The sequence below is a fragment of the Cellulosimicrobium composti genome, from assembly GCF_010287905.1.
GTDB lineage: Bacteria > Actinomycetota > Actinomycetes > Actinomycetales > Cellulomonadaceae > Cellulosimicrobium > Cellulosimicrobium composti.
In genome coordinates this window covers 1-57,183 of sequence record NZ_JAAFAN010000021.1, presented here as the reverse complement: position 1 = coordinate 57,183, position 57,183 = coordinate 1, and the positions used below count along the sequence as shown (strand labels likewise).

52 protein-coding genes and 1 pseudogene are annotated in these 57,183 nt (G+C 74.7%); 35 read left to right on the top strand and 18 right to left on the bottom strand.

Features of this window, described 5'->3' with window-relative positions; translation table 11 throughout:
- Positions 1-244 precede the first annotated feature (244 nt).
- Both GYH36_RS08300 and dapD read right to left on the bottom strand, forming a co-directional pair.
- Positions 245-1,225: a hypothetical protein gene (locus tag GYH36_RS08300; protein WP_162289603.1), complete on the bottom strand. Its 981-nt coding sequence runs from the start codon at positions 1,223-1,225 to the stop codon at positions 245-247.
- A gap of 28 nt (positions 1,226-1,253) precedes the next feature.
- The gene (gene dapD, locus GYH36_RS08295; protein ID WP_051471756.1) at positions 1,254-2,246 is read right to left on the bottom strand and encodes a 2,3,4,5-tetrahydropyridine-2,6-dicarboxylate N-succinyltransferase; all 993 of its coding nucleotides are present in this window, start codon (positions 2,244-2,246) and stop codon (positions 1,254-1,256) included.
- Positions 2,247-2,282: 36 nt separating this feature from the next.
- On the opposite strand from dapD, the gene dapE reads away from it, so the two are divergent.
- The 6 genes from dapE (at position 2,283) to GYH36_RS08265 (ending at position 8,380) form a co-directional block, all read left to right on the top strand.
- Positions 2,283-3,410 carry a succinyl-diaminopimelate desuccinylase gene (gene dapE, locus GYH36_RS08290; RefSeq protein ID WP_312028563.1) on the top strand — a complete coding sequence of 376 codons (1,128 nt, stop codon included), beginning with the start codon at positions 2,283-2,285 and terminating at the stop codon, positions 3,408-3,410.
- A 10-nt stretch (positions 3,411-3,420) separates the two neighbouring features.
- Positions 3,421-4,260 carry an LOG family protein gene (locus tag GYH36_RS08285; protein WP_162289602.1) on the top strand — a complete coding sequence of 280 codons (840 nt, stop codon included), beginning with the start codon at positions 3,421-3,423 and terminating at the stop codon, positions 4,258-4,260.
- Positions 4,261-4,273: 13 nt separating this feature from the next.
- Positions 4,274-5,260, top strand: a complete 987-nt coding sequence (gene folP, locus GYH36_RS08280; protein WP_155098889.1) for a dihydropteroate synthase — start codon at positions 4,274-4,276, stop codon at positions 5,258-5,260.
- A complete protein-coding gene (locus GYH36_RS08275; RefSeq protein ID WP_162289601.1) occupies positions 5,257-6,465 on the top strand; it encodes a hypothetical protein in 1,209 nt (402 codons plus the stop codon). The genes folP and GYH36_RS08275 overlap by 4 nt, the downstream gene beginning before the upstream one ends.
- Before the next feature lie 121 nt (positions 6,466-6,586).
- Positions 6,587-6,754 (top strand): DUF3117 domain-containing protein, encoded by a 168-nt coding sequence (locus tag GYH36_RS08270; protein ID WP_064506638.1) that lies wholly within the window; start codon positions 6,587-6,589, stop codon positions 6,752-6,754.
- On the top strand, positions 6,755-8,380 hold the full coding sequence (locus GYH36_RS08265; protein WP_024841131.1) for a leucyl aminopeptidase family protein: 1,626 nt from the start codon (positions 6,755-6,757) through the stop codon (positions 8,378-8,380).
- A 46-nt stretch (positions 8,381-8,426) separates the two neighbouring features.
- On the opposite strand, the gene GYH36_RS08260 is transcribed toward GYH36_RS08265, so the two are convergent.
- A complete protein-coding gene (locus tag GYH36_RS08260) occupies positions 8,427-9,080 on the bottom strand; it encodes an O-methyltransferase (protein WP_179151516.1) in 654 nt (217 codons plus the stop codon).
- Positions 9,081-9,284: 204 nt separating this feature from the next.
- Here GYH36_RS08260 and sigE point away from each other — a divergent pair, with 204 nt between their 5' ends.
- The 7 genes from sigE (at position 9,285) to GYH36_RS08225 (ending at position 15,605) form a co-directional block, all read left to right on the top strand.
- Positions 9,285-9,899, top strand: a complete 615-nt coding sequence (gene sigE / locus GYH36_RS08255) for an RNA polymerase sigma factor SigE (protein WP_024841133.1) — start codon at positions 9,285-9,287, stop codon at positions 9,897-9,899.
- Complete coding sequence (locus GYH36_RS20040; RefSeq protein ID WP_024841134.1) at positions 9,896-10,864, top strand: zf-HC2 domain-containing protein; 969 nt, start codon at positions 9,896-9,898, stop codon at positions 10,862-10,864. Before sigE ends, GYH36_RS20040 begins: the two co-directional genes overlap by 4 nt.
- Positions 10,861-12,357, top strand: coding sequence for a S1C family serine protease (locus GYH36_RS08245; RefSeq protein ID WP_024841135.1), 1,497 nt, complete (start codon positions 10,861-10,863; stop codon positions 12,355-12,357). The genes GYH36_RS20040 and GYH36_RS08245 overlap by 4 nt, the downstream gene beginning before the upstream one ends.
- A 9-nt stretch (positions 12,358-12,366) precedes the next feature.
- Positions 12,367-12,714 carry a twin-arginine translocase TatA/TatE family subunit gene (locus tag GYH36_RS08240; protein ID WP_162289600.1) on the top strand — a complete coding sequence of 116 codons (348 nt, stop codon included), beginning with the start codon at positions 12,367-12,369 and terminating at the stop codon, positions 12,712-12,714.
- A 77-nt stretch (positions 12,715-12,791) separates the two neighbouring features.
- On the top strand, positions 12,792-13,877 hold the full coding sequence (trpS, locus tag GYH36_RS08235; protein WP_203231696.1) for a tryptophan--tRNA ligase: 1,086 nt from the start codon (positions 12,792-12,794) through the stop codon (positions 13,875-13,877).
- Positions 13,874-14,437 (top strand): 2'-5' RNA ligase family protein, encoded by a 564-nt coding sequence (locus GYH36_RS08230; RefSeq protein WP_024841138.1) that lies wholly within the window; start codon positions 13,874-13,876, stop codon positions 14,435-14,437. The genes trpS and GYH36_RS08230 overlap by 4 nt, the downstream gene beginning before the upstream one ends.
- Positions 14,438-14,447: 10 nt before the next feature.
- Positions 14,448-15,605 carry a YihY/virulence factor BrkB family protein gene (locus tag GYH36_RS08225; protein WP_024841139.1) on the top strand — a complete coding sequence of 386 codons (1,158 nt, stop codon included), beginning with the start codon at positions 14,448-14,450 and terminating at the stop codon, positions 15,603-15,605.
- A 199-nt stretch (positions 15,606-15,804) separates the two neighbouring features.
- On the opposite strand, the gene GYH36_RS08220 is transcribed toward GYH36_RS08225, so the two are convergent.
- The 4 genes from GYH36_RS08220 to sdhC form a co-directional block, all read right to left on the bottom strand.
- Positions 15,805-16,572 (bottom strand): succinate dehydrogenase iron-sulfur subunit, encoded by a 768-nt coding sequence (locus tag GYH36_RS08220; RefSeq protein ID WP_162289598.1) that lies wholly within the window; start codon positions 16,570-16,572, stop codon positions 15,805-15,807.
- Entirely contained in the window at positions 16,572-18,404 is a 1,833-nt protein-coding gene (sdhA, locus tag GYH36_RS08215) for a succinate dehydrogenase flavoprotein subunit (RefSeq protein ID WP_024841141.1), read from the bottom strand. Before sdhA ends, GYH36_RS08220 begins: the two co-directional genes overlap by 1 nt.
- Before the next feature lie 65 nt (positions 18,405-18,469).
- On the bottom strand, positions 18,470-18,928 hold the full coding sequence (locus tag GYH36_RS08210; protein ID WP_024841142.1) for a succinate dehydrogenase hydrophobic membrane anchor subunit: 459 nt from the start codon (positions 18,926-18,928) through the stop codon (positions 18,470-18,472).
- A complete protein-coding gene (gene sdhC, locus GYH36_RS08205; protein ID WP_081772373.1) occupies positions 18,928-19,311 on the bottom strand; it encodes a succinate dehydrogenase, cytochrome b556 subunit in 384 nt (127 codons plus the stop codon). The genes GYH36_RS08210 and sdhC overlap by 1 nt, the downstream gene beginning before the upstream one ends.
- Before the next feature lie 234 nt (positions 19,312-19,545).
- On the opposite strand from sdhC, the gene GYH36_RS08200 reads away from it, so the two are divergent.
- The 13 genes from GYH36_RS08200 to GYH36_RS08140 all read left to right on the top strand — a co-directional run bounded on the left by GYH36_RS08200 (position 19,546) and on the right by GYH36_RS08140 (position 32,666).
- Positions 19,546-20,694 carry a mannose-1-phosphate guanylyltransferase gene (locus GYH36_RS08200; RefSeq protein ID WP_024841144.1) on the top strand — a complete coding sequence of 383 codons (1,149 nt, stop codon included), beginning with the start codon at positions 19,546-19,548 and terminating at the stop codon, positions 20,692-20,694.
- On the top strand, positions 20,691-21,890 hold the full coding sequence (locus tag GYH36_RS08195) for an amidohydrolase (RefSeq protein ID WP_162289597.1): 1,200 nt from the start codon (positions 20,691-20,693) through the stop codon (positions 21,888-21,890). Before GYH36_RS08200 ends, GYH36_RS08195 begins: the two co-directional genes overlap by 4 nt.
- Positions 21,891-22,117: 227 nt before the next feature.
- Positions 22,118-23,212, top strand: a complete 1,095-nt coding sequence (locus GYH36_RS08190) for a BMP family lipoprotein (RefSeq protein WP_024841146.1) — start codon at positions 22,118-22,120, stop codon at positions 23,210-23,212.
- 156 nt (positions 23,213-23,368) lie between these two features.
- Positions 23,369-25,003 carry an ABC transporter ATP-binding protein gene (locus tag GYH36_RS08185; RefSeq protein WP_024841147.1) on the top strand — a complete coding sequence of 545 codons (1,635 nt, stop codon included), beginning with the start codon at positions 23,369-23,371 and terminating at the stop codon, positions 25,001-25,003.
- An 11-nt stretch (positions 25,004-25,014) separates the two neighbouring features.
- Positions 25,015-26,328 (top strand): ABC transporter permease, encoded by a 1,314-nt coding sequence (locus GYH36_RS08180; RefSeq protein WP_162289606.1) that lies wholly within the window; start codon positions 25,015-25,017, stop codon positions 26,326-26,328.
- Positions 26,325-27,620, top strand: coding sequence for an ABC transporter permease (locus GYH36_RS08175; RefSeq protein ID WP_115942257.1), 1,296 nt, complete (start codon positions 26,325-26,327; stop codon positions 27,618-27,620). Before GYH36_RS08180 ends, GYH36_RS08175 begins: the two co-directional genes overlap by 4 nt.
- Positions 27,621-27,627: 7 nt before the next feature.
- A complete protein-coding gene (locus GYH36_RS08170) occupies positions 27,628-28,092 on the top strand; it encodes a cytidine deaminase (RefSeq protein ID WP_115942258.1) in 465 nt (154 codons plus the stop codon).
- Positions 28,093-28,136: 44 nt separating this feature from the next.
- Positions 28,137-29,471, top strand: a complete 1,335-nt coding sequence (locus tag GYH36_RS08165) for a thymidine phosphorylase (RefSeq protein ID WP_115943584.1) — start codon at positions 28,137-28,139, stop codon at positions 29,469-29,471.
- On the top strand, positions 29,461-29,904 hold the full coding sequence (locus GYH36_RS08160; protein ID WP_312028562.1) for a YidH family protein: 444 nt from the start codon (positions 29,461-29,463) through the stop codon (positions 29,902-29,904). The genes GYH36_RS08165 and GYH36_RS08160 overlap by 11 nt, the downstream gene beginning before the upstream one ends.
- Complete coding sequence (locus tag GYH36_RS08155; RefSeq protein WP_162289596.1) at positions 29,901-30,248, top strand: DUF202 domain-containing protein; 348 nt, start codon at positions 29,901-29,903, stop codon at positions 30,246-30,248. Before GYH36_RS08160 ends, GYH36_RS08155 begins: the two co-directional genes overlap by 4 nt.
- A complete protein-coding gene (locus tag GYH36_RS08150) occupies positions 30,245-31,201 on the top strand; it encodes a hypothetical protein (RefSeq protein ID WP_024841154.1) in 957 nt (318 codons plus the stop codon). The genes GYH36_RS08155 and GYH36_RS08150 overlap by 4 nt, the downstream gene beginning before the upstream one ends.
- Positions 31,202-31,244: 43 nt before the next feature.
- Positions 31,245-31,484: an Rv3202a family protein gene (locus GYH36_RS08145; RefSeq protein ID WP_024841155.1), complete on the top strand. Its 240-nt coding sequence runs from the start codon at positions 31,245-31,247 to the stop codon at positions 31,482-31,484.
- A gap of 51 nt (positions 31,485-31,535) precedes the next feature.
- Positions 31,536-32,666 carry an adenosine deaminase gene (locus GYH36_RS08140; protein ID WP_024841156.1) on the top strand — a complete coding sequence of 377 codons (1,131 nt, stop codon included), beginning with the start codon at positions 31,536-31,538 and terminating at the stop codon, positions 32,664-32,666.
- A gap of 66 nt (positions 32,667-32,732) precedes the next feature.
- Here GYH36_RS08140 and GYH36_RS08135 read toward each other — a convergent pair whose 3' ends face one another.
- The 6 genes from GYH36_RS08135 to GYH36_RS08110 form a co-directional block, all read right to left on the bottom strand.
- On the bottom strand, positions 32,733-33,665 hold the full coding sequence (locus tag GYH36_RS08135) for an aldehyde dehydrogenase family protein (RefSeq protein WP_155098899.1): 933 nt from the start codon (positions 33,663-33,665) through the stop codon (positions 32,733-32,735).
- Positions 33,665-35,137 carry an aldehyde dehydrogenase family protein gene (locus GYH36_RS08130; protein ID WP_162289595.1) on the bottom strand — a complete coding sequence of 491 codons (1,473 nt, stop codon included), beginning with the start codon at positions 35,135-35,137 and terminating at the stop codon, positions 33,665-33,667. Before GYH36_RS08130 ends, GYH36_RS08135 begins: the two co-directional genes overlap by 1 nt.
- Before the next feature lie 18 nt (positions 35,138-35,155).
- A complete protein-coding gene (gene deoC / locus GYH36_RS08125; protein ID WP_162289594.1) occupies positions 35,156-36,217 on the bottom strand; it encodes a deoxyribose-phosphate aldolase in 1,062 nt (353 codons plus the stop codon).
- A 69-nt stretch (positions 36,218-36,286) separates the two neighbouring features.
- Complete coding sequence (locus GYH36_RS08120) at positions 36,287-36,964, bottom strand: zinc ribbon domain-containing protein (protein ID WP_162289593.1); 678 nt, start codon at positions 36,962-36,964, stop codon at positions 36,287-36,289.
- Positions 36,965-37,103: 139 nt separating this feature from the next.
- Positions 37,104-38,951, bottom strand: a complete 1,848-nt coding sequence (locus GYH36_RS08115; RefSeq protein ID WP_162289592.1) for a phospho-sugar mutase — start codon at positions 38,949-38,951, stop codon at positions 37,104-37,106.
- Position 38,952: 1 nt separating this feature from the next.
- Positions 38,953-39,804, bottom strand: a complete 852-nt coding sequence (locus tag GYH36_RS08110; protein WP_162289591.1) for a purine-nucleoside phosphorylase — start codon at positions 39,802-39,804, stop codon at positions 38,953-38,955.
- A 119-nt stretch (positions 39,805-39,923) separates the two neighbouring features.
- Here GYH36_RS08110 and GYH36_RS08105 point away from each other — a divergent pair, with 119 nt between their 5' ends.
- The gene (locus GYH36_RS08105) at positions 39,924-41,375 is read left to right on the top strand and encodes an NAD(P)H-quinone dehydrogenase (RefSeq protein ID WP_024841163.1); all 1,452 of its coding nucleotides are present in this window, start codon (positions 39,924-39,926) and stop codon (positions 41,373-41,375) included.
- Between the two features lie 51 nt (positions 41,376-41,426).
- On the opposite strand, the gene GYH36_RS08100 is transcribed toward GYH36_RS08105, so the two are convergent.
- Both GYH36_RS08100 and GYH36_RS20035 read right to left on the bottom strand, forming a co-directional pair.
- A complete protein-coding gene (locus GYH36_RS08100) occupies positions 41,427-41,900 on the bottom strand; it encodes a hypothetical protein (RefSeq protein ID WP_024841164.1) in 474 nt (157 codons plus the stop codon).
- Positions 41,901-41,949: 49 nt separating this feature from the next.
- A complete protein-coding gene (locus GYH36_RS20035; protein ID WP_024841165.1) occupies positions 41,950-44,043 on the bottom strand; it encodes an endonuclease/exonuclease/phosphatase family protein in 2,094 nt (697 codons plus the stop codon).
- Between the two features lie 138 nt (positions 44,044-44,181).
- Here GYH36_RS20035 and GYH36_RS08090 point away from each other — a divergent pair, with 138 nt between their 5' ends.
- The 8 genes from GYH36_RS08090 (at position 44,182) to GYH36_RS08055 (ending at position 55,255) form a co-directional block, all read left to right on the top strand.
- Complete coding sequence (locus GYH36_RS08090) at positions 44,182-45,726, top strand: CoA-acylating methylmalonate-semialdehyde dehydrogenase (protein ID WP_376739814.1); 1,545 nt, start codon at positions 44,182-44,184, stop codon at positions 45,724-45,726.
- A gap of 25 nt (positions 45,727-45,751) precedes the next feature.
- Entirely contained in the window at positions 45,752-47,182 is a 1,431-nt protein-coding gene (locus GYH36_RS08085; RefSeq protein ID WP_115942265.1) for an aspartate aminotransferase family protein, read from the top strand.
- Positions 47,183-47,240: 58 nt separating this feature from the next.
- Positions 47,241-48,077, top strand: a complete 837-nt coding sequence (locus GYH36_RS08080; protein ID WP_024841168.1) for a nitrilase-related carbon-nitrogen hydrolase — start codon at positions 47,241-47,243, stop codon at positions 48,075-48,077.
- 40 nt (positions 48,078-48,117) lie between these two features.
- Positions 48,118-49,554, top strand: a complete 1,437-nt coding sequence (gene hydA / locus GYH36_RS08075; RefSeq protein ID WP_024841169.1) for a dihydropyrimidinase — start codon at positions 48,118-48,120, stop codon at positions 49,552-49,554.
- Positions 49,555-49,563: 9 nt separating this feature from the next.
- Positions 49,564-50,634 (top strand): TIGR03842 family LLM class F420-dependent oxidoreductase, encoded by a 1,071-nt coding sequence (locus tag GYH36_RS08070; RefSeq protein WP_024841170.1) that lies wholly within the window; start codon positions 49,564-49,566, stop codon positions 50,632-50,634.
- Between the two features lie 166 nt (positions 50,635-50,800).
- Entirely contained in the window at positions 50,801-52,030 is a 1,230-nt protein-coding gene (locus tag GYH36_RS08065) for a DUF8744 domain-containing protein (RefSeq protein WP_179151514.1), read from the top strand.
- A 2-nt stretch (positions 52,031-52,032) separates the two neighbouring features.
- Positions 52,033-54,834 (top strand): multicopper oxidase domain-containing protein, encoded by a 2,802-nt coding sequence (locus tag GYH36_RS08060; protein WP_312028561.1) that lies wholly within the window; start codon positions 52,033-52,035, stop codon positions 54,832-54,834.
- Between the two features lie 88 nt (positions 54,835-54,922).
- A complete protein-coding gene (locus tag GYH36_RS08055; RefSeq protein WP_024841173.1) occupies positions 54,923-55,255 on the top strand; it encodes a DUF2249 domain-containing protein in 333 nt (110 codons plus the stop codon).
- Between the two features lie 75 nt (positions 55,256-55,330).
- On the opposite strand, the gene narI is transcribed toward GYH36_RS08055, so the two are convergent.
- The 3 genes and pseudogenes from narI to narY form a co-directional block, all read right to left on the bottom strand.
- Positions 55,331-56,065: a respiratory nitrate reductase subunit gamma gene (gene narI / locus GYH36_RS08050; RefSeq protein ID WP_024841174.1), complete on the bottom strand. Its 735-nt coding sequence runs from the start codon at positions 56,063-56,065 to the stop codon at positions 55,331-55,333.
- Positions 56,062-56,799, bottom strand: a complete 738-nt coding sequence (gene narJ, locus GYH36_RS08045; RefSeq protein WP_024841175.1) for a nitrate reductase molybdenum cofactor assembly chaperone — start codon at positions 56,797-56,799, stop codon at positions 56,062-56,064. Before narJ ends, narI begins: the two co-directional genes overlap by 4 nt.
- Positions 56,796-57,183 (bottom strand): annotated as a pseudogene (gene narY, locus GYH36_RS08040) (nitrate reductase subunit beta); the annotation flags it as partial. The pseudogene narY and the gene narJ, both read right to left, overlap by 4 nt.

Below are 57,183 nucleotides of genomic sequence, written 5' to 3'. Positions count from 1 at the left end.
CCCAAGGACGGCCGCCCGTGGTTCGTGCCGCCCACCGCGTACCCCACCGAGGAGGCGCTCGACAGGTGGCGCCGGGGGGCCCCGGGGCCCCGGGCCCCCCCCGCCCCCCCCCGCCCCCCCGCCCCCCGCGCCGCCCCCCCCCCGGGCCCCGCCGCGGCGTCCGTCGTCGTGGCGACCGTGTGCCGGGTCGGGTGCGTCGACGGTCCCCGTGGTGGTCGCCGTGGTGCCACCGCGTCGCCCAGGCTCAGTCGGCGGGGTCGGGCGCGGCGACCTGGACGCGGACGCGGCCGGGGTCGAGCGGGGTGGACGTCTCGGGGTCGAGCGTGACCCAGGTGGAGTCGTCGCGGGACCAGCGGCGGTCGGCGACGTCGACGGCGACGACGTTCGTCGCGTCGGCGGTCGCGACGGCCCACTGGGCGACGGCCCACGCGGTGCGGGCCGGGCCGTCGTCCTCGCCCGCGCCGGGAAGGCCGGTCGTGTCGACGGCGACGGTGCTGGTGTCGCCGTCGAGCGGCGCGACGCGGGCGCCGTCGCCGAGGTCGCGCGCGAGGCGGTCCCGGAACGGCTGCGTGGGCGGGGTGTCGGCGTCGATCTCGGTCGCGGCGACGGGCGCGAGGTCGCACGTGAGCGACGCGGGGGACCACCCGGTGAGCGCGGACGCCCACGCGCGCGACCGGGGCTCGTGCTGGGCGTAGGCGTCGGGGAACGCGGACCGCTGGACGGTCTGCGCGGCGACGGTGACCTCCATGGCCTCGTAGCCGTCGACGGTCTCGAGGACGTCGTAGAACGCGTTGGTCGAGTAGACGGGGTCCATGATCTGCTCGACGCTGCCCCAGCCCTGCGAGGGACGCTGCTGGAAGAGTCCGACGGAGTCGCGGTCGCCGTAGTCGATGTTGACGAGCCGGGACTCCTGGAGCGCGGTCGCGAGCCCGATGGTCGCGGCGCGGGCGGGGAACCCGCGCCGCACGGCGGTGCCGGCGACGAGGGCGGCGTTGTCGGCCTGCGTCACGGACAGGTACCAGGTGCGGCCGTCCGCGGTGGCGGCGCACCGTTCGGCGACGGGTGTCTCGTCGTCGAGGCGGTTGAGCGCGACGACGACGGCACCCGTCCCCACCGCGGCCACCACGAGGAGGGTGACCGCGGCGCGGAGGGGGCGTCGGCGTCGGGCCCGGGCACGACCGGCGTCGGGCACGTCCCGCGGTCGCGGGTCGGGGGTGCTGGTCATGCCGGGGCCGTGGTGCTCGTGCGGGGGTTCAGTTCGCGTGCAGCGCGGCGTTGAGCTCGACGCCCGCGCCGGTGCGCGAGACCGCCTCGACCCCGCCCGTGAGGGAGTTGCGCCGGAAGAGGATGCCGGAACGGCCCGCGAGGTCGCGCGCCTTGACGACGAGCGGGGCGCCCGCGTCGTCGGTCTGCCCGACGACGGTCACCTTGGTCCCGGCGGTGACGTACAGGCCGGACTCGACGACGCAGTCGTCGCCGAGCGGGATGCCGAGGCCGGCGTTGGCCCCGAGGAGGGAGCGCCGACCGACGGAGATGACCTCGCGGCCGCCGCCGGAGAGCGTGCCCATGATGGACGCGCCGCCGCCGACGTCGGACCCGTCGCCGACCACGACGCCCGCGGAGATGCGGCCCTCGACCATCGAGGTGCCGAGCGTGCCCGCGTTGAAGTTGACGAAGCCCTCGTGCATCACGGTCGTGCCGGGGGCGAGGTGCGCGCCGAGGCGCACGCGGTCGGCGTCGGCGATGCGGACGCCCGAGGGGACGACGTAGTCGACCATGCGAGGGAACTTGTCCACGCCGTACACGGTGACGGGCTGCCCGGTGGCGCGCAGGCGCAGCCGCGTCTCCTCGAAGCCGTCGACGGCGCACGCGCCGTGGTTGGTCCACACGACGTTGGCGAGGACGCCGAAGAGCCCGTCGAGGTTGAGCCCGTGCGGCACGACGAGGCGGTGGGACAGCAGGTGCAGGCGCAGGTACGCGTCGGCGGTGTCCGCGGGCGCGGCGTCGAGGTCGATCTCGGTGCGCACGACGACGACGTCGACGCCGCGTACCTCGTCGCGCTCGGTGAGGGCGTCGAGCGAGGCGGGGGCGGTCGGGTCGGCCGGCGCGGTGCCGAGGGCCGGGGAGGGGTACCAGACGTCGAGGGTCGTGCCGTCGTCGGCGACGGTCGCCAGGCCGAAGCCCCACGCCGTCCGCGGCTCGGAGGCGGCCGCCGTGGCGGCGGTCGCGGGGGTCGCAGAAGTCATGCGCACCACCCTATCCGCCGCCGGTAGGGTGCTGGCGTGACCTCTCCTGTCCGCGGTACCACGCCCGTGCTCGACCTCGACGGCGACCTCGTCGCGCTCTTCCGCGCGGTGTGCGACGTCCCGTCCGTGAGCGGGACGGAGGGGGCGCTCGCCGACGCGGTCGAGGCCGCGCTGCGCGCGTACCCGCACCTGGAGGTCGTGCGCGACGGCGACGCGGTCGTCGCGCGCACGACGCTCGGGCGCGACCGGCGCGTCGTGGTCGCGGGCCACCTGGACACGGTGCCGCTCACCGACCCGCCGAACCTGCCGACGCGCGTCGTGGGGGAGGGCGCGCACGCGGAGGTGTGGGGCCGGGGCACGGTCGACATGAAGGGCGGCGTGGCGGTCGCCCTGGCGCTCGCGGCCGAGCTCGACGCGCCCGCGCAGGACGTCACCTGGGTGTTCTACGACAACGAGGAGGTCGCGGCCGACCTCAACGGCCTCGGGCGGCTCGCCCGCACCCGCCCGGACCTGCTGGAGGCGGACTTCGCGGTGCTCGGCGAGCCGACGTCCGCCGGCCTGGAGGGCGGGTGCAACGGCACGCTGCGCGCGGAGGTGCGCGTGCCGGGCGTCGCGGCGCACTCCGCGCGCGCGTGGACGGGGCACAACGCGATCCACGCGGCGCACGAGGTGCTCGACCGCCTCGCCGCGTACGTCCCGCAGGAGATCGAGGTCGACGGGCTCGTGTACCGCGAGGGCATGAACGCGGTCGGGATCCGCGGGGGGATCGCGGGCAACGTCGTCCCGGACGAGTGCGTGGTCACGGTCAACTTCCGGTTCGCGCCGTCGCGCACGGTCGCGCAGGCCGAGGCGCACGTGCGCGAGCTGTTCGACGGCTTCGAGGTCGTGCTCGCGGACGCGGCGCCGGGCGCCCGTCCCGGCCTCGACGACCCGCTCGCGGCCGACTTCGCGGCGGCGGTGCTGGGCGTGACGGGCGGGGCCCCGGCCCCGAAGTACGGCTGGACCGACGTCGCGCGGTTCGCGGAGCTGGGCGTCCCGGCCGTGAACTTCGGCCCCGGCGACCCGCTGCTCGCGCACAAGGACGACGAGCGGTGCCCCGTGGGCCAGCTCGCGCTGTGCCGCGACGCGTTGCGTGCGTGGCTCACCGCCGCCCCCGCGGCATAGGCTCGTGACCATGAGCGACACGGTGCGTGACCAGCCAGGTTCCGACGACGGCGTGCCCCAGGCCGGGACCGGGTACCGCAAGGGGCCGGTCCTCCTGCGCGGCGACCAGATCCCGCGCCAGACGACGGACCAGCGCCTGCTCGACTCGCGGGGGAGCGCCGACTGGGTGCACTCCGACCCGTGGCGCGTCATGCGGATCCAGAGCGAGTTCGTCGAGGGTTTCGGCGCGCTCGCGGAGGTCGGTCCGGCGGTGTCCGTGTTCGGGTCCGCGCGCACGAGGCCGGACCACCCGGACTACGCGCTCGCCGAGGACGTCGGCCGGCGGCTCGTCGACGAGGGCTTCGCGGTCATCACGGGCGGCGGCCCGGGCATCATGGAGGCGGCGAACAAGGGGGCTTCCGAGGCAGGCGGCCTGTCCGTGGGCCTCGGGATCGAGCTGCCCTTCGAGCAGGGCATGAACCGGTACGTCAACCTCGGCGTGAACTTCCGTTACTTCTTCGCGCGCAAGACGATGTTCGTCAAGTACGCCCAGGGCTTCGTCGTCCTGCCGGGCGGGTTCGGGACGTTCGACGAGCTGTTCGAGGCGCTCACGCTCGTCCAGACGCACAAGATCACGGAGTTCCCGGTCGCGCTCGTGGGCACCGACTACTGGAGCGGCCTGATCGACTGGGCGCGCGACGCCGTCGTGGGGCGCGGCATGATCAGCGCGCACGACCTCGACCTCGTCCACCTGTGCGACGACCCCGCCGAAGCCGTCGAGTACGTGTGCGCGCGGGGCGCGGAGCTGCGCGCCGAGGAGCTCGAGGCCACCGAGGAGCTCGCGCGCTCCCAGGCCGGCGACGCGAGCTGACGGACGCGTCGCGATGGCCTCGCCCGGGCCCGGCGCGTCCGGTGCGCCGACCGACGAGCACCCCGACGACGTGGCCGTGCCGCTGCCGCCGCTCGGCGTGCCGCCCCGCGGCACGTCGCTCGTCCTGCGCGGGAGGGTCCTCGACCGTCCGGCGGTGATGGCGATCGTCAACCGCACGGACGACTCGTTCTACGCCGGCGCCCGCCAGCTCGACGACCGGGCCGCTCTCGCCGCGGTCGAGCGCGCGGCGACCGAGGGCGCCGAGATCCTCGACGTGGGCGGCGTGCGCGCCGGCGTCGGCCCCGAGGTCACGCCCGTGGAAGAGGTCCGGCGCGTCGTGCCGTTCGTCGAGCGCGTGCGCGCCGAGTTCCCCGACCTGCTCGTGAGCGTCGACACGTGGCGTGCCGAGGTCGCGCACGAGGCGGCGCTCGCGGGCGCCGACCTGATCAACGACACGTGGGCGGGCCACGACCCTCACCTCGTCGAGGTCGCGGGGCAGCACGGGGTGGGGGTCGTGTGCTCCCACACCGGGGGCGCGCGGCCCCGCACCGACCCGTACCGCGTCGCCTACCCGGCGCGCCCCGGCGCGGCCGACCCGCGCGACGGCGTCGTGCAGGACGTCGTGGCGACGGTGCGCACCGCGGCGGAGCGCGCGGTCGCGTGCGGTGTCCCGCGGGCGTCGGTCCTCGTGGACCCGACGCACGACTTCGGCAAGAACACGTGGCACTCGCTGCACCTCCTGCGCCGCACGGAGGTGCTCGCCGGGCTGGGCTTCCCGCTGCTCATGGCGCTGTCGCGCAAGGACTTCGTGGGCGAGACGCTCGACCTGCCCGCGGACGAGCGGCTCGAGGGCACGCTCGCCGCGACGGCGGTCGCGGCGTGGCTCGGCGCGCGCGTGTTCCGGGCGCACGACGTCGCGGCGACCCGCCGCGTGCTCGACCTCGTCGCCGCGGTCCGGGACGAGGCCGCGCCCGCGGCCGCGGTCCGGGGCCTCGCGTGACGACGTCGCTCGCCGCTGCGTCGCGCGCGCGGCTCGCGCTCCCGGCGACCTGGCCCTGGTGGGCGCAGGTCCTCGCGGTCTACGCCCTCGCGCGCGGCGTGAGCGCCGGGATCCTCCTCGTCGTCGCGCGCGCCCAGGAGGCGAACCTCTGGACGGACGCGGCGCCGTCGTACACGGCGTACGTGGCGCGCATGTGGGACGCGAGCTGGTACGAGCAGATCTACGCGAGCGGCTACCCCGACACGCTCCCCGTCGGCGCCGACGGCGCCGTGCAGCAGAACGTCTGGGCGTTCTTCCCGCTCTTCCCCGCGCTCGTGCGCGCGCTCGACGCCGTCACGGGCCTCGGGTGGGACGTGCTCGCCCCGACGGTCGCGCTCGTGTGCGGCGCCGGGGCCGCGCTCGTGATCCACCGCCTCGTCGCCACCGCCGGTGCGGCGGCCGTCGCGCGGCGGCCGGGCCTCCCGCTCGCGACCGTCCTGCTCGTGAGCGTCTTCCCGTCGAGCCCCGTGCTGCAGGTCGCCTACACGGAGTCCCTCGCGCTGCTCCTCGTGGCGGCCGCGCTGCTGCTGCTCGCGCGGCGCCGCTACGGGTGGGCCGCGCTCGTGATCGTCCTGCTCGGCCTCTCGCGCGCCGTCGCGCTGCCGATGGCCGCGGTCGTGGTGTGGCACGGGGTCGTGCGGTGGCGCCGGGGCGGGCTCGCCGCCGCCGACGCCGCGCGGCTCGGCGCGCTGCTCGTCGCGTCCCTCGCCGCCGGGCTCGTGTGGCCGTGGCTGTGCACCGTCGTCACGGGCGTGCACCAGGGGTACTTCCGCACGCAGGAGGCGTGGCGCGGCGGCGCGGAGGTCGTGCCGTTCGTCCCGTGGGTGGACGTGTCGCGGTGGCTCGCGGGCGACGCCGGCCCGTGGCTCCTGGTGCTCGTCCTCCTCGCCGCGGCCGCGCTCGTCCTCAACCCCGTCGCGGCGCGGCTGGGCCCCGAGATGCACGCGTGGTCCGGCGCGTACCTCGCGTACCTCGTCGCCGCCGTCCAGCCGGGGACGTCGCTCGTGCGGTTCCTCCTCCTGGCGTTCCCGCTCGCCGCGGTCACCGCGGGGTGGACGCGCTCGCGCGCGTGGCTCGGCGCGGTCGTCGTGGCGTCCGTCGCGGGCCAGGCGTGGTGGGTCTGGTCGCTGTGGCGCCTCGTCCCGCCGTCGGGCTGGCCGCCGTGACCGGCACGCCCGAGATGTCGGCAGTCGTGAACTAGACTGTCCCTCGGGCGTCGTCCGAGGTCGGACGCCCCTCCTCGCGCGTGCGGGGTGGACTCGGGACAACGGAAATGGAGAGCCATCGATGGCTGCGATGAAGCCGCGGACGGGTGACGGGCCGCTGGAGGTCACCAAGGAAGGGCGAGGCATCGTCATGCGGGTCCCGCTCGAGGGTGGTGGACGCCTGGTGGTCGAGCTCAACGCGACCGAGGCCAGCGAGCTGGGTGAGGCGCTCCAGGCCGTGGTGGGCTGATTGCCCGCACGTGACCGCCGGAACCCCGGCACCCCGACGCCCGGCCGCACGCCGCCCGAGGTGGTCGGCGCCCGGGGGCGGCTGAGCGACGCCGCCCTCCTCGACGACGCGCAGGTCGACGCCGTCGTGGTCGCCGTCGCGCCGCCCCGCGAGGCGGACGACGGGCTCCAGCCGCGGTCCGGCACGATCGACGCGACGCTGCGGTACGGCGTCGACCTCGCGGAGCTCGCCGAGCGCGCGGGCGGGCCCGGCTTCCGCGGCGCGTCGGGGGAGGTCGTGCGCGTCGACCTGCCGCGCGTGCACGCCGGCTCGACGACCCGGCTGCCCTGGGCGGGCCTGCCGCCACGCCTCCTGCTGCTCGGCGTCGGGTCGGGCACCGCGCTCGACCTGCGGCGCGCGGGCGCGGCCCTCGCGCGCGCGTCCCGTGGTCTCGATCGGGTCGTGAGCGCCGCGACGGCGGACGCCGGTCCCGAGGGCGTCCGCGCCTTCGTCGAGGGCTACCAGCTCGCCGCGTACACCCAGCCCCGGCGCACCGCCGCCGAGAAGGGCGCGGACGCCGAGGCGCCCGCCGCGCAGCTCGTCCTGCTCACGCCCGAGGACCAGCCGGACGTCACGCCGTCGGTCGAGGCCGCGAGCCGTGCCGCGGAGGCCACCTGGCTCGTCCGCGACCTCGCCAACACGCCGTCCGACGTCAAGGACCCGGCGTGGTTCGCCGACCGCGCGGCGGAGCTCGCCGACGGCCTGGGGCTCGACGTCACCGTACGCGGGCCGGCGGAGCTCGAGCGCGAGGGCTTCGGCGCGATCCGCGCGGTGGGCGGCGGGTCCGCCCGGCCGCCCCGGCTCGTGACGCTCACCTACGACCCCGCCGACCACGGCGTCGTCGCGCCCGGCACGGCCGCCCGGCACGTCGTCGTCGTCGGCAAGGGCATCACGTACGACTCGGGCGGGCTGTCCATCAAGCCGCGCGAGGCGATGGTGCCGATGAAGACCGACATGGCGGGGGCCGCCGTGGCGCTCGCGGTCGTGCTCGGCGCCGCCCGCGCGCGCTCGGACCGGCGCGTCACCGCGGTGCTCCCGCTCGCGGAGAACCACGTGGGGGCGGCGTCGTACCGCCCCGGGGACGTGGTGCGCACGTGGTCGGGCCGGACGGTCGAGGTCGCCAACACCGACGCCGAGGGTCGCCTCGTGCTCGCCGACGCGATCGGGTACGCGGTGCGCGACCTCGCACCGGACGTGCTCGTCGACGTCGCGACGCTCACCGGCGCGGCGACGCTCGGCCTCGGCCGCGGGCACGCCGCGCTCTTCGCCACGGACGACGACGTCGCCGGGGCGATCGAGGACGCCGCGGCCACCACCGGTGAGCGCGTGTGGCGCATGCCGCTCGTCGAGGACTACGCGAGCGCGTTGCGCTCCGAGGTCGCCGACCTCCGGCACGTCCCGGCGGAGAACCCCGGTGGGGGCGCGATCACGGCTGCGCTGTTCCTGCGCGAGTTCGCGGGCGACGTCCCGTGGGCGCACCTCGACGTCGCCGGTCCCGCGCGCGCGACGGCCGACCGCCACGAGGTCGTGACGGGCGCGACGGGGTTCGGCGCACGGCTCCTGCTCGAGGCGCTCGGCACGCTCTGACCCGAGGCGCGACCCCCGTGTCGCTCGGGGGAGGGACGCTCTCGCGTCAGCGCCGCACGGCGAGCAGGAGCCCGTCGCCGCTCGGCAGGAGCGCCGGGAGCACGCGCTCGTCCGACCGCAGCGACCGGCCGACCTCACGGACGATCGTCGTCACCTCGTCGCGACGCGCCGGGTCGGCGACCCGGTCGTGCGAGAGGGCGCCGTCCACGGCGAGGACACCGCCGGGCCGCAGCAGGCGCAGTCCCTGCTCGACGTACTCCGGGTAGCTGTGCTTGTCCGCACCCACGAGCACGAGGTCGTACGCGCCGTCGGTCAGGCGGGGGAGGACCTCGCTCGCGCGGCCCGGGATCGTCCGGGTGCGCGCGGACGGCACGCCCTCCTCGGCGAACGCCTCCTTCGCGGCGCGCTGGTGCTCGACCTCGACGTCGATCGTCGTGAGCACGCCGTCGGCGGGCATGCCGCGCAGGAGCCAGATCGACGCCACGCCCGTGCCGGTGCCGATCTCGACGACGGCGCGCGCCGCGAGCGACGCGGCGAGCACCTGGAGCACGGCGCCGACGCCCGGCAGCACGGCGGGGCACCCGAGCTCGGCGGCGCGGTCGCGCGCACGCAGGAGCACCTCGTCCTCGGGGACGAACTCCTCGCTGTACACCCAGCTCGCCGCCTTGGCGCTGCGGTGGGTGCCGACGTCGCTGGTGATCGCTGCCTCCTGGTGGTCCCTCGTGCGGTGCGCCCGCGGGTGCGGACCGGGCGTGCTGTCTCGGATCGTACCCGCCACCCCCGACGCCGGCCCGTTCCCGCGCCGCCGCGGGTGTGCGTGCGCCGTGGACGTCACGCGGACGTCCGGCGGGGGAGAGGGGAACACCACCGGGGTGCCGGGCGTTCTTCTGGGACGATGGACCACGTGGACGACGCAGGACCAGGCAGCAGCACGCACGGCACGGACGAGGGCGCGTGGGTCGCGCCGTCGTGGGACGCGATCGTCCGCGAGCACTCCGCGCGGGTCTACCGGCTCGCCTACCGCCTGACGGGCAACCGGCACGACGCCGAGGACCTCACGCAGGAGACGTTCGTCCGGGTGTTCCGCTCGCTGTCGAGCTACACGCCCGGGACGTTCGAGGGCTGGCTCCACCGGATCACGACCAACCTCTTCCTCGACCAGGTGCGGCGCAAGCAGCGCATCCGCATGGAGGCGATGGGCGACGACGACGGGCAGTACCCGGCGCGGGTCGAGGCCCAGCCGGAGCGCGGGTTCGAGCACACGCACCTCGACCACGACGTGCAGCGCGCGCTCGACGCGCTCTCGCCCGAGTACCGCGCGGCCGTCGTCCTGTGCGACATCGAGGGCCTGTCCTACGAGGAGATCGCGGTCACGCTGGGCATCAAGCTCGGCACGGTCCGCTCGCGGATCCACCGCGCGCGCTCGCAGCTGCGCGCCGCCCTCCCGCACCGCGACCCCGCCGACCGTCCCGCGTCGGACGGCGCCCCGACGCCCGTCGTCGCCCGGGGGGTGGCGTGACGCACCTCGGATCCCGGCTCTCCGCCCTCGTCGACGGGCAGCTCTCGCCCGCCGAGGCGGAGCGCGCGCTCGAGCACGTGGCCGCGTGCGCGCGCTGCGCGGCCGAGCTGTCCGCGGCGCGCGCCGCGCGGCGCGCCCTGAGCTCGGCCGGACCGGTCGAGCCCGCCCCCGACCTCGCGGCCCGGCTGCTCGCGCTGTCCGAGCAGATCCCCCCGACCGAGGGAGACCCGCTGCGGTCCGCGCCCGCCGCGGGCGACCCCTGGTCCCAGCCCGTGCCGCTCCCGCGCGGGGAGTGGAGCGGCGAGGTGCGCCGCGGGTCGGCGCGCCGGCGCCTCGCCGGGCTCGTCGTCGCCGGGGTGGGGGTCGCGGCCGTCGGGCTCTTCGCGCTCGGCGAGAGCCCGCTCGTCACGCCCGACCTGCACCGCAGCGACCCCCTGCGCGTGCTCGCGCAGGCGACGCCCCGCACGACCGGTGCGCTCGTCGTCGGCGGCGCGCGCACGGAGCCGGCCGGTGAGCCGGGGACGGGTCCCGTCGCCGTCGAGGACGCGGGCGTCGTCCTCGCGGCGCTCGACGGCCAGGGGTGGACGTGCCCGACGGCGCTCCCGCCCGGGTTCGAGCTCGTGGACGTGCGCGAGGACGCCGCGCGGCACGTCCTCGAGCTCGACCTGGCCGCCCCGGACGGCGAGGCGGTCGTGCGCGAGCAGGCCGGTCTGCTCGACGTCGCGGCGCTCGCGGGCGGGGAGACGTGGGACGTGGACGGGCGGCGCGTGCACGTGCTGTCCGACGAGCCGTGGCACGTCGTGTGGCAGTCGGGCGACACCGTGATCGACGTCGTCGCGGACACCGAGCAGGAGACGGTCGCCGCCCTCGTGGCGGCCTTCCCGGCGCGTGACTACGATGCCGGGGTCCCGGCGCGCATCTCCCGGGGCTGGACGACGATGACAGGAGCGCTCGGCACCTCATGACCGACCCCCGCACCGGCGGCCCGGAGCACCCCGACGCGCGCGAGGCGGCGCCCAACCCGTTCGCGCCCCCGTCGACGTACCGCAGCGTGCCGCCCGTCCCGCCGTCGGCTCCGGCGGGACCCGGGCCCGTCCCGCCGCCGCCCGTCGTCGGGCCGGACCCCGGCTACACGTCGGCCTCCCCGGGCGCCCCGGCGCCCGGCACGGGCACGGGCGCGACGCCCGCGCCGAGCGCCGAGCCGGCGCCGGCCGCGCCGGGGTCGACGCCCCCGCCGGCGGACCCCTGGGAGACGCTGCGCGCGTTCGGCGAGCCCGATCCGCCGACCGCCCCGGACCGACCCGGCGGCTCGGTCGACCCGACCCTCGTCGCCGCGCCGGGCGCCGCCTCGCGCGGTGCGGGGCGTCGGGGGATCCGTCCGGCGGCGGTCGCGGGCGTCGCGGCGCTCGCGCTCGTCGCGGGCGGCGTGGGCGGCGTCGCCGCGGACCGGCTCCTCGACGACCGCGCGCCCGGCGCGTTCACGTCGTCGCTGCCGCCCGCGAGCGTCGAGCCGGGCGCCGACCGTCCGGCCGGGTCCGTCGCGGACATCGCCGCGAGCGTGCTCCCGAGCGTCGTCTCGCTCCAGGTCCGCGGCGCGGAGGGGGTCGCGACGGGCTCGGGCTTCGTGCTGCGCGAGGACGGGTACATCCTCACCAACAACCACGTCGTCGCCGGGGCGGCCGACGGGGGCGAGGTCGTCGTGCTGTTCTCCGACGGGCACGAGAGCCCCGCGGAGCTCGTGGGCCGCACGGTCGACTACGACCTCGCGGTCGTCAAGGTCGAGGACTCCGGTCTCACGCCGCTCGCGCTCGGGGACTCCGACGACGTGGTCGTGGGCGACCCCGTGGTCGCCGTCGGCGCGCCGCTGGGGCTCAACGGCACCGTGACCACCGGCATCATCAGCGCCCTCAACCGGCCGGTCCAGGCGGGCGCGGCCGCCGAGACCGCGTTCATCAACGCGATCCAGACCGACGCGGCCATCAACCCCGGCAACTCGGGCGGTCCGCTCGTCAACGGGCGCGGGGAGGTCGTGGGCATCAACTCGGCGATCGCGCAGCCGCCCGGCAGCACCGCGGCCACGGGGAGCATCGGGCTCGGCTTCGCCATCCCGTCCAACCAGGCCCGGCGCACCGCCGAGCAGCTCATCGCGGACGGCGTCGCGACCTACCCGGTGATCGGCGTGCTCCTCGACCAGCGCTACCAGGGCGAGGGCGTGCAGGTGTCGACCGACTCCCAGCAGGGCACGCCGGCCGTCACGCCCGACGGCCCGGCCGACGCGGCCGGCATCCGCCCCGGGGACGTCATCCTGTCCATCGACGGCCGGCCCGTCACGGAGTCCGACGAGCTCATCGTCGCGATCCGCGCGAAGGCCCCCGGCGACGCCGTGACGCTGCGCGTGCGGACGGGGGACCAGGAGCGCGACGTGCGCGTCGTCCTCGACGAGGCCACGAGCGAGTAGTCTGTCCGCGTGTTCGGGATCAACGGAGCAGAGTTCATCGTGCTCCTCGTCGTGGCGGTCGTCGTCATCGGTCCCGAGCGCCTGCCCCGGTACGCCGAGCAGCTCGGCTCGTTCGTGCGCTCCGCGCGCGGGTACCTCCAGGACGCGAAGGCCCGGGTCGACGCCGAGATCGGCGAGGAGATCGCGGACGTCGACTGGTCCAAGCTCGACCCGCGCCAGTACGACCCGCGCCGCATCGTCCGCGACGCGCTCCTCGACGACGAGCCGGTGCGCGAGCGCGTCGCCCCGCCGCCGCCCCGTGCGCCCTCCGCGGCGCCCCTGGACGGCCCCGCGCCGTTCGACGACGAGGCGACCTGAGCCGCGCCGCTCCCGCTCGGGGGGCGGAAGGCGATTCGTTCCGGCGCGGCACCACCTGTCAGAATGGGGCAATGTCCATGGAGGCGACGCACATCGGTTCGGCACCGGTCCCGGTGACCACGCAGGAGGCCGGCGCACCGGCCGGCACCCGCCCACGGATCCTCTCGGGCATGCAGCCCACCGAGGACTCCCTGCAGCTCGGGAACTACATCGGCGCCCTGCGCCAGTGGGTCGCCCTCCAGGACTCCTACGACGCGCTGTACTGCGTGGTCGACCTCCACGCGCTCACGGTCAACCCCGACCCCGAGCGGCTGCGCGAGCGCACGCGCCGCACCGCGGCGCAGTACCTCGCGGGCGGCGTCGACCCGGAGCGGTCGGCCCTGTTCGTCCAGTCCCACGTGCCGCAGCACGCGGAGCTGTCGTGGGTGCTGTCGTGCCAGACGGGCTTCGGCGAGGCCGGGCGCATGACCCAGTTCAAGGACAAGTCCGCCAAGCAGGGTGCCGACGGCACGACGGTCGGCCTGTTCACCTACCCGGTCCTCATGGCGGCGGACATCCTTCTGTACGACGCGGCGCTCGTACCCGTCGGGGAGGACCAGCGCCAGCACCTCGAGCTCACGCGCGACCTGGCGGTGCGCCTCAACACGCGCTTCGGCGAGGGGACGGCGGTCGTGCCCGAGGCACACATCGTGCGGTCCGTGGCCAAGATCTACGACCTGCAGGAGCCGACGGCGAAGATGAGCAAGTCGTCGTCCAACGGCAAGGGCGTCATCTGGCTGCTGGAGGACCCGAAGGTCGCCGCGAAGCGGATCCGCTCGGCCGCGACCGACTCCGACACGGAGATCCGGTACGACCCGGTCGCCAAGCCGGGCGTCTCGAACCTCCTCACCATCTACTCCGCGCTCACGGGCCGCGACGTCGAGGGCATCGCCGCCGAGTACGACGGCCAGGGCTACGGCCGGCTCAAGGTCGACCTCGCGGACGTCGTGGTCGACTTCCTCGTGCCGTTCCAGGAGCGCGCGAACGCCTACCTCGCGGACCCGGCCGAGCTCGACGCCGTCCTCGCGCGCGGCGCGCAGAAGGCCCGCGAGATCGCCGCGGGCACGCTCGCCCGGATCTACGACCGCGTCGGTCTCCTGCCCGTCGGAGGGCCGGCGGCGTGAACCTCCCGGAGCGTGGTCCGGACCAGGTCCGGATCGGCATCGCGATCGAGGTGCCCGAGCCGTTCGCGACGCAGCTCCAGGACGCGCGCGCCCGGTTCGGCGACCCGCTCGCGCGCTCGATCCCGCCCCACGTCACGCTCCTCGGCCCCACGGTGCTCGACCCGGCCGGGCTCGACGCCGCGCGGGCCCACCTCGCCGCAGTAGCCGCGACGGCGGCGCCGTTCCAGGTCCACCTGCGGGGGAGCGCGACCTTCCGGCCGATCTCGCCCGTCGTCTTCATCCAGGTCGTCGAGGGCATCGCCGAGTGCGAGCACCTGGAGCGCACGATCCGGACCGGCCCGCTCGCCCAGGAGCTGCGGTTCAACTACCACCCCCACGTGACCGTCGCGCACGAGGTGCCCGACGCGGCGCTCGACGCCGCGTTCGACGAGATGGCCACGTACGAGGCCCGGTTCGAGGTCGCCGGTTTCTCGCTCTACGAGCACGGCGACGACGGGGTCTGGCGGCCCGAGCAGGTCTTCCCGCTCACCGCGGATGCCGGGACGGCGACCGGCTCGTAGGGTGCGGGGCGTGACGACGCCCGGAACCACGCCCCGCGGCGTCCTCGCGCGCACGAGGGACCGCGCGCACGCGCTCCTGGAGTGGTGGAAGGACAGCCGCCCGGGCCGCGCGACCTACCGCTACCTCTACTCCCGCGGGGCGCTGCTGTGCGGCGGGATCGCGTACTCGGCCCTCTTCTCGCTCTTCGCCGCCCTGGCGATCGGCTACACCGTGTTCGTGCGCGTGCTCGGCGGGCGGCGCGAGCTCATGGACGCCGTCTTCGCGGAGATCAACGACCTCGTCCCGGGGCTCATCGCCGTCGACGGCGCCTCGGGCGTCATCTCGCCCGACGAGCTCGTGCTCACGTCGGGACTCAGCGTCACGAGCGTCGTGGCCGGTGTGGTCCTGCTGTTCTCCGTGATGTCGTTCATGTACCACCTGCGCGGCGCCGTGCGGACGATGTTCGGGGTGAGCGACGTCGGCCAGAGCGCCCTGCTCGCCCGACTCCGCGCGCTCCTGGGGTTCTTCCTGCTCGCCCTGAGCATGCTCGTCTCCGCCGTCGCGGGGATCGCGGTGACGACGCTCGGGAACCGGGTCATGTCCTGGATCGGCCTCGCCGGCGGCCCGGCCGTCCTCGTGACGGGCGCCGGCGTGCTCGTCAGCGTGCTGCTCGACGTCCTCGTGGTGGTGGTCGTCGTCCGGCTGCTCGCGGGGGTGCACCCGCGTCGTCGGGACCTGCTGATCGGGGCGGGCACGGCGGCGGCGGGCTTCGCCGTCCTGCGCTACCTCGGGTCCACGTTCGTCGCGAACAGCGCCAGCAGGAACGCGCTGCTCGCGTCGTTCGCGGTGCTCGCGACCCTGCTGATCCTCGTGAACCTCACCGCGCGCGTCCTCCTCCTCGCGTGCGCCTGGATGGCCGACCCGCCGCGACCGCCGAGCCCGCCGGGACACGAGAAGGACGCCCGTCACGCGCGCGACGGCCGCCCCGAGCTCCCCGTCGTCGACGGCGCGCACCCGGGGGACGCCCGTCACACCCGCACGGCACGCCACGCCGCGGGCGAGGGAGGTCCCGGGGCGCGAGCGGCGCCGTCGGCCGAGGAGCGCCTCCGCGCCGGTCACGGGTCAGGGCGACCCTGGAGTCCTGTCGTCCGCGGCGTGCGTCGCGCCCGTCTGCCGCGCGGCACCTGACGGCACGTCCGGCGAGGTCGGCACGTCCTCGCGAGGTCGGCCCTCGCACGCGAGGTCGGCAGCCCGGACCGCCGATCGCGGACGAAACTGCCGATGTCAGCACGCTCAGATCGGTCCCATGCCCCGGAGACGACGCAGGGCGCCGACCGGGTGGTCGGCGCCCTGCGTGCGGGTCTGCGGTACCGCTCGACGTGCGGCGTCAGAAGGCGCGCGTGATCATCGCGCGCTTGACCTCCTGGATCGCCTTCGTGACCTCGATGCCGCGCGGGCAGGCCTCGGTGCAGTTGAAGGTCGTGCGGCAGCGCCACACGCCCTCCTTGTCGTTGAGGATCTCCAGGCGCTGCGTGGCGCCCTCGTCGCGGCTGTCGAAGATGAAGCGGTGCGCGTTGACGATCGCGGCCGGGCCGAAGTACTGGCCGTCGGTCCAGAACACCGGGCAGGACGACGTGCACGCGGCGCACAGGATGCACTTGGTCGTGTCGTCGAACCGCTCGCGCTGCTCTGCGGACTGCAGACGCTCCTTGCTCGGCTCGTTCCCGGTGGTGATGAGGAACGGCATGATCTCGCGGTAGGAGGAGAAGAACGGCTCCATGTCCACGACGAGGTCCTTGACCACGGGCAGGCCCTTGATCGGCTCGACCGTGATCGGCTTGTCGGGGTTGACGTCCTTGAGGAGCGTCTTGCACGCGAGCCGGTTGCGACCGTTGATGCGCATCGCGTCCGAGCCGCACACGCCGTGCGCGCACGAGCGGCGGAACGTCAGCGAGCCGTCGTGCTCCCACTTGATCTTGTGCAGGGCGTCGAGCACGCGGTCCGTGCCGTGCGCGAGGACGGTGAACTCGTCCCAGTACGCCTCCTCGCCGTGCTCCGACTCGGGGGAGAAGCGGCGGATGCGGAGCGTGACCTCGAACGACGGGATCTCGCCGGCCTTGGCCTCGGTGGCGGGGCTCTCGAGTGTGGCAGTCATCAGTACTTCCGCTCCATGGGCTCGTACCGGGTCTGGGTGACGGGCTTGGAGCCCAGGGCGACCTTGTAGCCGTCGAACTCCTCGACGTGGTCGAAGTAGCCGGCGACGTGGCCGTCGGCGACGTCGCTCGCGGACGTCGGGCGGCGGTAGGCCATCGTGTGCAGCATGTAGTTGGCGTCGTCGCGGTCGGGGTAGTCCTCGCGGTAGTGGCCGCCGCGGGACTCCTTGCGGTTGATGGCCGCGACGACGGTCACCTCGGCGATGTCGAGGAGGAACCCGAGCTCGATCGCCTCGAGCAGGTCGGTGTTGAACATCCGGCCCTTGTCCTGGACCGAGACGTTCTTGTACCGCTTCTGCAGCTCGCGGATGTCCGACAGCGCCTGGTTGAGCGACTCGCCCGTGCGGAACACCTGCGCGTTGGCGTCCATGGTCTCCTGGAGCGCCTTGCGCACGTCGGCCACGCGCTCGCCGTCGGGGCGGTTGCGCATCTCCTCGAGCTGGGCGATCACCGCCGCCGCGGGGTTCTCGGGGAGGTCCGTGAACGACGCCGTCGCGGCGTACGCGGCGGCCGTGCGGCCCGCGCGCTTGCCGAAGACGTTGATGTCGAGCAGCGAGTTGGTGCCCAGGCGGTTCGAGCCATGGACGCTCACGCACGCGACCTCGCCGGCCGCGTACAGGCCCTTGACGACGTGGCTGCTGTCGCGCAGCACCTCGGCGTCGACGTTGGTGGGGATGCCGCCCATCGCGTAGTGCGCGGTGGGGTACACCGGGACGGGCTCGGTGTAGGGCTCGATGCCGAGGTAGGTGCGCGCGAACTCGGTGATGTCGGGCAGCTTCGCGTCGATGTGCGCGGGCTCGAGGTGCGTGAGGTCGAGCAGGACGTAGTCCTTGTTCGGCCCGGCGCCGCGGCCCTCGCGCACCTCGTTCGCCATCGAGCGCGCGACGATGTCGCGCGGCGCGAGGTCCTTGATGGTGGGGGCGTAGCGCTCCATGAAGCGCTCGCCGTCCGCGTTGCGCAGGATCCCGCCCTCGCCGCGGGCGGCCTCCGACAGGAGGATGCCGAGGCCCGCGAGGCCCGTCGGGTGGAACTGGAAGAACTCCATGTCCTCCAGCGGCAGGCCGCGGCGGTACGCCAGGGCCATGCCGTCGCCCGTGAGGGTGTGGGCGTTGGACGTCGTCTTGAAGATCTTGCCCGCGCCGCCGGTCGCGAAGATGATCGCCTTCGCCTGGAAGACGTGGATCTCGCCGGTCGCCAGGTCGTACGCGACGACGCCGGTCGCGGTGACCGTCTCGTCGTCGGGGATCTCGCCCGCCGCGAGGTCGTGGTCCGTGATGAGGTCGAGGACGTAGAACTCGTTGAAGAACTCGACGTCCTGCTTGACGCACTGCTGGTAGAGCGTCTGCAGGATCATGTGGCCGGTACGGTCCGCGGCGTAGCACGAGCGGCGCACCGCGGCCTCGCCGTGGTTGCGGGTGTGCCCGCCGAACCGGCGCTGGTCGATCCGGCCCTCGGGCGTGCGGTTGAACGGCAGGCCCATGCGCTCGAGGTCGAGGACCGCGTCGATGGCCTCCTTGGCCATGATCTCCGCGGCGTCCTGGTCGACGAGGTAGTCGCCGCCCTTGACCGTGTCGAACGTGTGCCACTCCCAGTTGTCCTCCTCCACGTTCGCGAGGGCGGCGCACATGCCGCCCTGCGCGGCGCCCGTGTGCGAGCGCGTGGGGTAGAGCTTGGAGATGACGGCCGTGCGGACCTTGCTGGACGACTCCAGCGCCGCGCGCATCCCGGCGCCGCCTGCGCCGACGATGACGACGTCGTACTGATGGGTTTGCATCGGGGTCGATGCCTCCTGGGAGAGAGCCGGGTGGAGCGAGAAGACGGGCGAGGGGTGAGCGGTGCTCAGGCCGTGCAGAACGACGCGAGCAGCTCGGCCGGCGCGTTCGCGGGGCACGGGTCGAACGTGAAGATCACGAGCGTGCCGAGCACCGTGACGATCGTGAACGCGAGGTACAGCGCGAGCTTGAGGACGAGGCGCGTGCCGTCGCGCTCGGCGTAGTCGTTGATGATCGTCCGCACGCCGTTCGTGCCGTGGAACATCGCGAGCCACAGCATGAGCAGGTCCCAGATCTGCCAGAACGGCGAGGCCCACTTGCCGGCGACGAAGCCGAAGTCGATCGCGTGCACGCCCTCGCCGACCATGAGGTTGACGAAGAGGTGCCCGAAGATGAGGACGACCAGCACGACGCCCGAGGCGCGCATGAAGATCCAGCTGTACAGCTCGTAGTTGCTGCGCGTGGCCTTGCGGCGCTTGTACGGGTCGCGCGGGTTCGCGACCTCGACCGTGGGTGCGGCGGCCATCAGTGCCCCCCTCCGAAGACGTTCATGAGGTGACGCGGCAGGAAGCCCGCCATCGTCACGACGAACAGGCCGACGACGATCCAGAGCATCGTGCGCTGGTACCGCGGGCCCTTGGCCCAGAAGTCCACCAGGATGATGCGGATGCCGTTGAACGCGTGGAAGACGATCGCGGCGACGAGGCCCGCCTCGCCCAGGCCCATGATCGGCGTCTGGTACGTGCCGATGACGGCGTTGTACGCCTCGGGCGACACCCGTACCAGCGCCGTGTCGAGCACGTGGACGAGCAGGAAGAAGAAGATGAGCACGCCGGTCACGCGATGCGCGACCCACGACCACATGCCTTCACGGCCGCGGTAGAGCGTGCCAGCTGGTGCACTGGGCACTTTGGGGGCCTCCTGTGGCGAGATCAGGGGGAGATGTCACGTTCCGGACGTGGCCCGGAACTCCCTCAGTCCGGACCGCGGGACCGTCGTCGGCATCGGTCTCTGGGCTTCCACCATAGTGACATCGGCGTCATGATGCGGACCGCCGACAGCGGTGGAACGGCCCTGCGCGGGGCGTTTGTGACTGATCCCACAGCCCGCGGGGGAACTGTCCGGCTCACTATGCTGGCACCCATGGCCTCCTCGCCTCTCCCTCCGTCCGCCGCGGCCGCGTCGCCGATCCCCGGCTTCCACGCCGTCGTCCCGGCGGGAGGCGCGGGCACGCGGCTGTGGCCGCTCTCCCGGGCGGGGTCGCCCAAGTTCCTCCTCGACCTCACGGGCTCCGGCCGGTCGCTGCTCCAGGCGACGGTCGACCGGCTCGTCCCGCTCGCCGGCGAGCAGGGCGTCGTCCTCGTCACGGGCGACCGGCACGTCGCCGCGGCGCGCACGCAGCTCCCGGGTCTCCCGGCCGAGAACGTGCTCGCCGAACCGTCCCCGCGCGACTCCATGGCGGCGATCGGGCTCGCGGCCGCCGTCCTCGAGGAGCGGCACGGCGACGTCGTCGTCGGGTCGTTCGCGGCCGACCAGGTCATCACGGGGCGCGACGCGTTCGAGCGGTCCGTGCGCGAGGCGGTCGAGGCCGCGCGCGCCGGGTACGTCGTGACGATCGGCATCGCGGCGTCGCGGCCGTCGACGGCGTTCGGGTACGTGCACAGCGGGGACCCCCTCGGCGTCGCGGGCGCACCGACCGCGCAGCACGTGCGCGGCTTCACGGAGAAGCCCGACGCCGCGACCGCGCAGCGCTACCTCGCGTCGGGGGAGTACCGCTGGAACGCGGGCATGTTCATCGTGCGCTCGTCGGTGCTGCTCGGCCACCTCGCGGACCAGCGCCCCGAGCTGCACGACGGCCTGCGCGCGATCGCGGCGGCCTGGGACGGGCCCGACCGGGACCGGGTGCTCGCCGAGCGCTGGCCCGCGCTGGAGAGGATCGCGATCGACCACGCCGTGGCCGAGCCCGTCGCCGCGGTGGGCGGGGTCGCCGTCGTGCCCGGCACGTTCGGCTGGGACGACGTGGGGGACTTCAACTCGCTCGCCGCGCTCCTGCCGTCGGTCGACGGCGCGGGCTCGAAGGTCCTCGGCGACACCGGCCGGGTCGTGCGCCGGGAGAGCGCCGGGTCGGTCGTCGTCCCGGCGAGCGATCGCGTCGTCACGGTCCTGGGCCTCGACGACGTCGTCGTGGTCGACACCCCGGACGCCCTGCTCGTCACGACGCGGGCCCGCGCGCAGCAGGTGAAGTCGATGGTCGACACGGTGCGCGAGCTCGGGATGGACGAGCTCCTGTGAGCGCCGACGTGACCGTCGCCGCCCGCATCGGCGCCGCCGCGGCCCGCCACGTGGAGGAGGTCGTGGCCGTGCGCCGCGACCTCCACGCCCACCCCGAGGTGTCGCGCGCCGAGACGCGCACGACCGCGCTGCTCGCCGAGCGACTGCGCGCCGAGGGGCTCGAGCCCCGGCTCCTGCCGGGCACCGGGCTCGTGTGCGACCTCGGCCCCGAGCCCGGCGCGCCGGGCCGCGGGCGCGTCGCGCTGCGGGCGGACCTCGACGCGCTGCCGTTGCAGGACAGGTGCGACCTCCCGTGGGCCTCGACCGTCCCGGGCGTCGCGCACGCGTGCGGCCACGACGTGCACACGGCGGTCGTGCTGGGCGCGGGCCTGGTCCTCGCCGACCTCCACGCGCAGGGCGAGCTGGGGCGGGGCGTGCGCCTCGTGTTCCAGCCCGCGGAGGAGGTCCAGCCGGGCGGGTCGCTCGACGTGCTCGCGGCCGGGGCGATGGACGGCGTCGACGAGATCTACGCGGTGCACTGCGACCCCAAGGTCGACGTGGGGCGGATCGGCACGCGCATCGGGCCGATCACGTCGGCGTCCGACGAGGTGTCGGTGACGATCGCGTCCCCGGGCGGGCACACGTCGCGCCCGCACCTCACGGGCGACGTCGTGTACGCGCTGGGCCAGGTCATCACGCAGGTGCCCGCGGTGCTGGGCCGCCGGCTGGACCCGCGCTCGGGCGTGAACCTCACGTGGGGAGCGGTGCACGCGGGCTCGGCCCACAACGCGATCCCCAGCATGGGCACGGTGCGCGGCACCCTGCGCTGCCTCGACGTGCGCGCGTGGGAGTTCGCCGGGCAGGTGCTGCACGACGCGGTGGAGCAGGTCGTGGCGCCGTACGAGGTCGAGGTGACCGTGCACCACACGCGCGGCGTGCCGCCCGTGGAGAACGACGAGCGGTGCACCGGCCTGCTGGAGGCGGCCGCGCGCGACGTGCTCGGTCCCGACTCCGTCGTGCTCACCGAGCAGTCGCTCGGCGGGGAGGACTTCGCGTGGTACCTGACCAAGGTGCCGGGCGCGATGGCGCGCCTGGGCACGCGCACGCCCGGCGGGCGCAGCTACGACATCCACCAGGGGGACCTGCAGGTGGACGAGCGCGCGATCGACGCGGGCATGCGGCTCCTGGCGCGCGTCGCCGCCGGTCACGGCGGGTGAAGCGGTCCCGACCCGTGGACAGGGGTGTGTCACGCCTCAGACGCAAAGTGACGCTTGCATAACGAAGCGCCCGCGTTACCGGCAAGTAACGTGCGCGACCCTTCGGGCTGATTAGTGTTCGGTCCTATAGAGGCCGACGGACCGGTCCTCCCGTGCAACGGCGCTCGGGAGGGCCCAGGGGTCCTTTCCCTGCGCGGCCCTGCTACGAGAACGACAGGAGCTATCAGGTGAAGAGAGCGACTCAGGTCACCGCGCTCGCGGCCGTCGCCGCGCTCGCGCTGGCCGCGTGCGGCGCCGCGCCCGAGGACGACGAGACCACCGGCGGCGGCGAGGACACCGCGGGCGGCAACTCCGACTTCTCGGCGTGCATGGTGTCGGACGCCGGCGGGTTCGACGACCAGTCCTTCAACCAGGCCGGGTTCGAGGGCCTGGAGCAGGCGGAGTCCGAGCTGGGGATCACGGCCGTCGAGGTCGAGTCCTCCGCGGACACGGACTACGCGCCGAACATCGACAACCTGGTGCAGCAGGGCTGCAACCTCGTCATCGGCGTCGGCTTCCTCCTCGAGGACCCGATCCAGGCCGCGGCCGAGGCGAACCCCGACACCAATTTCGCCCTCATCGACTCGTCGTTCTCCGACGCGGACTTCAACCCGGTCGAGATCGACAACGCGAAGCCGATCCTCTTCAACACGGCCGAGGCCGCGTTCCTCGCCGGCTACCTCGCCGCGGGCATGAGCGAGACGGGCACGGTCGCCACGTTCGGCGGCATCCAGATCCCGTCGGTCGCCATCTTCATGGACGGCTTCGTGGACGGCGTCGCGAAGTACAACGAGGACAACGGCACCGAGGTCAAGGTCCTCGGCTGGGACAAGGAGGCCCAGACGGGCTCCTTCACCGGTGACTTCGAGAACCAGGCCAACGGCCAGAACCTCGCCCAGGGCTTCATCGACCAGGGCGCCGACATCATCATGCCGGTCGCCGGCCCGGTCGGTCTCGGTGCGGCTGCCGCCGCGCAGGGCGCCGGTGCCAAGATCATCTGGGTCGACTCGGACGGCTTCCTCACCACCGAGTACGGGGACATCATCCTCACCTCGGTCATGAAGCAGATCGGCCCGGCGGTCTTCGACACCGTGAGCGAGTCGGTCGAGGGCAACTTCACGAACGAGCCGTACGTCGGCACGCTCGAGAACGAGGGCGTCGGCCTGGCTCCGTTCCACGACTTCGAGGACGCGGTGCCGGCCGAGCTGCAGGACATGCTCGCCCAGTACCAGGAGCAGATCATCGCCGGGGACCTGGTCGTGGAGTCGACCAACACCCCGTGACGACCCGCTGAGACCGTCGGTCCCCGCGCCCGGTGCGGGCGAGGGACCGGCGGGACGGTGGCCCGGGCGACCCTGCCCGGGCCACCGTCGTCATGAGGCGCCGACGCGACGGAAGTACGGTTCGATGGAGTTCCCTGTTCTCAGAGAGGCCGGCCGGTGAAGCTGGAGCTGCGCGGGATCACGAAGGTGTTCGGGTCCCTGGTCGCGAACGACCACATCGACCTGGTGATCGAGCCAGGCGAGATCCACGCCCTGCTGGGCGAGAACGGCGCGGGCAAGAGCACGCTCATGAACGTGCTGTACGGCCTGTACGACCCGGACGACGGCGAGATCCTGGTCGACGACCAGCCGGTCGCGTTCACCGGGCCGGGCGACGCCATGGCGGCGGGCATCGGCATGGTCCACCAGCACTTCATGCTCGTCCCGGTCTTCACCGTGGCCGAGAACGTCGCGCTCGGCCACGAGCCCGTCAAGGGCGGGGGCCTGATCGACGCGCGCCGCGCCCGGAGCCTCGTGCGCGAGATCTCCGACCGCTTCGGGTTCGAGGTCGACCCCGACGCGATGGTCGAGGACATCCCCGTGGGCGTCCAGCAGCGCGTGGAGATCATCAAGGCGCTGTCGCGCGACGCGCGCGTGCTCATCCTCGACGAGCCGACCGCCGTCCTCACGCCGCAGGAGACGGACGAGCTGATCGCGATCATGCGCCAGCTCAAGGAGGCGGGGACGTCGATCGTCTTCATCACCCACAAGCTGCGCGAGGTCCGCGCCGTCGCGGACCGCATCACCGTCATCCGGCGCGGCAAGGTGGTCGGCACGGCGGACCCGAGCGCGAGCGAGACGGAGCTCGCGTCCCTCATGGTGGGTCGCTCGGTCTCCCTGGGCGTGGACAAGGAGCCGGCCCGGCCCGGCGACGCGACGTTCCGCGTCACGGACCTCACGGTCATGGACGACCTCGGGACGCCGGTCGTCGACCGCGTGAGCCTCGACGTCGCACGCGGCGAGATCCTCGTCGTCGCGGGCGTGCAGGGCAACGGGCAGACGGAGCTCACCGAGACGATCGTGGGCCTGCGCAAGCCGGTGGCGGGCTCGATCACGCTCGACGACACCGAGCTCGTGGGCCGCGGCGTCGCGGACGTCCTCGCGGCGGGTGTCGGGTACGTGCCCGAGGACCGCAGCACGGACGGCATCGTGGGCACGTTCTCCGTGGAGGAGAACCTCGTGCTCGACCTGTTCGACCGCGTGCCCTACTCGCGCGGCGGAGCGCTCAACAAGGGCGCGATCCGCGACAACGCGGAGCAGCGCGTCGTGGAGTTCGACGTGCGCACCCAGAACGTGCAGGTCCCCGCGGGCACGCTCTCGGGCGGCAACCAGCAGAAGGTCGTGCTCGCGCGCGAGATGTCGCGGCCGTTGCGCCTGCTCATCGCGTCGCAGCCGACGCGCGGCCTCGACGTGGGCTCCATCGAGTTCGTGCACCAGCGCATCGTGGCGGAGCGCGACAACGGCACGCCCGTGATCATCGTGTCCACCGAGCTCGACGAGGTGCTCGCGCTCGCCGACCGCATCGCGGTGATGTACCGCGGTCGCGTCGTCGGCGTCGTCCCGGGGGACACCGACCGGGACGTCCTCGGCCTCATGATGGCCGGGGTGCCGCTCGACGAGGCCGTCGCGCAGGCCGCGGAGCACCACACGACGCTCGGCGAGGCAGACATCGAGGCGGACGACGCGCCGTCGGGCACCGCGGCGGACCGCGTCCCCGCGACCGAGGACGCCCGCGAGGAGGAGATCCAGTGACCCAGCAGGCCATGCCGGACGACGCCGGCACGCCGGTCGTGCCGCCGACCGCCGCGCCTCCCAGCCACACGGAGCAGGCGACGGAGCCGCCCGCGGGCCAGACGATCCTGCGGCAGATGCTGGAGAGCAGCTGGCTCGTGTCGCTGCTCGCGATCGTCGCGGCCCTCGTGCTCGGCGGCGTCCTCATCGCCGCGGCCGACCCCGAGGTCCAGCAGGCGGCGACGTACCTCTTCGCGCGGCCGTCGGACTTCTTCGAGGCCGTGTGGAGCGCCGTCTTCGGCGCCTACAGCGCCCTCTTCCAGGGCGCGGTCGTCAACTTCTCCGCCCCCGACCTGCAGCGCGCGCTGCGGCCGCTGACCGAGACCATGACGGTGTCGACGCCGCTCATCCTCGCCGGTCTCGGCCTCGGCATCGGCTTCCGGGCGGGCCTGTTCAACATCGGTGCGCAGGGCCAGATCATCCTCGGCGGCATCTTCGCCGGGTTCATCGGGTTCACGTTCTCGCTCCCGCCGGGGCTGCACCTGCTCCTCGCGGTGCTCGGCGCCGCGCTCGGCGGCGCGATCTGGGCCAGCATCGCGGGCGTCCTCAAGGCGCGCACCGGCGCGCACGAGGTGATCGTCACGATCATGCTCAACAACATCGCGGTGTACCTCGTGGCGTACCTGCTCACGACGCCCGCGTTCCAGCGCCCGGGCAGCAGCAACCCGATCAGCCCGCCGATCCCCGGCTCGGCGACCTTCCCGCTCGTGCTCGGCCAGGGCTTCCGCCTCCACCTGGGCTTCCTGCTCGCGCTGCTCGCCGCGGTGGGCGTGTGGTGGCTCATGGAGCGCTCGACGCTCGGCTTCCGCTTCCGGGCGGTCGGCGAGAACCCGCACGCCGCGCGGACGGCCGGCATCTCGGTCGCGTGGGTGACGGTCTGGGTCATGGCGATCGCGGGCGCGCTCGCCGGCCTGGGCGGCGCCGCGCAGGTGCTCGGGACGGAGAAGGTGCTCACGGCCGGCGTCGCGGCGAGCTTCGGGTTCGACGCGATCACGGTCGCCCTGCTCGGTCGTTCGCGGCCGCTCGGGACGGTCCTCGCTGGCCTGCTGTTCGGCGCGCTGCGGGCCGGCGGCTTCGCGATGCAGGCCCGCACGGGCACGCCGATCGACATCGTGCTCGTCGTCCAGTCCCTCATCGTGCTGTTCATCGCCGCCCCGCCGCTCGTGCGCGCGATCTTCCGGCTCCCGACGCCGGGCGGCCCGACGCGCGCGGAGCGCCACGCCGCGCGCCGCCGGGCGCGCGCGACGTCCTCGACCACCCCGACGACGCAGGAGGCGGGCGCATGAGCACCGCGACCACCACGGCTCCCGCGGCCCCGGCCGCCCCGCGCGCCGCGAAGCCGCTCCCGCCGATCAGCTGGCGCGCCCCGATCGCCTACGCGGTCATCGGGCTGCTCTCGCTCGTGTTCTTCGCGCTGCTGCCCGCGGGCGGGCAGCAGACGACGTTCCGCCTCTCGACCGCGAACGACTTCTTCCAGATCGAGCCGATCACGGTCAGCTCGACGGGCGCGGCCCTCTTCCTGTCGATCCTCGCGCTGCTGCTCGCGGGCCTGTCCTTCTGGGCGGCGCGCGACCGGCGCAAGGTCGGCATCTGGCTGCCCATCGTGTTCGGCGTCCTCGTCGTCTTCGCGTTCCTGTCCTGGGCCGGCGCGGGCAAGGCCGCGATCCCGCTCACGGGACTCCTGCAGGGCTCGCTGTTCCTCGCCGTGCCGCTCGTGTTCGGCGCGCTCTCGGGCGTGCTGTGCGAGCGCGTCGGCATCATCAACATCGCGATCGAGGGCCAGCTCCTCGCGGGCGCGTTCCTCGCGGCCGTCGTCGCGTCGCTCACGTCGTCCGCGTACGCGGGCCTCGTGGCGGCGCCGATCGCGGGCGCGCTCGTGGGCGTCCTGCTCGTGATCTTCTCGGTCAAGTACTGGGTGAACCAGATCATCGTCGGCGTCGTGCTCAACGTGCTGGTCGTGGGCGTGACGAGCTACCTGTACTCGACGGTGCTCACCGAGGACCCGGGGACGTGGAACACGCGCACGCCGCTGCCCGTCCTCGAGATCCCGGTGCTGTCGCAGATCCCCGTGGTCGGCCCGGTGCTGTTCCGCCAGACGCTGCTCGTCTACATCATGTACGTCGTCGTGGCGCTCCTGCAGGTGTTCCTGTTCCGCTCGCGCTGGGGCCTGCGCCTGCGCGCGGTGGGCGAGCACCCCAAGGCGGCGGACACCGTCGGCATCAAGGTCAACGCGACGCGCGTGCGCAACACGATCCTCGGCGGCGCGGTCGCCGGCCTCGGCGGCGCGTTCTTCACCGTCGCGGCGGGCCTCGCGTTCGGCAAGGAGATGACGGGCGGCAAGGGCTTCATCGCCCTGGCGGCGATGATCCTCGGGCGCTGGAACCCGGTGGGCGCGCTCGTCGCGGCGCTCCTGTTCGGGTTCTCCGACAACCTCCAGACCGTGCTCGGCATCGTCGGGACGCCGATCCCGAGCCAGATCATGCTCATGACGCCGTACGTCGTGACGATCTTCGCCGTCGCCGGCCTCGTCGGGCGCGTGCGCCCGCCCGCCGCCGAGGGCATCCCCTACGTGAAGTGAGGACCGCATGACGCACGTGCACGACGGCGGAGCCCGGCCGGGCGAGGGGACGGGCCCCGGCGGGCCCGCCGCCGGGCCGGCGGTCGACTGGGACGCGCTGCGCGCCGCGGCGCGCGACATCATGACGCGCGCGTACGCGCCGTACTCGGGCTTCCCCGTGGGGGCGGCCGCGATCGCGGACGACGGCCGGGTGCTCGTCGGGTGCAACGTCGAGAACGCCGCCTACGGCGTGACGCTGTGCGCCGAGTGCTCGCTCGTGAGCGCGCTCGTCGGCTCGGGCGGTGGCCGTCTCGTGGCGTTCGCGTGCGTGGACCGCAACGGGGAGACGCTCATGCCGTGCGGGCGCTGCCGCCAGCTCCTGTGGGAGCACGGGGGACCCGACCTGCTGGTCGACACCGTGCGTGGTATCAAGACGATGAGGGACGTGCTGCCCGACGCCTTCGGGCCCGAGGATCTGGAGGAGCGCCCGTGACCAGCGACGACGCGGACCGGCAGGACGGGACCGAGAACGAGGACGTGCCGGGCGACGCGGACCGTGCCGAGGGGGAGGGCCCCGCGCCCGAGCCGTTCGACGCCGTCGACGTCATCCGGACCAAGCGGGACGGGCAGCGGCTCGAGCCGGCCCAGATCGACTGGGTGATCGACGCCTACACGCGCGGCGTCGTCGCCGAGGAGCAGATGGCCGCGCTCGCGATGGCGATCTACCTCAACGGCATGGACCGCACCGAGATCGGCCGCTGGACCCAGGCGATGATCGCGTCCGGCGAGCGCATGGACTTCTCCGGGCTCTCGCGCCCGACGGCGGACAAGCACTCGACCGGGGGGGTGGGCGACAAGATCACCCTGCCGCTCGCGTCGCTCGTCGCGGTGTACGGCGTCGCGGTGCCGCAGCTCTCGGGCCGCGGCCTGGGCCACACCGGCGGCACGCTCGACAAGCTCGAGGCGATCCCCGGCTGGCGCGCGGCGCTGACGAACGAGCAGATGATGAACGCGCTCGAGCACGTGGGCGCCGTGATCTGCCAGGCGGGCTCGGGCCTCGCGCCCGCGGACCGCCTTCTGTACGCACTGCGCGACGTGACGGGGACGGTCGAGTCGATCCCGCTCATCGCGAGCTCGATCATGAGCAAGAAGATCGCCGAGGGTACGGGCGCGCTCGTCCTGGACGTGAAGGTCGGCTCCGGCGCGTTCATGAAGGAGCTCGACTCGGCGCGCGAGCTCGCGCGCACGATGGTGGACCTCGGGAGCGACGCGGGCGTGCGGACCGTGGCGCTGCTCACCGACATGTCCACGCCGCTCGGGCTCACCGCGGGCAACGCGCTCGAGGTGCGCGAGTCCGTCGAGGTGATGAAGGGCGAGGGGCCGCAGGACGTCGTCGACCTCACGGTCGCGCTCGCGCTCGAGATGCTCGCCGGCGCGGGCCGTCCGCAGGACGAGGACGACGTGCGGCACGCGCTCGTCGGCGGTCGTGCCCTCGACAAGTGGCGCGAGATGATCGCCGAGCAGGGCGGCGACTCGCGCGCGCCGCTGCCCGTGGCGCGCGAGCGCGAGCACGTCGTCGCGGACCGCGACGGCGTGCTGGAGCGTCTCGACGCGTACGCCGTCGGTGTCGCCGCGTGGCGGCTCGGCGCTGGCCGCGCGCGCAAGGAGGACCCGGTGCAGGCCGGCGCGGGCGTCGAGCTGTTCGCCAAGCCCGGCGACGTCGTGCGCAAGGGGCAGCACCTCATGACGCTCCACACCGACACGCCCGAGCGCTTCGAGCGTGCCGTGCAGGCGCTCGAGGGCGGGTGGTCGATCGCGGCGCCCGGCACCGTCGTCGAGCGGCGCCCCGTCGTCCTCGACCGTGTCGACTGAGCGCGGGACCGGGGTGGCGGCGGACGACCAGGGCGCCGCGGAGGGCGCCGGCCAGCGTCCCGACACACGGCGACCCCGGTCCGTCTACGGGGTCGGGACGGAGCCGGACGCCCGGTTCAGCCTCGCGAACGAGCGGACGGCGCTCGCGTGGGTGCGCACCGGACTCGGGCTCGTCGCGGGTGGCGTCGCGCTGACGTCGTTCGCGACGTTCGCCGGGATGCCCGGCGTCCTCGACGTCGTCGCGGGCGTCGCGTGCCTCGTCGGCGCGTGCTTCGCAGGGTACGCGCTCGTGTCGTGGCGGCGCAACGAGCGTGCGCTGCGGCTGCGCGAGCCGCTGCCCGCCCCGAGCGGGCTGCCGGTGCTCGTGACCGGGGTCGTCGTGCTCGCGGTGCTCCTCGCCGGGTACGCCGTCGGATCGGCGACCTGGCCGTGACCACGGACCCCGGTCCCGCTGCCGGGCCGCCGCCCCGCGACGAGGGGCTGCAGCCCGAGCGCACCGCCCTGTCGTGGCAGCGCACGGTCCTCGGCGTGGTGCTGGGGTCGCTGGTGCTCGCGGGCGCAGGGCTGCGCGCGGGCTCCACGGTCACGGTGTGCGCGGCGGCCGCCGTCGGCGTCCTCGCGCTCGTGCCCGCGGTCCTGCGGGCCCCGTCGGGCGGGCTCCCCGGCGACGGGCGGCTCCACTCGTTCGCGTTCCTCGTGCGCGTGGTCGCGCTCGTCGTCGCGCTCGCGCTCGTGGGCGCGGTGTGGGCGTTCGGGCGCGGTGCGGGCGCCGCATGAGCCTCCGGGACGTGCTCGGCGCGCTGCGGATCACGGACGTGGCGCGGCTCGGCCCCGCGCGCGGGCTGCCTGCCCCACCGCCCGCGGGGGCCTACGTGCCCGACGCCGACCCGCGGCACGCGCTCGACCTCGCGCGCCGCGCGGGGCACCCGGAGCAGCGCGTCGAGGCGCTCGCCCGGACGCTCCGCGCGCTCGACCCGGCGGCCCGCCGTGCCGTCGTCGACCCGCTGGGCCGTCTCGCGCCGTCGGGCGGGCACGACGACGCCCCGCGCGTCCGGGCGCTCGAGCTCGGCGGGGCGCGCGCCCGGCAGACCGACGGCACGACGTGCGGCTCGGCCGTCCTCGGCCTGCTCGCCGCCGCGGGCGACCCGGTCCTCGCGCTCTGGCTCACGACCGGGCTGCGGCCCGGCGGGACCACCCCGCCGCGGAGCACGCCCGCGCAGAGCACGGCCCGCTTCCGGGCGCTGCAGCAGGCGGTCAAGCGGCGCACCAACGCGCGCTCGCTCGGCCCGCTGCCGTGGCCCGCGGCGCTCGGGACGCCGCCCTGGGGCGCCGCGCGCGTCGCGCGCCACGCGGACGTCCGCTTCGTCGAGCGCACGGTCGCCGGGGGAGAGGACGCCGACGGCGGCCCCGTGCTCCGTGCGGCGCTCGTCGCCGCGGCACGCGGCGTGCCCGTGCCGCTCTTCACCGGCGGCGACCTCGCGCACGGGATAGCGACCGCCGTCCCGCGGCACGTCGTCCTGCTCACGCGCGCCGACCCGCAGGCGCGGCGCTGCACCGTCTACGAGCCGTCGTCGGGCACGCTGCACGACCTCCCGGCCGCCGCCCTCCACGAAGCAGTCCGGGTGCCCGTGGCGCGCCGCGCGCTCGGGGGCTGGCCGCACGTGTGCTGGGCGCTCCTGCCCGCGGGCCGGGCTGGCGAGAGCGCTCGCCCCGACGCAGGATGGGCGTAGCCGCCACGACCGTGGTGCGCCGACCGTCAGGTGAGGAGACGCGATGAGCACCGTGCCCGGGAACGACGCATGGCGAGACGCCGGACTCGCCGAGCCGGACGACGAGGTCGTGAGCCTCGTCGAGGAGGTCGAGGACCCGGGCCCGGGCGTCGAGGACACCGAGCACGAGATCGACGAGTACACGCCCCGCACCCCGCGCCCCGACCTCGAGGGCGAGGCGAACGAGGCCGACGTCGTCGAGCAGGCGTCGACCGTGCCCACCGACGACGACGACTACGCCTGACCGCGCGGCCCTCGGCGCGAACGCGCGCGTACCGGCCGGTACCGTGAGCGCATGACCACCGAGAACGCCCCCCTGACGGTCGACGTCATCCGCTCGTTGCCCAAGGTCGTGCTGCACGACCACCTCGACGGCGGTCTGCGCCCCGCGACCGTCCTCGAGCTCGCCGCCGACGTGGGGCACCAGCTCCCGGCGGACGACGCCGAGTCGCTCGGGGCGTGGTTCGCCGAGTCCGCCGACTCCGGCTCGCTCGTGCGCTACCTCGAGACCTTCGACCACACCATCGCGGTCATGCAGACCCCCGCCGCGCTGGCCCGCGTGGCGCGCGAGGCCGTGCTCGACCTCGCGCGCGACGGCGTCGTGTACGCCGAGCAGCGCTGGGCGCCCGAGCAGCACCTCCAGCGCGGCCTCACGCTCCAGGAGACCGTCGACGCCGTGCAGGCCGGCATCGAGCAGGGCGTCGCCGAGGCGGCGGCCGAGGGCCGCACCATCCGCGTCGGTCAGCTCGTCACCGCGATGCGCCACGCCGACCGCTGGCAGGAGATCGCCGAGCTCGCCGTCGCGAACCGTGCGAACGGCGTCGTCGGGTTCGACATCGCGGGCGCCGAGGACGGCTTCCCGCCCTCGCGCCACGCGGAGATCTGGCGCTACCTGGCGGAGAACGACTTCCCCGTGACGATCCACGCGGGCGAGGCCGCGGGCCCCGGGTCGATCGCCGAGGCGGTGCACCTCGGGCAGGCGAGCCGCATCGGGCACGGCGTGCGGATCGTCGAGGACATCACGTTCGACCCCGAGTTCCCCCACAGCGCCGAGGGCGAGTCCGGCACCGCCGCGCTCGGGCTCCTCGCGCACTGGGTCCGGGACCACCAGATCCCGCTCGAGCTGTGCCCGTCCTCGAACGTGCAGACGGGCGCGGCGGCGTCGATCGCCGCGCACCCGATCACGCGCCTCAAGGAGCTCGACTTCGCCGTCACGCTCAACACCGACAACCGGCTCATGTCGCGCACGACGATGACGCAGGAGATGGCCCTGCTCGTCGAGCACGCGGGGTGGACGGTCGACGACCTCGCCGACGTCACGATGACCGCCGCGTGGAGCGCGTTCGTCCACCACGACGAGCGCCGCGCGCTCGTCGACGACGTGATCCTCCCGGGGTTCCAGGAGGTCCAGGGCGCGCAGCTCTGACCGACCGGTCGGTGCGCACGACGACGGTGCCGTGATCGAGGCGATCACGGCACCGTCGTCGTGCGGTCAGACGCCCTTCGGGTGCCAGACGGTCTTGGTCTCGGTGAACGCGAGGATGCGCTGCGGGCGCGGGGCCTCGGTCCAGTCCGGCTCGGCGTCCTCGCCACGGCGGCCCGGGGCGGGTCGCAGGACGCGCTTCACCGAGTCGGCCGCGGCGGCCTCGACCTCGCCCCACGTGACGCCCTCGGCGCCCACGGCACCCGCGAGGTCGATCGCGTTGACGTCGAGGTGCGACGCGAGCGGGGGAGCGAGCTCCTTGGTGAAGCCCGTGAGGACGTTGACCACGCCACCGGGGACGTCCGACGTGGCGAGCACCTCGGACAGCGTCACGGCCGGGATCGGCCGCCGCTCGCTGGCCACGACGATCACGGAGTTACCCGTGACGAGCGGCGGGACGATCGTCGAGACGAGGCCCAGCAGCGACGAGCGCTGCGGGGCGAGCACCACGACGACGCCCGTCGGCTCGGGTGACGACAAGTTGAAGTACGGGCCCGCGACGGGGTTGGCCGAGCCGGCGACCTGCGCGACCTTGTCGGTCCAGCCCGCGTACCAGACCCAGCGGTCGATCGCCTCGGAGACCGCGAGCTCGGCCTGGCGGACGGGCAGGCCCTCGCCCGCGGCGACCTCGGCGACGAACTGCTCGCGGCGCCCCTCGAGCATCTCCGCCACGCGGTAGAGCACCTGGCCGCGGTTGTACGCCGTCGCGCCCGCCCACGTCGCCTGCGCCGCGCGCGCCGCGACCACGGCCTCGCGCGCGTCCTTGCGCGAGCCCTGGGCGACGTTCGCGAGGAACCGGCCCTTGGCGTCCGTCACCTCGTACGTGCGGCCCGACTCGCTGCGGGGGAACTTCCCGCCCACGTAGAGCTTGTACGTCTTGCGCACGCCCAGGCGCTCGGGCGCGGTGCGCGTCGTCGTGAGCGCCTTCGTCGTGCGGGCCATCAGTACGTGCTCCCCTCGATCAGGTAGGGCGCCAGGCCGTGCCGGCCGCCCTCGCGTCCGTAGCCGGACTCCTTGTAGCCGCCGAACGGGCTGGTCGGGTCGAACCGGTTGAAGGTGTTGGACCACACGACGCCCGCGCGCAGCTGGTCCGCCATCCAGAGGATGCGCGACCCCTTCTCCGTCCAGATCCCCGCGGAGAGGCCGTACGGGATGTTGTTCGCCTTGGCGACCGCCTCGGCGGGCGTGCGGAACGTCAGGACGCTGAGCACCGGGCCGAAGATCTCCTCCCGCGCGATGCGGTGCGCGGCGGAGACGCCCGTGAAGAGCGTCGGGGCGAACCAGTATCCCGACGACGGGAGCTCGCAGTCCGGGCTCCAGCGCGTCGCGCCCTCGGCCGTGCCGGCGTCGGCGAGCTCGGTGATGCGCGCGAGCTGCTGCGGCGAGTTGATCGCGCCGACGTCGGTGTTCTTGTCCATCGGGTCGCCCACGCGCAGCGTGCCGAGCCGCGCCTTGAGCCGCTCCACGAGCTCCTCGGCGATCGTCTCCTGCACGAGGAGGCGCGAGCCGGCGCAGCACACCTGGCCCTGGTTGAAGAAGATGCCGTTGACGATGCCCTCGATCGCCTGGTCGACCGGCGCGTCGTCGAACACGATGTTCGCGGCCTTGCCGCCGAGCTCGAGCGTCGCTTGCTTGCGCGTGCCCGCGATCTCCTTCGCGATGCGCTTGCCGACGGCGGTCGAGCCGGTGAACGCGATCTTGTCCACGTCCGGGTGGTTGACCAGGGCCGAGCCCGTGGCGCGCGCGCCCGTGACGATGTTGACGACGCCGGGCGGCAGCTCGGCCTGGCGCAGCAGGTCCGCGAAGAGCAGCGCCGTGAGCGGCGTCGTCTCGGCGGGCTTGAGCACGACGGTGTTGCCCGTCGCGAGCGCGGGCGCGATCTTCCACGCGAGCATGAGCAGCGGGAAGTTCCACGGGATGACCTGCGCGGCGACGCCGTGCGGTCGCGGGTCCGGCCCGTACCCGGCGTGCTCGAGCTTGTCGGCCCAGCCCGCGTAGTAGAAGAAGTGCGCGGCGGCCGTCGGGACGTCGACGTCGCGCGACTCCCGGATCGGCTTGCCGTTGTCGAGCGTCTCGAGCACCGCGAACTCGCGCGAGCGCTCGGCGAGCAGGCGGGCGATGCGGAACAGGTACTTGGCGCGCTCGCGGCCCGGCATGGGTCCCCACACCTTCTCCTGCGCGCGGCGCGCGGCGCGGACGGCGCGGTCCACGTCCTCCTCGGTCGCCTCCGCGACCTCGGCGAGGACCTCCTCGGTGGCGGGGTTGACGGTCTTGAACGAGCCGGAGTCCGACGCGGGCGTGAACTCGCCGTCGACGAACAGGCCGTACGACGACGCGATGTCGACGACGGAGCGCGACTCGGGGGCCGGCGCGTACTCGAACGGCGAGCCGGCCGTGCTGGCTGTGGTGGTCATGGTGTCCTTCAGTCCCGCTCAGTCGACGGTCACGTAGTCGGGGCCCCAGTAGGTGCCGGTGGCGAGCTTGTTGCGCTGCATGAGCACGTCGTTGAGCAGCGACGACGCCCCGAACCGGAACCAGTCGGGGTCGAGCCAGTCGGCGCCCGCGGTCTCGTTGACCGCGACGAGGTACTTGATGGCGTCCTTCGACGTGCGGATGCCGCCCGCGGGCTTGACCCCGATCGGCACGCCCGTCAGCGCGCGGAAGTCGCGCACGGCCTCGAGCATGACGATCGTCACCGGGAGCGTCGCCGCGGGCGAGATCTTGCCGGTGCTCGTCTTGATGAAGTCGGCCCCCGCGAGCATCGCGAGCCAGGACGCGCGGCGCACGTTGTCGTACGTGGCGAGCTCGCCCGTCTCGAGGATGACCTTGAGGTGCGCGTGGTGCCCGTTCGCCCGGCACTCCTCGCGCACGGCGACGATGTCCTCGTAGACCTGGGAGTAGCGACCCGAGAGGAACGCGCCGCGGTCGATGACCATGTCGATCTCGTCCGCGCCGGCCTCGACGGCGTCGCGCGTGTCCGCGAGGCGCACCGCACGGCTCGCGCGCCCGGAGGGGAACGCGGTCGAGACGGCGGCGACCTTGACGCCCGTCCCGGCGAGCGCCTCCACGGCGACGGGGACGAGGTCGTTGTACACGCACACGGCGGCAGCGGAGGGACAGGTCGGGTCCGCGGGCTCGGGGCGCACGGCCTTCGCGGCGAGCGCGCGCACCTTACCGGGCGTGTCCGCGCCCTCGAGCGTCGTGAGGTCGACCATGCGGATGATCGTGTCGAGCGCCCAGGCCTTCGAGGTCGTCTTGATCGACCGCGTGCTCAGCGCCGCCGCGCGGCCGTCCGCGCCGACCTTGTCGACGCCCGGGAGCCCGTGGAGGTAGCGCCGCCAGGCGGTGTCGTCGAGGCTGGCGGACCCGGTCACGGAGCGCGCGAGATCGGCGATCTCGGAGGCGGACCGGTCGGCGGCGCCCGGGGTCGCCGGCGCCGTCCCGGTGCCCGCCCGGCCGGTCTCGGCGACCGACGTCGGTGTCGTTGTGCTCATCGCACCAGGTTACCCGTCGGTACGCCTCGGCGAGCCGACCGGCCGGAGGCTCCAGTGTCGGCTCCGGTGTCAGGCGACGGGTTCGGCCCTGTCGAGGAACCAGCAGTGTTTGTCGCTGCGCTCGCACTCCGCGACCATCGCGCGCTCGATCACTTTGCCTCGAGACCCGTCAGCGTGAATGAGCCACTGCAGGGGCTTGTTGTAGAAGCGAAGGGCGCCTCGGCAGGTCGGGCACTCCCCGGTGAACCGTGCGAGCCCGAGCCGATGGTTCCATCCCGTCAGAGCGGGAAGGAAAGAGGGCCCGACGTGCTGAGTCTCGTGTTTCGCGACCCGTCGTAGCGCGAAGGTGACGATCGCACCGGCGGCGCACACGAGGAACACTGCTACTGCCCATGGTTCGGTCGAGGGAGCCAGGCGACCGGCGTTCAGCGACCGGATCAGAGGCGTGAACACTGATGCCCCACCGGCGAGCGAGACGATCCCGAGCGCGAGGCTGGCCCAGCCCAGAACTGACTGGGTGAGTGGGCTCGCCCAGTGCCACTTGACGGCGTACCTCGCCGACGGCTCGTCGGGAACCGACGGGGCGACGGTGATGTCGCCACCCGCCTGATAGATCGAACCGGTGACGCGGGCCTCGTGGACGCTGTTTTCCGTCCCGGCTGGCCCTGTTACGAGCGGGGTACCGCAGTTGTTGCAGAACCGAGCCTGCTCGTCCTGCGCCTGTCCGCACGATCGGCATGTCATCATTTCGTCCCCCTACGACGGCATCCTGAACTCGCAGGGGATTCTGTCGTGCGGCACTGACATCGCCTCGACGGCGAGGCTGTGCCCCGCCATCTTGGCCGGTCGCACGCCGCAGCGGGCGAACGCTCGTGGGCAGGACTCTCTATATGCCGAGCGCCCTCTGCATGTCCGCCTTCACGCGGTCGAGGCGGTCGCGCGCGGTGGCGCGGGCCGCGGTGAGGTCGTCGTGGGACGCGTCGGGGGCGACGGGCAGCACGACCTCGAGGTAGCACTTCACCTTCGGCTCGGTCCCGCTCGGGCGCACGATGACGCGCGTGCCGTCGGCGGTGAGGATCCGCACCCCGTCGGTCGGCGGCAGGCCGTCGAGACCGGCCGACAGGTCGGCGACGTCGGAGACGCCGGCGCCCGCGAGCGTGCGCGGGGGAGCGGAGCGCAGGTGCGCCATCGTGTCGCCGATGCGGTCGAGGTCGGTGAACCGCGCGGAGAGCTGGTCGCTCACGTGCAGGCCGTGCTGGCGCGCCAGGTCGTCGAGCGCGTCGACGAGCGTGCGGCCCTCCGCCTTGAGGCGGTTCGCGAGCTGCGCGACGAGCAGCGCGGCGCTGATGCCGTCCTTGTCCCGCACGTGCGCCGGGTCGACGCAGTAGCCGAGCGCCTCCTCGTAGCCGAACACGAGCCCGTCGACACGGGAGATCCACTTGAAGCCGGTGAGCGTCGTGGCGAAGCCGAGCCCGTGCGCGGCCGCGATCTTCCCGAGCAGTCGCGAGGACACCACCGAGCACGCGAGGACGCCCTGACCGCCGGAGGCCGCGACCCGGCGCGCGACGTCGTCGCCGAGGAGCGCGCCCACCTCGTCGCCGTGCAGCATGCGCCACCCGTTCGAGCGCGCGGTCTCCGCACCCTGGTAGGTACCGACGCGCGGGTCGAACACCGCGACGGCGCACCGGTCGGCGTCGGGGTCGTTGGCGAGCACGACGTCCGCGCCCGCGTCCTGCGCGACGGCGAGCGCGAGGTCCATCGCGCCGGGCTCCTCCGGGTTGGGGAACGCCACGGACGGGAAGTCGGGGTTCGGGTCGAGCTGCTCCTCGACCGGCACGACGGTCGTGAAACCCGCGTCGCGCAGCACGTGCGCGACCGTCTCGCCGCCCACGCCGTGCAGCGCGGTGGTGACGACCTTGAGACGCCGGGGCGCGCCGTCGGACAGCGCGAGGACCGAGCGCACGTACGCGTCGACGACGTCGTGACCCAGGACGGTCCAGCCCGAGCCCGCGCGGGGCACCGCACGGGCGGGCCCGACCGCGGCGATGGCGGCGGCGATCCGCGCGTCGTAGGGCGGCACGATCTGGGCGCCCTGGCCCGAGTCGGTGACGACGCGGCCGCCGAGGTAGACCTTGTACCCGTTGTCGGCCGGGGGGTTGTGGCTCGCGGTGACCATGACGCCGGCGTCCGCGCCGAGCCGGCGCACCGCGAACGCGAGGACCGGCGTCGGGAGGGCCGACGGGAGCACGAGGACCTCGACGCCCGCCGCGGTGAGCACCGCCGCGCTGTCGACGGCGAACGTCCGCGAGCGGTGCCGCGCGTCGAACCCGACGACGACGCGCGGGCGCGACGCCCCGCCTGCGCCCGCGGGCCCGAGCGCGTCGAGCAGGAACGCGCCGAGACCGGCCGCCGCGCGGATCACGACCGCGCGGTTCATGCGGTGCGGGCCGGCCGCCATGCGGCCGCGCAGGCCCGCGGTGCCGAACTCCAGGGGCCCGGAGAACCGGTCCTGCAGCTCGGCGAGCGCCGCGGCGCGCACGTCGTGCTTGCGCGGGTCGGGCGAGTCGGCGAGGTCGAGCAGACGCCGGAGCTCGTCCTGGTCGCCCGCGTCGACGTCGTCGTCGATCCACGCCGCGACGCGCTCGAGGAAGGCGGAGCGGTCGGTCCCGGGGTCGAAGGCGGGGTCGTCCGCGGCGTCCGCCGCGTCCCGGTAGCCCGTCGTACGGTCCGTCATGTCACACCAGCTTCGCGATGTCGGCCAGGAGTGCGCTGATCCGGGGCCCCGCGGCCTGGCCGGCCTCGATGACCTCGGCGTGGGAGAGCGGCGTCGGGCTGATGCCCGCGGCGAGGTTCGTCACGAGCGAGACGCCGAGCACCTCGAGACCGCAGTGGCGGGCCGCGATCGCCTCGAGCGTCGTCGACATGCCGACGAGGTCCGCCCCGAGGATCCCCGCCATGCGGACCTCGGCGGGGGTCTCGTAGTGCGGTCCCGGGAACTGCGCGTAGACGCCCTCCGGGAGGGTCGGGTCGACGCGGTGCGCGAGCTCGCGCAGCCGCGGCGAGTAGACGTCGGTGAGGTCGACGAACGTCGGCCCCTCGAGCGGGCTGCGCCCGGTGAGGTTGATGTGGTCGGAGAGCAGCACGGGCGTGCCCGCGCCCCACTCCTGGCGCAGGCCGCCGCACCCGTTCGTGAGGATCACCGTCTCGGCGCCGGTCGCCGCGGCCGTGCGCACCCCGTGCACGACGGCGCGGGCGCCCTTGCCCTCGTACAGGTGGGTGCGCGAGCCGAGCACGAGCGCGTGCCGCACGGAGCCGTCGGCGCGCTCGACGCGGATCGAGCGCGTCACCGACAGGTGGCCCGCGACCGCGGGCGCCGAGAACCCGGGGATCTCGTGCGTCGGGACCTCCGCGACGACCTCGCCCAGGAGCTCCGCGGCGCCGCCCCAGCCCGAGCCGAGCACGAGGGCCATGTCGTGCCCGTCGACCCCGGTGGCCTGCGCGATGTGGTCGGCCGCGGCCCGGGCCACGAGGAACGGGTCGGTCGCGGGGTCGTCGAGCGGGGGTGTGCTCGCAGGCGTCGTCGTCATGGTCGCAAGGCTAGTCCGTCCGGGGAGGCGTGACGCGGCGAGCGGAGCGCCCTCCGCACGCCCCTGACCGGCCCGGGCGTCTCGCATGCTGACACCGCAGGGCGCGACGGCCTGACAGAATGTCCGGCGTGACGCACGCGAGCATCGACCACCAGGCCACCCGCATCGTCGTCCTCGGAGGTGGGCCCGGCGGCTACGAGGCCGCTCTCGTCGCCCGCCGGCTCGGCGCCGACGTCACGGTCGTCGAGCGGCAGGGCCTCGGCGGCGCGGCGGTCCTCACGGACGTCGTCCCGTCCAAGACCCTCATCGCCACGGCGGACTGGATGACCATCGCCGAGCGCGCCGCCGAGCTCGGCATCCGCCTGCCCGTCGACACCGCGAAGGCGCAGCACCCCGCGATGCGACGCCACATCGTCGACCTGGAGGCCGTGAACTCGCGCGTCATGGCGCTCGCGGCCGCGCAGTCGGCGGACATCCACGCGCGCCTCGAGCGCGAGGGCGTGCGCGTCGTGCTCGGCGAGGGTCGGCTCGACGGCCCCGAGCGCGTCGTGGTCGACGCGCCCGACGGCGGCGACGGCCCGCTCGTGCTCGACGCGGACGTCATCCTCCTCGCCGTCGGCGCGACGCCCCGCGTCCTGCCGACCGCGCAGCCGGACGGCGAGCGCATCCTCACGTGGACGCAGCTCTACAACCTGTCCGAGCTGCCGGAGCGGCTCGTCGTGGTCGGCTCGGGCGTCACGGGCGCCGAGTTCGCGGGCGCGTACAACGCGCTGGGCTCGGACGTCGTCCTCGTGTCGAGCCGCGACCGCGTCCTGCCGGGCGAGGACGCGGACGCGGCCGAGCTGCTCGAGGGCGTGTTCCGCTCGCGCGGGATGACCGTCATGTCGCGCTCGCGCGCCGAGTCCGCCGAGCGCACGGCGGACGGCGTGCGCGTGACGCTCGCCGACGGCCGGGTCGTCGAGGGCTCCCACGTGCTCATCGCGGTCGGCGCCGTCCCCTCCACGAGCGGCATCGGCCTCGAGGAGGCGGGCGTGCGGCTCACCCCGAGCGGTCACGTCGAGGTCGACAAGGTGTCGCGCACGTCCGTGCGCGGCGTGTACGCCGCGGGCGACTGCACGGGCGTGCTGCCGCTCGCGTCCGTCGCCGCGATGCAGGGGCGCGTCGCGATGTCGCACGCGCTCGGCGACGCCGTGACGCCGATCAAGCTGCGGACCGTCGCGGCCAACATCTTCACCGCGCCCGAGATCGCGACCGTCGGGTACAGCGAGGAGCGGCTCAAGGCGCAGAACAGCAAGTACGTCACGACGATGCTCCCGCTCGCGCGCAACCCGCGCGCGAAGATGCTCGGCATGCGCGACGGCTTCGTCAAGCTGTTCGCGCACCCCGAGGCGGGGGTCGTGCTGGGCGGGGTCGTCGTCGCGCCGCGCGCGAGCGAGCTCGTGTTCCCCATCACGCTCGCCGTCTCGCACCGGCTCACGGTCGACGACGTCGCGTCCGCCTTCACGGTCTACCCGTCGCTCTCGGGGTCGATCGCGGAGGTCGCGCGCATGCTCCACCAGCACGAGAGCTGAGCGCGGGCGCGCGGCGCGGCCCGTCGGGGCGAGGGCCGCGCGGCCGGCTCGTCAGAGGCGGCCGTCGAGCCGCAGGCTCCCCTCGGCGTACGCGAGCTCGGTGAGCTGGAACCCGGGGAACGTGTGCTCGAGGACGCCCCCCAGCAGCGCCTGCACGTCGACCGCGACGCGCAGCTCGGGCAGCACGCGCACGGCCTGCGGCGGCAGCCCGCGCGACCGCAGCGCGCGCTGGACGGGGGCCTCGACGAAGCCGAGGAGCTTGTGCGCGGGCAGCCCCGCCGCGTTCGCCTCGACCGCGAGGACGGCCGTGCCCGCCACGACGGACTCGACGTGGAGCGTCGCGCGCACGACCGGCACGAGGCGCGCGGCGAGCCGCAGCGCCGACGGCGGGTCCGGGACCTCGCGCAGGTCGGCGACGACGCGCACGTCGTCCCCCTCGCCGATCACCGAGCGCACGAACGGCGGCAGCCCGCCCGTCGCGCGCGCGATCTCGACGGCCTCGGTCACGGTCAGCTCGATGCGCACCCGTCGACCCTAACCCTGCCCTGCGGCGCGGCGGGGGCGGGGACCGCGGTCAGTCTCGGGCGCGGATCTCGGCGAGCAGCGGCCGGTGGTCGGACGCCGTCACGTCGAGCACCGCGAACGAGCGGAACGTCACGGTGTCCGAGCCGAACATCCAGTCGATGCGGTGCGCGGGGGCGACGGCGGGCGAGGTGAGGGCGTCGGGGTCGCCCGCGACGTCCTGCCCGCTCTCGAGGCCGTGCTCCTCGACGAGCGCGATCTCGTCCCAGCCCGGCTCGGCGTTGAGGTCGCCCGCGAGCACCGTCGCGCCCTCGACGGGCTCCTCGGCGAAGAGCGCCGCGAGCTGGTCGAGCCGCGTCGGCGTGCTCTCCTCACGGTGCTGCAGGTGCACGGACGTCACGCGCACGGGCACGCCCGCCGCGTCGACCGTGGCGGACACCGCGGAGCGCTCCTGCGGCCCGGCGCCGTACGGCAGCGCGTGGCGGGCGACGTCGGCGAGGTCGCCGCGCAGCGGGTCCCAGAGGATCGCGTTGCCGAACTGCCGGTCGGCCGCGGGCACGAAGACGACGCGCATGCCCGTCGCACGCGCGAGGTACGTCGCCATGTCCGCGCCGCCGCCGAGCACCCACCCGCGCGAGACCTCCTGGAGGGTCACGACGTCGGCCCCCGACTCCTCGATCGTCGTGACCATCTCGTCGAGCCGCACCGACGGGTCGGCGCTCACGCCGTAGTGCAGGTTCCAGTCGAGGACCCGCAGCTCGCCGACGGGGTAGTCGGCCACGGCCGACGTCGTGGTGGGCACGTGCGCCTGCGACGTGCCGACGAGCGCGAGCACCGCGACCACCGCGGCGAGGACCGCGGCCGCCCCGAGGCCCGGGATGCGCGTGGTCGCGGGGGCGGCCTCCGGGGTGCCGCGCGCGCGGAGCCCGGCGACGACGGCGGGCACCGCAAGCGCGACCGCGGCGGCGACCGGCACGAGCGTGTGCGGGACGGGCAGCGGCACGTCGTACTCGAGCTGGTACCCGAGCAGCGGCACGACCGTCGTCAGCCCCGCGACGCTCGCGGCGCCCGCGAGCCGGAGCCAGGTGAGCGGGCGCGCGGGCCGCGTGAGCGCGAGCGCGAGGGTGCGCGCCGCGGCGGGGGCGAGGAGCACGAGGAGGACGAGGAGCGCCCAGCCCCCGACGGTCCCGGGGCCGTCGGTGCGGGGCACGGCGAGGAACACGACCGCGACGCCCACGACGAGCAGCGCGGGGGCCGCCCACGGCGAGCCCGGTCGGGACGCGCGGCCCGCCCACGGCACGAGCCACGCGGTGAGCGCGGCGGCGACCGCCACGCCGGCGACGGCGAACGGCAGGGCGACGCCCGCCTGCGACGCCGCGAACGCCGGGTTGGCGAGCGCCTGCACGGTGAGCGCGAGGAACGGGCCGAGCACCCACAGCCCGCGCGCACCGGGGAGGGCGGTGCGGCCGCGGAGCAGCCACGCGCACGTCCCGGCGGCACCCGTGACGGCGACCGTCACGACCCAGCCCGCGACGTCGGCGCGCCAGTAGGCGTCCCACGTCCCGAGCACCGTGCTCAGCGCCGCGGCGAGCAGGGCGCCGAGCGTGACGCCGAGCGCGACGCGCGAGCCGCGCGCGAGCACGACCCCCGTGCGGGAGGGGGCCGCGTCCGCGCCGGGGCCCGTCTCGTCCGCGCCCGGGTCCGCGCCCGCAGCGGTCTCGCGGCCGGCCCCGCTCACGAACGCGGCGACGAGCACGAGCACGCCGATGCCGAGCGCGACGGAGGCGAGGCCCACGCCGTACCGGACGAGCCCGAGGTCCACGCCCGCGGCGATCGCCGTGCCGAGGCCCTGCACCGCGAGCCGGGCCACGACGAGCGACGCGACCGCGAGCAGCACGACCTTGCCCGTGAGCTCGAGGCGGGCCGCGATCATCACGACGAGCACACCGGGCGCCGCGTACGTCGCGAGCGCCGTGAGCGCCACGGTGACGACGCCCGCCGTGAACGCGTGGTCGAGCAGGGGACCGCTCGACCGGACGAGCTCGACGACGACGGCCGTGACGGTCGCCAGGAGGACGAGGGGGACGAGGTCGCGGCGGTCCGGCCGGGCGGCGGACCGGGGCGACGCGGGCTGCGCTGCGCTCACGAGGGCAGACGCTACCGGGCGGTCGGTGTGATCCGCACCACACGATCGGGTCTTCCGTGCCAGACTGGGGGATCGGCTGCGACGGCGCGCCACCACCTCGGCGCGCGAGGAGGCGAGGACGTGGAGACGACCGCGGACATCGACCGGCACGCGGCGGGCGCGGACGACGCCCCGGCCGCGACGGGCAGCGAGCGCATCGGGCACTGGGTCGCGGGCGGCGTGCGCGACCGCGCCGAGCGGTACGGGCCCGTGCACGACCCGGCGACCGGCGCGGTCACGGGACAGGTGGCGCTCGCCTCCGCGGCGGACGTCGACGCCGCGGTCGCGGCGGCGCGCGACGCGTTCCCCGCGTGGCGCGCGACGAGCGTGTCCCGCCGCGTCGAGATCCTCTTCGCGTTCCACCAGCTCCTCGTCGAGCACAGGGACGAGATCGCCGCGGCCGTGAGCGCCGAGCACGGCAAGGTGCTGTCGGACGCCGCCGGCGAGGTGGCCCGCGCGCTCGAGTGCGTCGAGTTCGCGTGCGGGATCGGCCAGCTCCTCAAGGGCGGGTACACCGAGCAGGCGTCGTCGGGCGTGGACGTGCACGAGGTCAGGCAGCCGCTCGGCGTGGTCGCGGGCATCACGCCGTTCAACTTCCCGGCCATGGTGCCGCTGTGGATGATCCCCAACGCGATCGCGTGCGGGAACACGTTCGTGCTCAAGCCGAGCGAGCGCGACCCGTCGGCGTCGCTCGTCGTCGCGCGCCTGCTCCAGGAGGCGGGCGTCCCGGACGGCGTCGTCAACGTCGTGCAGGGCGACCGCGTCGCGGTCGAGCGCCTGCTCGAGCACCCCGACGTCGAGGCGGTGAGCTTCGTCGGCTCGACGCCCGTCGCGCGCCGCGTGTACGAGACGGCGACGCGCCACGGCAAGCGCGTGCAGGCGCTCGGCGGCGCGAAGAACCACATGGTCGTCCTGCCCGACGCCGACGTGGACGTCGCGGCGGACGCGGCGGTCTCCGCGGCGTACGGGTCGGCGGGCGAGCGCTGCATGGCGGTGTCGGTGCTCGTCGCGGTGGGCGCCGTGGCCGACCCCCTCGTCGAGGCGATCCGCGAGCGCGTCGCGCGCCTCGTCGTCGGGCCGGGCTCCGACCCCGCGTCGCAGATGGGGCCGCTCATCACGGCCGAGCACCGCGACCGCGTCGCGGCGCGCGTGGGCACCGCCGCCGAGGAGGGCGCGACGCTCGTCGTCGACGGCCGCGAGGCCCCCGACGGCGCACCCGACCTGGGGCAGGGCTTCTTCCTGCGCCCCACGCTCGTCGACCACGTGCGCCCGGAGCACACGGTGTATCGCGAGGAGATCTTCGGGCCCGTGCTGTCCGTCGTGCGCGCGCAGACGTACGACGAGGCCCTCGGGCTCGTCAACGACAACCCGTACGGCAACGGCGCCGCGATCTTCACGCGCGACGGCGGCGCGGCGCGCGCGTTCGAGGTCGACGCCCGGGCCGGGATGATCGGCGTCAACGTCCCCATCCCCGTGCCCGTCGGCTACTACTCGTTCGGCGGCTGGAAGAGCTCGCTGTTCGGCGACCTGCACGTCTACGGGCCCGAGAGCGTGCAGTTCTACACGCGCACGAAGGTCGTCACGACGCGCTGGCCCGACCCGTCCACGGCGGGCGTCGACCTCGGCTTCCCGCGGACGCGGTGACGGCAGCGCGGAGCGGAGGACGCCGATGACCACGGACCAGGAGGCGAGGCGCCGGGCCGCCGAGCGGTCGCGCACGCGCGCCGACGACCGGTACGTCTTCCACTCGTGGTCCGCGCAGGGCGCGATCGACCCGCTGCCCGTCGCGGGCGGCGAGGGCGCCTGGTTCTGGGACGAGGACGGCAACCGCTACCTCGACTTCGCGTCCCAGCTCGTCAACCTCAACCTCGGCCACCAGCACCCCCGCCTCGTCGCGGCGCTCCAGGCCCAGGCCGGGCGGCTCGCGACCGTCGGCCCGACGTTCGCCAGCGACGTACGGGGTGAGCTCGCGCGCCTGATCGCCGAGCGCGCGCCCGGGTCGAGGGGCGCCGCCGGGACGGACGGTGCGGCCGGCGCCGCGGCAGGCGACGACCGGCGGTGGCGGGTCTTCTTCACCAACGGTGGGGCGGACGCCGTCGAGAACGCGGTCCGGCTCGCGCGCCTGCACACCGGCCGCGCCAAGGTGCTCTCGGCGTACCGGTCGTACCACGGCAACACCACGACGGCGATCTCCCTCACGGGCGACCCGCGACGCTGGCCGAACGAGGTCTCGCCCGACCCGCACGTGCGCCACTTCCTCGGCCCGTACGCCTACCGCTCCGCGTTCGGGGCGCGCGACGACGCGGAGGAGGGTGAGCGCGCGCTCGCCCACCTGCGCGAGGTCGTGCAGCTCGAGGGGCCGGGGACGGTCGCGGCGATCCTGCTCGAGACGATCGTCGGGACCAACGGCGTGCTGATCCCGCCCGACGGCTACCTCGAGGGCGTGCGGGAGCTGTGCGACGAGCACGGCATCCTCCTGGTGACCGACGAGGTCATGGTCGGGTTCGGCCGGGTGGGCGAGTGGTTCGCGGTGGACCGGTGGGGCGTCGTGCCCGACCTCGTGACCTTCGCCAAGGGCGTGAACTCCGGCTACGTGCCGTTGGGCGGCGTGATCATCGGCGAGCACGTCGCGCGCACGTTCGACGACCGGGTCTTCCCCGGCGGGCTCACGTACTCCGGCCACCCGCTCGCGTGCGCGGTCGGGGTCGAGTCGGTCCGCACGTTCGAGGACGAGCGCATCCTCGACCGGGTGCGGACCCTCGGCGCCGATGTCGTCGGGCCTCGGCTGCGCGAGATCGCGGACCGGCACCCCAGCGTCGGTGAGGTGCGCGGCCTCGGGTTCTTCTGGGCGGTCGAGCTCGTGCGCGACCGCGCGACGCGCGAGCCGCTCGTCCCGTTCAACGCGAGCGGGGCCGCCGCCGCGCCCATGGGCGCCGTCGTCGCGGCCGTCAAGGAGCGGGGCGTGTGGCCGTTCGTGCACTTCAACCGCCTGCACGTCGCCCCGCCGCTCGTCACGTCCGCCGAGGACCTGGAGCACGGGCTCGCCGCGATCGACGAGGCGCTCGACGTCGCCGACGGGTACGCCGGGGTGGCCACGTGACGGCCCGGCGACGCCGCACCGAGCGGGACCGACCCGCACCCACGTCCGAGGAGGGCTCATGACCACCGTGCGTGCCGCGCTCACCCAGGTCCGCTGGACGGGTGACAAGGAGTCGATGATCGACGTCCACGAGAAGCACCTGCGCGACGCCGCCGACCAGGGCGCGCGGCTCGTGTGCTTCCAGGAGCTGTTCTACGGGCCGTACTTCTGCCAGGTGCAGGACGCGGCGTACTACGCGTACGCGGAGTCCGTCCCCGGGCCCACGGTCGAGCGGTTCTCGGCGCTCGCGGCCGAGCTGGGGACCGTCGTCGTGCTGCCCGTGTACGAGGAGGAGCAGCCGGGCGTGCTCTACAACACCGCCGCGGTGATCGACGCCGACGGGCGCTACCTCGGCAAGTACCGCAAGACGCACATCCCGCACGTGCGCGGGTTCTGGGAGAAGTTCTACTTCCGGCCCGGCAACCTCGGCTACCCGGTGTTCGACACCGCCGTCGGGCGCGTGGGCGTCTACATCTGCTACGACCGGCACTTCCCGGAGGGGTGGCGCGCGCTCGGGCTGAACGGCGCGGAGATCGTGCTCAACCCGAGCGCGACGAGCCGCGGGCTCTCCAACTACCTGTGGAGGCTCGAGCAGCCGGCGGCGGCGGTGGCCAACGAGTACTACGTCGGCGCGATCAACCGCGTCGGCGTCGAGGACCTGGGCGACGACGACTTCTACGGCACGTCGTACTTCGTCGACCCCGAGGGCGCGTTCGTCGGCGACACCGGCGACGACCACGAGGAGGAGCTGATCGTGCGCGATCTCGACATGGACCTGCTGCGCGTGGTGCGCGACCGGTGGCAGTTCTACCGGGACCGGCGCCCCGACGCGTACGACGACCTCACCCGGCCGTGAGCGGACCGCGCGGCACCGGACCTCGAAGGGAGACCACGCGATGGCGCACACGCTGATCCGGGGCGGGACCGTCGTCGGGCCGACGGGCTCGGCGCCCGCCGACGTGCTCGTGGACGGCGAGCAGGTCGCCGCGCTGCTGCGGCCGGGGGACACGAGCCTCGGCGCCGACCTCGCCGCGACCGCCGAGCGCGTCGTCGACGCGACGGGCAAGTACGTGATCCCGGGCGCTGTCGACTGCCACACGCACATGGAGCTGCCGTTCGGCGGGACGAACGCGTCGGACACGTTCGAGACCGGGACGCGCGCCGCGGCCTGGGGCGGCACGACGACGATCGTGGACTTCGCCGTCCAGCGCACCGGCGAGCGCGTCCAGGACGGGCTCGCCGCGTGGCACGCGAAGGCGGACGGCAGGTGCGCGATCGACTACGGGTTCCACCAGATCCTCGGAGGCGTCGACGACGACTCGCTCAAGGCCATGGACGAGCTCGTGGCGGAGGGGATCACGAGCTTCAAGCTCTTCATGGCGTACCCGGGCGTGTTCTACAGCGACGACGGGCAGATCCTGCGCGCGATGCAGAAGGCACGCGACAGCGGGTCGGTGATCATGATGCACGCGGAGAACGGCATCGCGATCGACGTGCTCGTGCGCGAGGCCCTCGACCGCGGGGACACCGCGCCGTACTTCCACGGCACCACGCGGCCGTGGGAGACCGAGCAGGAGGCGACGCACCGCGCGATCATGCTCGCGCGCCTCACCGGCGCGCCGCTGTACGTGGTCCACATGTCCGCGAAGCAGGCCGTCGCGACGCTCGCCGAGGCGCGCGACGAGGGCTGGAACGTGTTCGGCGAGACGTGCCCGCAGTACCTGTACCTCTCGCTCGAGGAGCAGCTCGGCGCGCGCAGCGACGAGTGGGGCGACTTCGAGGGCGCCAAGTGGGTGTGCTCGACGCCGCTGCGCTCGCGCGCCGAGGGCCACCAGGACGAGCTGTGGCGGTACCTGCGCACGGGCGACCTGTCGGTCGTGAGCACCGACCACTGCCCGTTCTGCATGAAGGAGCAGAAGGAGCTCGGCCGCGGCGACTTCTCGAAGATCCCCAACGGCATCGGCGGGGTCGAGCACCGGCTGAACCTGCTCTACCAGGGCGTCGTCGACGGGCGCATCACGCGCGAGCGCTGGGTCGAGCTGTGCTGCACGACGCCGGCGCGCATGTTCGGCCTCGACGGCCGCAAGGGCGTGCTCGCCCCGGGCGCCGACGCCGACGTCGTCGTGTACGACCCGGCCGGCCGCACGTCGATCGGGTACGAGGCGACGCACCACATGAACATGGACCACTCCGCGTGGGAGGGGTTCGAGGTCGACGGGCACGTCGACGTCGTCATGTCGCGCGGACGCGTCGTCGTCGAGGACGGCACGTACCACGGCAGCCCCGGGCACGGGCGCTTCCTGCGCCGCGGGCTGTCGGCGTACCTGCGGTGAGGAGGGCACGTGGACCTCGGGGTGGTGCTGCAGAACGACCCGCCCGCGTGGCGGGTCGTCGACCTCGCGCGCCAGGCGGAGACGTACGGCTTCTCGCACGTGTGGACGTTCGACTCGCACCTGCTCTGGGAGGAGCCGTTCGTCGTCTACTCCCAGATCCTCGCCGCGACGCACCGCGTCAGGGTCGGGCCCATGGTGACCAACCCCGCGACGCGCGACGTCACGGTCACGGCGTCGCTCTTCGCGACGCTCAACGAGATGTTCGGCAACCGGACGATCTGCGGCATCGGGCGCGGCGACTCCGCGGTCCGCGTCATCAACGGCCGCCCCGTCACGCTCGCCCAGCTCCGCGAGGCGATCGGCGTGATCCGCGGCCTCGCGTCGGGCGAGGCCGTCGAGTACAAGGGCTCGACCCTGCGCCTCCCGTGGAACCCCGACTCGCGGCTGCCCGTGTGGGTCGCGGCGTACGGGCCCAAGGCGCTCGCCCTCACGGGCGAGGTGGGCGACGGCTTCATCCTCCAGCTCGCCGACCCCGACGTCGTCGCGTGGTCGATCGCCGCTGTCCGGTCCGCGGCCGAGCGCGCGGGCCGCGACCCGGACGCGGTGCGCGTCTGCGTCGCCGCGCCCGCGTACGTGACGAGCACCGCGCCGTCGAACGGGGAGTCCGGCCGCCGGGCGCTCGCGCACGCCTACGACCAGTGCCGCTGGTTCGGCGGCATGGTCGGCAACCACGTCGCGGAGATCGTCGCGCGCTACGGCCCCGGCGGCGCCGAGGAGAGCGCGGGCGTGACCATCCCGCACGCGCTCACCGACTTCGTCGCCGGCCGCGAGGGCTACGACTACAACGAGCACGGGCGCGCGGGGAACACGCACACCGCGTTCGTCACCGACGAGATCGTCGACCGGTTCTGCGTCGTCGGCCCGCCCGAGCGGCACGTCGAGCGCCTGCGCGAGCTCGCCGCGCTCGGGGTCGACCAGTTCGCCGTCTACCTGCAGCACGACGCGAAGGACGAGACGCTGCGCGCGTACGGCGAGACGATCGGCCCGGCGGTACGCGGAGCCGTGCGCACGCGCGAGTGACGGACGGGGGCCGGCCCCGCTGCGTCCGGGCGGGTCCGACGCGGCCCCGGGCGCGGAGGGCTCACGTGACCGAGCCCACGTGACGCCGCGCCCGCGCGGGACCTTCGGCCCTGTCCGGCGGGGCGCGGGCATTCCTACGGTCGGGACCGTGGAAAACCCTCGGGGCGTGACGAGCCGGACCCCGTTCCGCGCGCTGCTCGTCCTGCCCGCCGGCGTCGCGCTGCTCACCGGGCTCGCGACCGGGCTCGCCCTGCTCGGGCTGCCGTCCCCGGTCCCCGCCGAGCGCGTCCAGGACGCGCACGGCCTGCTCATGGTGCTCGGGTTCGTCGGCACGCTCGTCACGCTCGAGCGCGCGGTCGCCGCACGACACCCGGCCGCCTACCTCGCACCCGCCGCGCTCGGGCTCGGCGCCCTCGCCCTGCTCTCGCCCGCGCCGCGCGCGCTCGGCCAGGGGCTGCTCGTCGCCGGAACGCTCGGGCTGGTCGCGATCTACGCGGTGCTCTGGCGGCGCCAGCCCGCGACCGCGACCGCGGTCCAGGCCGCGGGCGCCGTGCTCGCGGTCGGGGGAGCGGCGCTGTGGGCCGCGGGCGTCGCCGTGCCGGACCTCCTGCCGTGGCTCGTCGGGTTCGTCGCGTGGACCGTGCTCGGCGAGCGCGTCGAGCTCGCGCGGCTGGAGATCGACGACCGGACCGAGCGCGGCGTCCTCGCCGGGGCGCTGGTCTTCGTCGGCGCCGCATGCCTCGCGCTGCTCGCCCCCGCGCCCGGGTACGCGCTCGCCGGGGCGGCGCTCGCGGCGTCGGCCGTCGTGCTGGCGCGGCGCGACGTCGCACGGCGGACCGTCCGCGCCTCGGGGCTGCCGCGGTTCGCGGCCGCGGCGATGCTCGCGGGCTACGCGTGGCTCGCCGTCGCGGGAGCGGCCTGGCTGCTCCTCGCCGCCGGCGCGGGACCGGCCGGACTCGGCCCGGGGACGACGCTGCGCTCCGGCACGACGTACGACGCCGTCGTGCACGCCGTGTTCCTCGGCTTCGGGCTGTCGATGATCATGGCGCACGCGCCCCTGATCCTCCCGGCCGTGCTGCGCCGCCCGCTCCCGTACCGCGCCGCGATGTGGGCGCCGCTCGTGCTCCTGCACGCGACGCTCGCGGTGCGGGTCGCGGGGGACCTCGCGGGGGCGGGGCCCGCCGCCGTCGCGGCCGTCCGCGTCGGCGGAGCGGGCAACGTCGTCGCGGTGCTCGGCTTCGTCGGGGTCGCGCTGTGGTCCGCGCCGGGCGGGGAGCGCGCGGCCCGGCGCTCGCGCGCGGACGGGCGCCTCGACCCCGCCGCCTCGGGGGACCGGTCCGCGGCCCCTTCCGACCACGGCGCTCCCGCCGTGCTGCCGATCGCTCCCGGACGGTGACCGTGCCCGCCTCGCCCCAGCGCCCGTCGCTCCTGTCGGCCCGCCCCGCCGGACCGCTCCCGGGCACCCAGAAGGTCGGCGGCACCGGCCGGAACCTGTGGGTGCACGCGCTCGTCCTCGCCTGGTTCGTCGCCGAGGCGGTGCTCGTCGTCGTGCACCGGTTCGTGCCCGAGGCCGTGTGGCTCATGGTCCACGTGCTCATGCTCGGCGCGGTGAGCACCGCGATCCTCGTGTGGAGCCAGCACTTCGCGGACACGATGCTGCGTCGGCAGGCACCTGGGGGCCGTCCGCTGCACGTCGCGCGGCTCGCGGCGCACACCGTCGGCGCGCTGCTCGTCGTCGCCGGGCTGCTCACCGAGGTGTGGGCGCTCGTCGTCGCGGGCGGCGTCCTCGTCGCCGCAGGCGCGCTCACGCACGCGGCCGTCCTCGCGCGGCAGGCCCGGGGCGCGCTCCCGTCGCGGTTCGGGGGCCTCGTGCGCTACTACGTGGCCGCGGCGGTGTGCCTGCCCGTGGGCGTGACGTTCGGCGTCCTCATGGCCCGCGGCGGCGCCGGGACCGAGGCGTACGGCCGCGGCTACGTCGCGCACGTGACCCTCAACGTGCTCGGGTGGGTCGGGCTCACGGTCCTCGGGACGCTCGTGCTGCTGTGGCCCACCGTGCTGCGCACACGCATCGAGCCCGGCGCCGACGCCGCAGCCCGGCGCGCGCTGCCCGTCCTGCTGGCGGGCGTCCTCGTCGTCCTCGCGGCGTGCGCGACCGGGTGGCTGCCGCTCGTCGCCGTGGGGGCCGCGGTCGTGCTGGTCGGCACGGGCACGGTCGTGCGGCACCTCGTGGCGCAGGGCCGCGCAGCCCAGCGCGGGGCGTGGGGGTTCGCGGCCTGGAGCCTCGCGGCGTCGGTCGTGTGGTTCGCGGGGAGCGTCGCCGCGTTCGGCGTCCGGGTCGCGACCGCGCCGTCGTGGGCCGCGGCGCAGGACGCGGTCGGTGCGCTGCTCGCACCGTTCGTCGTCGGGTTCGCGGCTCAGGTGCTGCTCGGGGCGCTCACCTACCTCGTGCCCGTGGTGCTCGGCGGAGGCCCGGCGCGCCGGCGGCGCACCGAGGCGGTCGTCGGCGCCGGCGGGCTGTACCGCGTGGTCGTGGCCAACGGCGGACTCGCGCTGTACCTCCTGCCGCTGCCGTCGTGGGTGCGGGTCGTGCTGTCGCTCGGGGGGGTCGCCACGTCCCTCGCGTCCCTCGTGCCCGCGCGGCGCGCGGGCGGCGGGGCGCGCGCCGCCCCCCCGGCCCCCGGGCCGGGCGCGGGCGCGGGGCCGGCGGCGGCCACGGCGCGCGACGACGCGGCGCGCGCGGTCGCGGCGCGTCGGGACGCGCAGGCGCGACGGCCGCGCGCCGGGGCGGTGACCGCGGCCGTGGCGACGCTCGCGCTCGCCGTCGTGGGCGGCGTGGCCGCGGACCCGGTCGCCGCCGGGGTCGGATCGGGCGGGACGTCCGGCGCGGCGACCAGCACGGCCGCGGGCGGCACGACCGTCGTCGTGACCGGCCGCACCACGACCGTCGAGGTCGAGGCGGCCGACATGCGGTTCGTCCCGGACGTGATCCCCGTGCCCGCGGGCGACCGGCTCGTCATCGAGCTCACGAACACCGACGACGACGTGCACGACCTCGTGCTCGCCGACGGCTCGACGACGGGTCGCGTCGCGCCGGGGGAGACCGTGACGCTCGACGTGGGCGTCGTGGTCGGCGACCTCGACGGCTGGTGCTCCGTGGCCGGTCACCGGCTCATGGGCATGACGCTCACGGTCGACGTCGGTGACGTCGGTGACGTCGGTGACGGCGGTGACGGGGGGACGTCCGCGGCCGGCGCGCCCTCCGTGGGCGCGCACGCGGGTCACGGGACGACGGGCGAGGGGTCGCTCGGCGCGTCCGACGCCGACCTGATGGGCGGGCCGGGCGACGGGTTCGTCGCGCGCGACGCGGCGCTCGCACCCGCGGAGACCGACCCGGCCGGCGACCCGGTGGTGCACCGGCGCACGCTCACGGTGACCGAGGCGGTGCAGGAGGTCGCGCCGGGCGTCGAGCAGACGGTCTGGACGTTCGACGGGACCGCGCCCGGGCCGGTGCTGCGCGGGAAGGTCGGCGACGTCTTCGAGATCACGCTCGTCAACGACGGGACGATCGGGCACTCCGTGGACTTCCACGCCGGAGCGCTCGCGCCCGACGAGGCGATGCGCACCATCGCGCCGGGCGAGTCGCTGACCTACCGCTTCACGGCCACGCGAGCCGGGATCTGGATGTACCACTGCTCGACCATGCCCATGTCGCTGCACATCGCGAACGGCATGTTCGGTGCGGTGATCGTCGACCCGCCGGACCTCGCGCCCGTCGACCGGGAGTACGTCGTCGTGCAGTCCGAGCTCTACCTCGGCGCCCCGGGCGCGTCCGCGGACGACGCGAAGGTCGCCGCCGCGGAGCCCGACCTCCTCGCGTTCAACGGCTACGCGAACCAGTACCGGTACGACCCGCTCGCGGCCCGCGTCGGCGAGCGCGTGCGCGTGTGGGTGCTCGACGCCGGGCCGAACCGCCCGAGCGCGTTCCACGTCGTCGGCGGGCAGTTCGACACGGTGTTCCACGAGGGCGCGTACGCGCTCCCCGCCGGGACGTCGGGCGGCAGCCAGGTGCTCGGCCTGCTGCCCGCCCAGGGCGGGTTCGTCGAGCTCGCCTTCCCCGAGGCCGGGACCTACCCGTTCGTCACGCACGCCATGTCCGACGCCGAGCGTGGCGCCGCGGGCGCGTTCGCCGTGACGCCCTGACCGGCGCCCGCCGGCGCGGTCGTCCGCGCCCCCGGCCCGCAGACCCAGCACCCCACCCGGCGCTCGCGCCACGACCAGGAGGACCAGCATGGCCGCAGAACCGATCGAGATCACCGAGCCCCCGCAGCACGGGGCCGCGCACGAGGACGCGCACACGTGCGCGTGCGCGCACGACGACGCCGAGATCGTGCTCGACGTCCGCACGATCCCGCACGCCGTGCGCCACGGCGTCGTCTTCGGCGCGCTCGAGGCGCTCGCGCCCGGGGACGGGCTCGTGCTCGTCGCGCCGCACGACCCGCTCCCGCTGCTCGCGCAGCTCGAGGGCCGCGAGCCCGGGGCGTTCGACCGCGAGTACCTCTCGCGCGAGGCGAGCGAGGTGAGCATCCGCCTCACGCGCCGGCCGGTGCCCACCCAGGGCTGAGCCCTGGTCGACGGCGGTCCGCGCACGACGACGCCCGGCGGCACGGGGAAGGCCGCCGGGCGTCGTCGCGCCGTGTCAGGGTGCCGTCGGGGGCTCCCAGCCGCGGCGCGGGGCGCGTCCCGGCGCCGTCGTGGCCCGGCGCCGGTAGACGACGTACGGGCGCGTGAGGTAGCCGAGCGGCGCGGAGAACACGTGCACGAGGCGCGTGAACGGCCACAGCGCGAACAGCGCCATGCCGCACAGGACGTGGACCCGGAACGCGAGCGGGACGTCCGCCATCAGCGACGGGTCCGGCTGGAACGTGAGCAGCGAGCGGACCCACGGCGAGATCGACCCGCGGTAGTCGTACCCGGCGCCGAGGACCTGGTGCTGCACCGTCGCGAGCGTGCCGAACCCGATCGCCGCGCCGAGCACGACGTACAGGAGCTTGTCCGTGCGGGTCGTCACGCGGAACACCGCACCCGAGAGGCGGCGCCGCAGCACGAGGATCACGAGCCCCGCGACGGTGAGGACCGCCGCGAACGTTCCCGCGACGGTCGCGACGAGGTGGTAGGCGTGCTCGTCGACGCCGACCGCCTCGAGCCACGGGCGCGGCACGAGGATGCCCACCACGTGCCCGCCGATGACCATGAGGATGCCGACGTGGAACAGCGGCGAGCCGAGGCGCAGCCAGCGGCTCTCGTAGAGCTGCGACGAGCGCGTGGTCCAGCCGAACTGGTCGTAGCGGTACCGCCACACGTGGCCGACGACGAACACCGCCGCCACCGCGTACGGGACGGCCACCCACAGCAGGACGTCGAGCGGGCTCATCGTCGGGTCTCCTCGGTCAGGCTCGGGATCGTGGCGAACGGCGTGAGGTGGGACAGGTCGCTCAGGCCGACGAGCTCGGTGGGCGGTCCCGCGGCGACCAGGTCGCGGAAGCGTGCCGCGGTCGCGGACTGCATCGCGGGCAGCGTCGCGACGAGCGCCGCGACGACGTGCGCCCACGGGCTGCGCAGGGTCTCGAGCGCGGCGCGCAGCACCTCGATGCCGTCGCGGTGCGCGTCGAGCACGACGCCGGCGATCTCTCCGTCCGTGCGCGCGGAGAGCTCGAGCACCGTCGGCAGGTGGTCGGGCAGCTCCGAGCCGTCCGTCTCCCAGCCCGCGGCGCGGAACGCCTCGACGAACGTCACGAGCGCGGCGCCGCGCTTCCGGGTGTCCCCGGCCGCGTAGTACGACAGGTAGAGCGAGCACCGCCGCTTGAGGTCGAACGTCGTGACGTACGCGGCCTGGAGCTCGCCGAGCGACAGCGGCGCCGTCGCGTCGAGGAACGCGCGCAACGGCCGACGCACGCCGGGGGACAGCCCCGCGACGACGTCCTCGACGTCCGCGCGGTGGGCGACGGTCTCGGCGGTGGGGTAGTCGAGCAGGATCGAGATGACGGTGTGCGCGGCGCGGCGCTCGGCATCGGGCAGCGGACCGGACGACGCCGCACCGAGCCCCGCCGTACCGGGCCCCGCCGCGCCGGCCGACGTGCTCGCCCGCGACCGGGTCGCGCGGCTCATGCCGCACCGCCCGACGGCTCGGGGCCGCCCGCGGGCCGCGGCGGCGGGAAGAGCCCGCCCGGCGCGCCGTTGCCGTCCCAGTTGAGCAGGTTGACCCGGCCCGACGTGGACGGCGTGTACGGGCTCGTGGCGCGCTCCTCCGCGCCGACCGCGTGGAAGGACTCGCCGGTCGTCGGCCCCGCGCCCCCCATCCCCGGTCCGCCGTCGTAGTCCAACGAGCACGCCATGCCCGTGAGCTTGCGGGCGATCTCGGTGTGCGCGGTCGGGATGACGTACCGGTCTTCGTACTTGGCGATGGCGAGGAGGTGGTACATGTCCTGGATCTGGGTGCCGGTCATGCCGACGGCGGCTGCGGTCTGTTCGTGGGGGTCGTGGCCGAGGTTG

What these genes read in the sequence shown, in the direction of transcription:
- GYH36_RS08300 (WP_162289603.1), bottom strand. Translation starts at nt 1,225, where the DNA reads ATGACCAGCACCCCCGACCCGCGACCGCGGGACGTGCCCGACGCCGGT.
- dapD (WP_051471756.1), bottom strand. Translation starts at nt 2,246, where the DNA reads ATGACTTCTGCGACCCCCGCGACCGCCGCCACGGCGGCCGCCTCCGAG.
- GYH36_RS08285 (WP_162289602.1), top strand. Translation starts at nt 3,421, where the DNA reads ATGAGCGACACGGTGCGTGACCAGCCAGGTTCCGACGACGGCGTGCCC.
- folP (WP_155098889.1), top strand. Translation starts at nt 4,274, where the DNA reads ATGGCCTCGCCCGGGCCCGGCGCGTCCGGTGCGCCGACCGACGAGCAC.
- GYH36_RS08270 (WP_064506638.1), top strand. Translation starts at nt 6,587, where the DNA reads ATGGCTGCGATGAAGCCGCGGACGGGTGACGGGCCGCTGGAGGTCACC.
- GYH36_RS08245 (WP_024841135.1), top strand. Translation starts at nt 10,861, where the DNA reads ATGACCGACCCCCGCACCGGCGGCCCGGAGCACCCCGACGCGCGCGAG.
- trpS (WP_203231696.1), top strand. Translation starts at nt 12,792, where the DNA reads ATGGAGGCGACGCACATCGGTTCGGCACCGGTCCCGGTGACCACGCAG.
- GYH36_RS08220 (WP_162289598.1), bottom strand. Translation starts at nt 16,572, where the DNA reads ATGACTGCCACACTCGAGAGCCCCGCCACCGAGGCCAAGGCCGGCGAG.
- sdhA (WP_024841141.1), bottom strand. Translation starts at nt 18,404, where the DNA reads ATGCAAACCCATCAGTACGACGTCGTCATCGTCGGCGCAGGCGGCGCC.
- GYH36_RS08210 (WP_024841142.1), bottom strand. Translation starts at nt 18,928, where the DNA reads ATGGCCGCCGCACCCACGGTCGAGGTCGCGAACCCGCGCGACCCGTAC.
- GYH36_RS08200 (WP_024841144.1), top strand. Translation starts at nt 19,546, where the DNA reads ATGGCCTCCTCGCCTCTCCCTCCGTCCGCCGCGGCCGCGTCGCCGATC.
- GYH36_RS08180 (WP_162289606.1), top strand. Translation starts at nt 25,015, where the DNA reads ATGCCGGACGACGCCGGCACGCCGGTCGTGCCGCCGACCGCCGCGCCT.
- GYH36_RS08175 (WP_115942257.1), top strand. Translation starts at nt 26,325, where the DNA reads ATGAGCACCGCGACCACCACGGCTCCCGCGGCCCCGGCCGCCCCGCGC.
- GYH36_RS08170 (WP_115942258.1), top strand. Translation starts at nt 27,628, where the DNA reads ATGACGCACGTGCACGACGGCGGAGCCCGGCCGGGCGAGGGGACGGGC.
- GYH36_RS08150 (WP_024841154.1), top strand. Translation starts at nt 30,245, where the DNA reads ATGAGCCTCCGGGACGTGCTCGGCGCGCTGCGGATCACGGACGTGGCG.
- GYH36_RS08145 (WP_024841155.1), top strand. Translation starts at nt 31,245, where the DNA reads ATGAGCACCGTGCCCGGGAACGACGCATGGCGAGACGCCGGACTCGCC.
- GYH36_RS08140 (WP_024841156.1), top strand. Translation starts at nt 31,536, where the DNA reads ATGACCACCGAGAACGCCCCCCTGACGGTCGACGTCATCCGCTCGTTG.
- GYH36_RS08135 (WP_155098899.1), bottom strand. Translation starts at nt 33,665, where the DNA reads ATGGCCCGCACGACGAAGGCGCTCACGACGACGCGCACCGCGCCCGAG.
- GYH36_RS08130 (WP_162289595.1), bottom strand. Translation starts at nt 35,137, where the DNA reads ATGACCACCACAGCCAGCACGGCCGGCTCGCCGTTCGAGTACGCGCCG.
- deoC (WP_162289594.1), bottom strand. Translation starts at nt 36,217, where the DNA reads ATGAGCACAACGACACCGACGTCGGTCGCCGAGACCGGCCGGGCGGGC.
- GYH36_RS08120 (WP_162289593.1), bottom strand. Translation starts at nt 36,964, where the DNA reads ATGATGACATGCCGATCGTGCGGACAGGCGCAGGACGAGCAGGCTCGG.
- GYH36_RS08115 (WP_162289592.1), bottom strand. Translation starts at nt 38,951, where the DNA reads ATGACGGACCGTACGACGGGCTACCGGGACGCGGCGGACGCCGCGGAC.
- GYH36_RS08110 (WP_162289591.1), bottom strand. Translation starts at nt 39,804, where the DNA reads ATGACGACGACGCCTGCGAGCACACCCCCGCTCGACGACCCCGCGACC.
- GYH36_RS08105 (WP_024841163.1), top strand. Translation starts at nt 39,924, where the DNA reads ATGTCCGGCGTGACGCACGCGAGCATCGACCACCAGGCCACCCGCATC.
- GYH36_RS08085 (WP_115942265.1), top strand. Translation starts at nt 45,752, where the DNA reads ATGACCACGGACCAGGAGGCGAGGCGCCGGGCCGCCGAGCGGTCGCGC.
- GYH36_RS08080 (WP_024841168.1), top strand. Translation starts at nt 47,241, where the DNA reads ATGACCACCGTGCGTGCCGCGCTCACCCAGGTCCGCTGGACGGGTGAC.
- hydA (WP_024841169.1), top strand. Translation starts at nt 48,118, where the DNA reads ATGGCGCACACGCTGATCCGGGGCGGGACCGTCGTCGGGCCGACGGGC.
- GYH36_RS08055 (WP_024841173.1), top strand. Translation starts at nt 54,923, where the DNA reads ATGGCCGCAGAACCGATCGAGATCACCGAGCCCCCGCAGCACGGGGCC.
- narI (WP_024841174.1), bottom strand. Translation starts at nt 56,065, where the DNA reads ATGAGCCCGCTCGACGTCCTGCTGTGGGTGGCCGTCCCGTACGCGGTG.
- narJ (WP_024841175.1), bottom strand. Translation starts at nt 56,799, where the DNA reads ATGAGCCGCGCGACCCGGTCGCGGGCGAGCACGTCGGCCGGCGCGGCG.